We start from the raw sequence: 57,671 nt of genomic DNA on the forward strand, positions 1-57,671 counted from the left end.
TGACCGGCGTGAACCAATCGGCCCTGAGATTGGCCATATGCTCCGGTGTGCGCGCCAGCGGGAAGCCGGCATAGGTTCCGGTCTTCTGTTCGGACTGCGTGTAGGTGTAGCTGCCGCGCAGGGTCAGGTCGGCCGTGGCGTTCCAGGTCGCCGTCAGCTCGACGCCCTGAATGACGGCGTCATCGATATTGTAGTTGTACCAGAGCCGGTAGTTCGGATCCTCGCTCCAGCGCACCGGATTTCCGGCGGCGTCTAACACCAGCGAGTTGGAAATCTTGTCCTTGAAGTCGGTGTAGAAATAGGTGCCGCCGAGAATGACGTCGCCATTGTCCCAGGCGGCGCCGATTTCATAGCTCGTGCTCGATTCGGCTTTAAGGTTCGGGTCGGCGATGATCACGCCGCAAGTCCCGGCCGGACCATAGGAGCAACCGCCGCCGCCGGTCGTATAGGCATAGCCCGGCGCGATGCTGCGGATGTCTGGCGCGCGGAAACCGGTGGAGATACCGCCCTTGACCGTCAGGGTGTCGGTTGCGTCCCAGACGCCATAGAGTCGCGGGCTCAAGTGGTAGCCATATTCCTCGTGGTGATCGAGGCGCAGGCCTCCCGTCAGCGCGAAATTGTCGAGCATGCGCCATTCATCCTCGGCAAAGAGCGCCCACTGCGTTGCCGAGAATTTTTCGGTGAGCCCGGTCCGGCGTCCGGGGTTCTGGTCGGAGAGCCGCGCTTCGAAGAATTGTCCGCCGGTCACCAGCGTGTGGCTGCCGCCAAGGTCGAACGGCGTCGTGAACTTGCCGTCGATAACCGTGTTGCGAACCTCAGGCGCCCGCGCCTGCTTGGCGAAGCGGCCCTCTGTCGGATCGTAGTTGTAGTTCCGCCGCTCTGCCCATTCCTGCAGGATCGAAAAATCCGACGTCGTCGGCCCCCAACGCCCCGTATGGGAAAACGACCAGTGGTCGCGATCATTGTCGTTATAGGTGCTGACGGCTCTTGGGCCCGCCTCGATCGTATTGCCGACATTGGCTTCGCGCCGCAGCCTGGCCGTGCCGCCCTCGAGGAAGAAGTCGTGAACCTCGTTCGGCGTATAGGCAAGCCGCGCCGTCAGATCATGCTCGCGCGCGCCGGTGATGCCGGACAGGAACTTGTCCTCGCCGCGCTTCAGCCCACGCCCCCAGATCTGCATGCCGAGCGTATCCTTCAGGATCGGACCGTTCGCGTAAAACGACAGCTGACCGGAATTGCCGTAGCGCGAATGCTGCTGCATCGTGGCGTCCGTGGTGATCGACCCGTTCCAGGTATCGGAGACCTTGCGGGTGATGATGTTGATGACGCCGCCCATGGCATCGGAACCATAGAGCGACGACATTGGCCCGCGCACGATTTCGATGCGCTCGATCGCTGCCGCCGGCGGCACGAAGCTTTGCTCGAAACCGGAATTGCCGTTGGTGCGGGCATCGCGCGTGCTCTGACGCTTACCGTCGACCAGGATCAGCGTGTAGGAACCGGGCAGGCCGCGGATGAAGATATCGCGCTCGTTGGCAACACCGGTCACCGCAACACCCTGAGCATCGCGCAGCGCATCGGTCAGGTCGCGGAACGAGCCTTTTTCCAGTTCTTCGCCGGTGACCACGGTGATGCTCGCCGGTGCATCCTTGACGTTTTGCTCGAAGCCGGTCGCGGTGACGACGATCTGCTCCAGCTCCGTGGTCTTCTCCTTGCCCTTGGCTTTCTGGGCCTGGGCTTCCATCGGCACCGTCAGCGCCGTGCCGGCAAGGCAGGCATACAGAAACCGCTGCCGCCGACCGAACGACTGCCGCTCGGGCTTGCGCCGAACCGGTAACGCGAATGTGTGCCGCTCAATGCCGCTATCCACCGTGCCGCGGACCTCAATGCTCATCTTTGCCCCACAAATAACTTGAGTATTAAAGTCCACTTAGTTATTGGCGACATGGTCGGTCAATGGCACTGTTTTAGAACAGTTCTAAATGCGAATGAGCACAAAACACCGGCTTCGAATATGCCCGAACGGTGTTTGAGGGAAACGACAGCAATGAAGGCTCAGACGCAGGCGGCCCCACCTCCGCGCGACCGCCAGACCGATATGCGCAAGTTGCGCCTGCTGCTCGCGCTCGATGCCCTGTTGCGTGAAAGCAGCGTCAGCCGGGCGGCCGCCAGCGTCGGTTTGCAGCCCTCCGCCATGAGCCGGTTGCTATCCCAGTTGCGCGACGAATATGGCGACCCGCTGTTCCTGCGAACCGGCCACGGCCTGCGGCCGACACCCCTTGCCGAAACGCTAAGACTGCGGGTGCGTGCACTTGCGGCGGAGACGGAAGCTCTTTTCGAACGATCGGGTCAGGGTGCCGCGACCATCGGACAGGAGCATAGCGGCTGGGAAGGGGCCGGGCTGATCGCGGCCCCACCGCTCGCCGTGCGACCCAGCCTGATGCTGGATGGCGAGCCGACGCCGGAAGCCTTTGCCGCCAAGCTTGCGCGGATCGGCGACGACGCAGCCCCGCAGCGCCGGCTGGCCCGCAGCATCGCGACCATCGGCACCGGAGCCGGCCGCAGCCGACCCCTGAGCGAGGCGGAAGCCGAAGATGCGCTGATGATCATCCTGGCCGGGGAGGCAGACCCGGTGCAGATCGGCGCCCTTATGGCGGCGCTGCAATATCGCGGTGCGACCGCCGTCGAGATCGCCGGCTTCGTGCGGGCGATCCGTCGCCATGTCGGCGCTGTCGCCACCGGCAGCGGTGGGGCAGACCTGGACTGGCCGTGTTATCTTTCGCCGAAGCTGAAGACCGCACCGTGGTTCCTGCACGCGGCAAGGCTGGTGGCAAGCGCCGGTTACCGCGTCATGCTGCACGGCCATTACGGCCAGGAGGGTGCCGAGCGCGGCAAGCTCGAAATCGCCGCCGCCCGCGCCGGGATCACCGTCTGCGCGTCGCTTGAGGAGGCCAATCTCGTGCTGGTAAAGACCGGGATCGCCTATCTGCCGCTACCGGCACTCTCGCCACAGATCTATCGCCTGCTCGGCCTCTACGGGCTGATGGAAATGCGCATCCCGCTTGGCTCCGCGGTGCATCTGATCAATCCAATGGGCGCGCGCACGAGCCTGCTTGGCGTCGCCAATTCCGCCGCCCGGACTCTGAGCCGGGATATCGCCCTGCTGCTCGGCGTGAGAGATCTGACGATCCTCGGCAACACGCGCGACCATGCGGAGTTCACCCCCTATCGCCAGACACTCTTGTTTCGCCTGATCGTCGGCGAGGCCGACGACCTCGTCGTTCCGGCCTTGCCGGCGCCACCCACCGAAGCGCGCACCGGCCTCAGCACCCGTGAATATTGGGAGGCGGTCTGGACGGGGGCGGCGCGCGACGAGCGGGCCGAGACGACCATCGTCACCACCGCAGCCGCTGCCCTTATCAGCCTCGGCAACTCCTCGGACTTCGAGGCCGCCTGCGAAACGGCGCGCACGCTGTGGGCGGGCCGATCGCGCCAGATGGCGCGATAGCCCCGCCTTGCCTCAGGCGGCCAGGCCCTTCTTGGCCAGCATGGCATCCGGGCTCGGCAGCTTGCCGCGGAAACCCTTGTAGGCGTCTTCGGGGTCTATCGAGCCACCGACCGAATAGACGTTGTCCCTGAGCTTGCGCGCCATATCGGGATCAAAGGGATTGCCAGTCTCTTCGAAGGCGGCAAACGCATCCGCGTCGAGCACTTCCGACCACATGTAGGAGTAGTATCCGGCGGAATAGCCGTCGCCGGAAAACACATGCAGGAAATGTGGGCTGCGGTGCCGCATGACGATCGACTTCGGCATGCCGATCTTTTCAAGCGTCGCCGCTTCGAGTGCCATCGGCTCACCTTGCATTTCCGCCGTGTGATAGGCCATGTCGACCAGAGCGGACGAGGTGAACTCGACCGTCGCGAAGCCGGAGTTGAAGGTGCGGGCGGCAAGCACCTTGTCGAGCAATGCCTCGGGCATCGGCTCGCCAGTTTGGTAGTGCACCGCGTAGCGCTTGAGGATATCCGGCACCGTCAGCCAGTGTTCGTAGAGCTGCGACGGCAGTTCGACGAAGTCCCGAGAAACACCCGTGCCGGAAACGGAAGGGTAGGTGACGTTGGATAGCATGCCATGCAACGCATGACCGAACTCGTGGAAGAGTGTGCGCGCGTCGTCGAGCGACAGCAGCGCGGGCTTGCCTTCGGCGGGTTTGGCAAAGTTGCAGACGTTATAAATGATCGGCAGTTCGCCGACGGTGCCGTTCTTCAGCGTCAGCTTGTGCTGAGACTGGAACGAGCTCATCCAGGCACCGGAGCGCTTCGACGAACGGGCGAAGTAGTCGCCGAGGAACAGCGCCACAAGTTTTCCGGCTGCGTCGCGGATCTCGAAGACGCGCACATCCGGGTGGTAGCCGGCGATGCCCTTCTTCTCCGTCGCGGTAATGCCGAACAGGCGCCGGGCAACGTCGAAGCAGGCGTCGATGATCTTTTCGAGCTGCAGATAGGGCTTCAGCTCGCCTTCGGAGAAGTTGAACTTTTCGGCGCGCAACTTTTCCGCATAGTGGCGCCAGTCCCACGGCATGACGTCGTGATTGCGGCCTTCGGCCGCGACCAGGGTGGCAAGATCAGCCTCTTCCTCGCGGGCACGGGCAACCGCCTTTTCCCAGACCTGCATCAACAGGCCGTTCACGGCTTCCGGTGTCTTGGCCATGGTGTTGTCGAGCTTCAGCGCCGCATAGTTGGCATAGCCGAGCAGCTTGGCTTTCTCGGCCCGCAGCGCCAGCGTTTCGGCGATGTGGCTGCGATTGTCGGTTTCGCCGCCATTCTCGCCGCGGGCGATCCAGGCGCGGAAAGCCTGTTCCCTGAGCTCCCGATTGTCGGAGAAGGTCAGAAACGGCTCGATGATCGAACGCGACAGCGTCACAGCATATTTGCCCTTTTCGCCGCGGTCGCTGGCGGCAGCCGCCATGGCGTCGCGCAGGAAGTCCGGCAGGCCAGCCAGATCCACTTCGCTTTCAAGGAACAGCGCCCAGCTCTTCTCGTCGGCCAGCACGTTCTGGCCGAACTTGGCGCCGAGGCCGGCAAGCGTCTCGTTGATCGCCGCCAGCCGCTCCTGCTCATCCTTCGCGAGCTTCGCACCGGATTTAACGAAACCCTTCCAGTGCCGCTCCAGTACCCGCGTCGCTTCGAGGTCGAGACCGAGGTTTTCCCGGTTTTCCCAGAGCGTGTCAATCCGCTTGAACAGCGCGGCATTCATGCCGATCCTGGAATAATGGCGGGACATTTTTGGCGCGATGTCGCGCTCCAGCGCCTGGATGGTTTCGTTGGTATCGGCGCCGGCCTTGTTCCAGAAGATCGAGGAGATGCGCGACAACTCATCGCCGGCAATCTCAAGCGCAATCACGGTGTTGTCGAATGTCGGTGCCTCCGGGTCTCCGGCGATTTCGTCGATCTCCGCCTCATGCGTCCTGAACGCCGCTTCGAAGGCCGGCGCAAAATCCGTGTCCTTCACCAGGTCGAAGCGGGGCAGGCCCTCATGTCCGGTCCAGGTCGTCAGGGCAGGGTTGAGCGGGGTGCTGGCGGTCATGAAGGATCCTTTCGCATGCGGATGCCGGCCAGAAGCCGGGGAGGGAGCGCCCGCGAGCCAGAGGCATGCCGGGCGGAAGAGCTTGAGGTGGTTGCTGGCAGCCTTGACGTCAAGGCTTGCGCAAACCGAGAAGGCCGGGGGCGGCGTGCCACACGGCCTGGACGGCAAAGCCGATGAACAGCAGGCCCGAAAGCCGGACGATCGCCAACTCATGGCGGCGATAGAAGCGCCGAACGACGGACGCACCGATGATGACGATCAGGATCAGGTCGGCAACGAGAAAGCCGATGAGCGAGACGCCGAGCAGCATCGGCAGGGTGTCGAATTCCAATGCGTTGGCGGAGCCGGCGAGCAAAGCGGTAAAGGTTGCGAGCGCCACCGGATAACCCTTCGGGTTGGTCAGGCCGAAGATCAGGCCGCGCCGGAGCGGCTTCTCTACGGTGATCAGCGCCCGGTTATCGCCTTTCGGTCGGGCACGCAGCGCCGTCCAGCCGATCCAGCCGAGATAGAGGCCGCAGAAGAGACCGAGAATATCGAAGACCGTCGTGCCGACCGAACGTGCGCCGATGATCGCAACCAGCGCCAGCCCCGACCAGAGGATATCGCCGGCGAGGTGTCCGCCCATGAACAGCGCGCCTGCCTTGCGACCCTGGCCGGCACCGATGCCGAGCAAGGCGAGAAATGCCGGCCCGGGAATGAGCGTATAGGAAAGGGCGGCGAGAAAGGCACCGATCAGCAGCGTCTCGGACATGGCGGGTCCCCGGTTGTGTCAGTGTCCATTCGATCCCCAGCCGGCGATTCCGTCAAGCGGAAAGGCAGCCCCTGAGGGAATGGGGAGACGAGAACTGCAAGGGGGCAGCAGGATTTCCAGGCGCGCGGGTTGCTGCGCGAAAATCGGAAGGCGCCAGCGGCAAGACAGACTTCTACCGAAGGGTGGCGGCATGCAGCGACGCGAAGAAGCGCGTTCTAGCGACGGGAGCCGCTCGCTCGGCGGTTGCCGAAGACGAGGGCTTTGACACTGGCGCCGAGAAGCGTCGTGATCTCGTGGGTGAAACTGCGCATGGTCTTGATCCTTTTCCGTGTGTGCGGGCGTTGCGGCTTCAGGCCGTGGACGTGAGAATTCCACCCTTTCGGCGTGTGCGCTGTTTCTCCGGGAACCGGCGTGGGACAGGGATGTTGGCGCACAATTCTTTCGTCGCGATCATTTCCCTCGATACGAAGTTGCGCTAAGACGCGCGCGAGTTTTCCCCGCGAGAAGGACCTTCCATGACAGTGCGCAATCTCTTCCTTCTGCCCGGCGACGGCATCGGCCCGGAAGCCATGGCGGAAGTCCGCAACATCATCGCCTACATGAATGCCGAGCTTGGTGCCGGCTTCGTGACCGATGAAGGCCTTGTCGGCGGCTCGGCCTATGACGCCCACGGCCAGGCGATTTCGGAAGGGGACATGGCCAAGGCGCTTGCCGCCGATGCGGTACTGTTTGGCGCCGTCGGCGGTCCGAAATGGGATGCCGTGCCTTATGATGTCCGTCCGGAAGCCGGTCTTCTCAGGCTGCGCAAGGATCTGCAACTGTTTGCCAACCTGCGCCCGGCCATCTGCTATCCGGCGCTTTCCGCCGCATCGTCGCTGAAGCCGGAACTGGTCGAGGGTCTCGACATCCTGATCGTGCGCGAGCTGACCGGCGGCGTCTATTTCGGCGAGCCGAAGGAAATCATCGATCTCGGCAACGGCCAGAAGCGCGGCATCGACACCCAGGTCTACGACACCTACGAAATCGAGCGCATCGCCGGCGTCGCCTTTGAGCTGGCACGCACCCGCAACAACCGCGTCTGCTCGATGGAAAAGCGCAACGTCATGAAGTCGGGCGTGTTGTGGAACCAGGTGGTGACCGAAACCCACAAGGCGAAATATTCCGACGTTGGGCTCGAGCACATGCTGGCCGATGCCGGCGGCATGCAGCTGGTGCGCCAGCCCAAGCAGTTCGACGTCATCGTCACCGACAACCTGTTCGGCGACATGCTCTCGGATGTCGCAGCGATGCTGACCGGTTCGCTCGGCATGCTGCCTTCAGCCTCGCTCGGCGCACCGGATGGCGTCACCGGCAAGCGCAAGGCGCTCTATGAGCCGGTGCATGGCTCGGCACCGGACATTGCCGGCAAGGGCATCGCCAACCCGATCGCCATGATCGCCTCGTTTGCCATGTGCCTGCGCTACTCCTTCAACCTCACGAAGGACGCCGACAATCTGGAGAAGGCGATCGCCACCGTGCTCGACAAGGGCATCCGCACCGGCGACATCATGGCCGAAGGCGCACGCCAGGTCGGAACCGTCGAGATGGGCGAAGCCATCCTCTCCGAATTCAAGGCTCTTTCGGCCTAATTGGCGAAAAGGCACCGCTCGGACGGCGCCCCCCAATTTTCCACCACACCTCCGGAGCGATCCGGAGGTGTTTTACGTTGGGCCGTCTTGAATTTGGCGGCCGAACCGACACATGCAGGCAAATTCCGTGAGCAGGCGGTGCCGGGACACACCGCACCTGACGCAGTTTGCGAAAGCGAATAGACGCATTGCGCAGGCAGACCGTTTGGAAAGGCAACCATGAACCGACCACTCGCATCAACCGGATGGATCCTTGTGACGACACTGATCCTCGTGCTCGCCCTCATTCCGCTCGATCCGTTTCTGTCGACGCGGGCGCAGGCCCTGCCCGAGAGCATCATCGCCTTCAACCGCCTGATCACCGACTTCGGTACCTTCGGCTGGATGATCTCTCTCTCGGGTTTTATGCTTGCCGTCGCCTTCATCCTGCGGCGTGCGGTTCGACAGGCGCTGCTTCAGCGCAAAGCCCGCACCGTGCGCAACCTTGCCGCCTACTTCTTGCTGACGATCGGCACGGCCAGCGTGCTCGTGCATGCGCTGAAGTTCCTGATCGGGCGGGCAAGGCCCGAGCTTCTGGTCGATCTCGGCGCCTACAGCCTGACGCCGTTTACCGGCGACACCCTGTTCGAGAGCTTTCCATCGGGTCATTCGACGGCAGCGGGCGCCTTTTTCGGCGTCTTTGCCATGCTCTTGCCGAAGCTTCGGCCGTTCTTCTTCGCGCTGGCGCTGGTGATCGGCGTCTCGCGCGTCATCGTCGGCGCCCATTACCCGAGCGACGTTGCCGCCGGACTGCTGCTCGGCCTCTGGACATCCATGATGGTGGCGTTTCTCTTCGCCAAGCGCGGCTGGCTTTTCCGAGCCGATGAGGGAGGCTGGCCCATCCCCAAACGGTCGGGCTCACGCCCATAAAAAAGCCGGCGCGGAAGACCGCGCCGGAGTCAGGAGAGCCGTGATGCCTCTCGGGGAAGTGTTTACTCCATCGCGTGGATGTCGCGGTCCTTGGTTTCCGGCAGGAACAGCATGCCGATGACCAGGGTGATGCCCGCAAAGACGATCGGGTACCAGAGACCGTAGTAGATATCGCCCTGGGCCGCGCTCATCGCGAAGGCCGTGGCCGGCAGCAGACCGCCGAACCAACCGTTGCCGATGTGGTAGGGCAGGGACATGCCGGTGTAGCGAATGCGGGTCGGGAACATTTCGACCAGCAGGGCGGCGATCGGGCCGTAGACCATCGTCACGTAGATGACGAGAACGGTCAGAACGGCGATGATCTTCGTCCAGTTGACGTTGGCGGGATCCGCCACCATCGCGAAGGTGCCGCCCTTGGCAATCGTGTACACGGCCATTTCGGTGGCGGTGCCGACTTCGTCCTTCGTCAACAGCTTGTCAGCGACGAGCTTGTCGGCCGGAACCATGGTCTTTTCGCCACCGCGAACGGCAGCGGCATCAAGGGCCAGTTCCGGGTTGGCGGCAACGAAGCCATCGAGCTTGGATTCCGGAACCTTCGCCGCACCACGAACCAGCGGATAGCCGGCATCGTGAAGCGCCATGTTGGTCTGCTTTTCGAAGGCACCGTTTGCAGCCTTGGCACCATCGCCTGCGGCGACCGCATCGTAGCTGTTGATCGTGGTTTCGCCGATCTTGACCGTTGCCGGCGTACCGGCGGCTGCCGTCGTGACGACGTCATAGGGCACCGAATTCTTGGTGAGGAACGCGGTTGCGATGTCGCACGAGGTGGTGAACTTCGCCGTGCCCGTTGGGTTGAACTGGAATTTGCAATCGCCGGGGGCTGCAGTCACCGTCGCGCGGACGGTTGCCTGAGCTTGGGCGAGTGCCGGGTTACCGGCCCAGGTCAGAGCCTTGAACAGCGGGAAGTAGGTGAGCATGGCAAGCAGCAGGCCGGCCATGATGATCGGCTTGCGGCCGATCTTGTCGGAGAGCCAGCCGAAGAGCACGAAGAAGCCCGTACCGATCAAGAGCGAAGCTGCGACCATGATATTGGCCGACTGGCCGTCCACCTTGAGCACGCCCGTCAGGAAGAACAGCGCATAGAACTGACCGGAGTACCAGACGACGGCCTGGCCGACGACGGCACCAAACAGCGCCAGAAGCGCGATCTTGGCATTCTTCCACTGGCCGAAAGCTTCCGACAGCGGTGCCTTGGAGCCCTTGCCCTCTTCCTTCATCTTCTTGAAGGCCGGCGATTCGTTCATCTTCAGGCGGATCCAGACGGAAACGCCGAGAAGCACGACCGAAACCAGGAAGGGAATGCGCCAGCCCCAGGCAGCGAAGGCTTCCTTGCCCACCAGGAACTGGACGAGCAGGATCACCACCAGCGACAGGAACAGACCGAGAGTCGCCGTCGTCTGGATCCAGGAGGTGAAGTAACCGCGGCGTCCGTGCGGCGCATGTTCGGCCACGTAGGTTGCAGCACCGCCATATTCACCGCCGAGCGCCAGGCCCTGCAGCATGCGCAGGGCGATAAGCAGGATCGGTGCGGCAATGCCGATGGAGGCAGCGCCAGGCAGGATGCCGACCAGGAAGGTCGACAGACCCATGATCAGGATCGTCACGAGGAAGGTGTACTTACGGCCGACGAGGTCGCCGAGGCGACCGAAGACCAGAGCGCCGAACGGGCGAACCAGGAAGCCCGCAGCAAACGCCAGAAGCGCGAAGATGTTTCGCGTCGTTTCCGGGTAGGAGCTGAAGAAGGTCGCGCCGATGTAAACGGCGAGCGAACCGTAGAGATAGAAATCGTACCATTCGAACACGGTACCAAGCGACGAGGCGAAGATGACCTTCTTCTCCTCGCCGGTCATCGGACGTGCTTTTGCGTCGTCCGCTGTCGCGACATTTGCCATTTTGTTTATCCTCCACTCCAAAACAGCCCATTGGAGCGCCCATTGGCTGGCTCGGACATTCCTCCCTTGAACGTCCGAACGTGGTGCGCCTGATCACAGGATGTCAGAAAAGAAGGGCCGCAGGCAGGGATGCTTTCGGCTTATGACTTTCGTCTAACAAGCCTAGGGGATCTCAGGCGCGAAGGGCTGCCGCCGGCGATTGACGGTAGGCGAGCATGGCTGGAAGAACGGCGAGGCAGGCGGCGAAGGCGAGAATGGCAGAGACAAGAAACCCGTCGCCGGCAGCAAACATGACGGGCATGGCAACGCCGCTCTCACTGGAAAGATATCCGGCTATGAACTTTGCGGCACCGAAGCCGAGCGCGAAACCGAGCAGCACACCGGCCGCGATCAGAGCAAACAGTTCGCTCCAGACGATGACAAACACCACCGTGCGCGGCGCGCCGAATGCCCGAAGCGCCCCGATCTGCCGTCGGCGTTGGGCGACGTGGAGGATCGTGACGAGCAGGATCGCGGCTGCGACCAGAACCTGGGAGCCCGTCGTTACCCCCACGAGCACCCGCTTGGCATCGCCAAGCGTCGCATAGAGGTTCGTCAGCACCTCGCCGGGAAAAACCGCCAGCGTCTTGTTGCTGCGGTAGTCCTGCCGGAGCTTGTAGGCGTCGGCGATCGACTTCGGTTTGACGAGGATCGCGGGCAGGCCGGGCGTGGCCTTGCTCCAATCCTCGACGAGTGCAGCGCCCGCATCGATATGCGGGTGATCCGCCTCGGTACCGGACGCGGTCTCGACATGGGCGTGGTCGTCGTGGCCATCGGCATCGTCGTGGTCGGCTGCTTCCATTCCATGCAGCGCCCAGACCGCCTGCATCGGCACCAGAATGGCGCGGTCCCAGGCGGTGCCCGTGGGCTTGAGCCGCCCGACAATGCGGTAAGAGAGTTCCGTGTGGGCGTGGCCGCCGAGTTCGGCAAGTCCATGGGTCGGCTTGACTGTATAACCGAGCGGCAGGTCGACGGCCGCGCCGGCAACCGCCTCGCCGAGGACGGTAAAGACACGCCCCTCGGCAAGCTGTTCGAGTTCGCTGACCAGCCCAGTGGAGGTACCGACGACGGCATAACCGCCAAAGCTGTCGCCAAAACCGACCGGCGCTGCGGAGGCGACGCGCGGATCGGCAAGAAGTCGCGGCAGAACGGTGCCGTCCATCAGAGGCAGCGGCGAGGGCTGAAGGAAGATCGATGACAGCACGAGCTGCGTCTCGCTGCCCGGCGCCCCGATCACGAGGTCGAATTTGTCGGCTGCGCGCGCGCTGCCGAGCCGAAGCGCACGCTCCTGCAATGTGACGGCGACGCCGAGCGCCGTCGCCAGCGCAACCAGAAGGACGACGACGAGCGAGCCGGCCCAGAGACGCCGCAGATCCGCAAGGATGAAGCCTATCATGCCGCGCGCTCCTCGATGAGGCCGTCTTCGACGATGCGCCCGGCGGCAAGCCGGATGCGACGGTCCATACGCCGCATAAGCCCCAGGTCGTGCGTCGCAACGATGAGGGTGCAGCCGCTTTCGCGGGAAAGCTCGAGCAGTAGGTCACAGACGGTCTCGCCGGCCTCGCTGTCGAGGCTGGCGGTCGGCTCGTCGGCAATGACCACGCCGGGCCTGCGCAACAGGGCGCGGGCAATCGCCACACGCTGCATCTCGCCGCGCGACATGGTTTCAATCATCTGGGTCGGGCGGACGAGGTCGACGCGCCGCAGCAGATGTTCCGCGTGCGCGCCGACATCACGGGTCATGGCGCCGGAAAGCCTTGCTGGCAGCAGAACATTTTCCAGCGCGCTGAGGCCGGGGAAAAGGTGAAAATCCTGCAGGACGAGGCCGATGTTTGCGCCGCGCCAGCGATCGCGAGCGCCTTCGGAGAGCGTGCAGATGTCGACATCGCCCCAGATGATGCGGCCCTGGCCGACCCGCTCGAGCCCGGTCAGGATGCTGATCAGCGTACTCTTGCCGGACCCGGACGCACCGGTGAGCGCCACACGGCTGCCGGCGGCGACGCCGAGGCCGTCGATCGCAAGAGCCGGCGCTGCGAGTCCCGGAAAGCTGACACCGACCCCTTCGAGCTGAAGACCAAGCATGCGCTAGACCGTGTAGAACTGGGATGAGCGCAGGCGCAGCAGGCTGACGAACCCGGTCTCCGGGTCTGTCCAGGAGCCGACCTCCAGCGTCCCGTGAACCTCGATCGTCTGGCCGGGCGGCACGAAGGTCTGCTTCTCCCCGAGATAGACGACGACGATATTGTCCGGCCAGTCGGAATCCGACGAACAGAAAGGGCAAAGCGCCATCGGAATTTCCGTCAGCACGAAGAACGCCGCCTCTGCCTTGAGCGGCGGCGCCATGAAGCCGCGCATGCGGACGTCCTGGCCGGCAAGGCTCTTCACCTTTTGCGAGAATTCGAGACCGAGCACGCTCACCTTGCCATAAAGCTCATCGAAGGTGAGGCTGGCGTCGGCCAAGGCAGCGCGCCCGTCGAACGCAACAGCCGCGCCGGCGATCAGGCCGAGCACGGCCCGACGGCTCAAGGACATGGGTGTCGGTAGGGTCATCGTCTTATCGCCAATAGTGCCCCGGCAGCGCATGGGCATGATGAGGCCGGGAATGAACGTCAGCATGAAGCCTCCTCCCCGTTTTCGGGGAGGAGGCAGGGTTCAAATGATCAGTTGGTCTGCTTCACGCCGAGAGCAAGGGCGTCGACGAGGACGCGATAGACGTCGCTCTGCTCCATGTAGCCCCTGAAGCCTTCGCTGCCCGGGCCTTCCGACTGCAGGACGACATCATCGACCGTGTGCTGGCCGGTGCTTTCGTCCTTCGGCAGAATGCCGACGCGCAGGACCGCGCCTGGCATGTCCTTGTAGGCTTCGTTGGCGACATACTCGTCCTTCTCGTTCTTTACCGCCGGTTCGAACGGGCCATCCAGCTTGGGGCTGAAGGTTTCGTAGTAGTCGGGGAAGTTGGAGACGAACATCGCCAGACGACGGCTCGCATCGATCTTGTCGGGGAAGCCGTCCTTGTTCTCGTCGGTGTAGTTCGGGAAGCCCGCCGAAGCGCCGGTCTTGACCTTGTCGCGGCCTTCCTTGGCCTCGACGGTGTCATCGATGATGCCGAGCAGCGAGACGCCGTGGGTATGGTCGCCGGTAACAACGACCAGTGTATCCGGGTTGTTCTTCGCAAACTCGCGGGCAACGCCGACCGCCTGGTCGAACTCGATGGTCTCGACGACGGCGCGCTCCATGTCGAGCGGATGGCTCATCTTGTCGATCGAGGCGCCCTCGACCATCAGGAAGAAGCCGTTTTCGTTCTTCGACAGCCTGTCGAGCGCCGTCTTCGTCATGTCGACGAGGCCTGGCTGTCCCGGGAATTTTTCGACCGTGCCCTTCTTCAGGAACTCGCGATCAAGCGTCACGTCCATGTTACCGGTGTGGAACAGGCCGAGAAGCTTGCCATCGGCGGGCGCATTGGCAAGCTCGGTCTTGTCGGTCGCAAGCGCATAACCGGCTTCCTGGAAAAGCTTGATGTAGTCCTGGTTGTCCTTGCGCTTAGAGCCGGGCGTCTCCTTGCCGAGGAAATAGGCCGAGCCGCCGCCAAGAACGACCTCCGGCTTGACGTCGTAGATCATGCCGACGATTTCGGCTTTGTCGTTGCGGTTGCGGGTGTGGGAGACGACGGCCGCCGGCGTGGCGTCCTCGATTTCTGAGGTGGTGACGAGGCCGATCGACTTCTGCGTCTGGCGGCGAAGCGCTTCGGCGATGGTCTCGACCCGCGGATCGTCGAGGCTGTCGGGCGTGCGGTCGCCATAAACGCCCACCGCGTTGATGACGGTCTTGTGGCCGGTCATATAGGCCGACATGGTGTTGGCGCTGTCGGTGTCGATCGAGTTAGTCGCCGACGTGCCGATGAAGGCCATGCGCTCGAGATCGTCCATGTTGAGGCGGCCATTGGCCTTACCCTCGGTCATGCCCTTCGACATGATGCGGGCGGCGGTGCGATGCGCGACCGAAAGGCCGTCGCCCAACAGGAAGATGACGTTCTTGACCTTCGGCTGCTCGGCCGTGGCAAAGACGTCCCAGGTCACGGTCTTCGTCTGCTCTCCGGCCGTCACTTCGACCCTGTAGCTGCCGGGTGCGCCGATGATTGCATTGCGCAGCAACAGCGCCGAGCCGAGTTCCTTGTCTTCCTTGCCCTTTTCCATCGCGACATAGGCGGCTTCGGCGCCGAGCGCTGCCTTGTAGTCCTGGCCGTTGACGGTCACCTTGATGTCTTCCGCCTTGACGGCGCCCTTGAGCTCGACCTTGAAATCGAACGGAGAACCGGCAAGTATAGTTGCGCGATCAATAGGATAGACGTCCGCGGCCTGGGCTGCGTGGGCCAGAACCGTTGTGGCAAAGAGGGTGGCAAGAAGCGTGCGCATGGCAATCGTCCCTTTGAGGTGTCGGATTGCGCGGTCGTAACGCGATGACAGCGCCATGACATTTGCGATCACGTTTGCCGGCGCCAAGCATCGCACGCTTGACTCGCCGATAGAAACAATTATTAGGAGCCTCGGAAAGGAAGGCATTCCATGCTTCGCCGCGAACACAACTTCGCTGACAGCAGCGTCCTGGTAGAAATCGCCGGGCGGAATATGCGTTTTCCAGCTTCCTTCAAAACAACGGCCAAAACGACGACGAAAACCGTCTGACGTCTCTGGCCCTCCGCTCTCTCCCCGGTTTGGCCGGGGACAGGAACCCTCGCGGCGGATCGCGCGGCTTCCCCCTCCACCCGACGAGGAGAGACAGAAAGAGAGAGCTTAGATCATGGGTTTCAAGATTGCAGTCGCAGGCGCCACCGGCAATGTCGGCCGGGAGATGCTGAACATCCTTTCGGAACGCGGCTTTCCCGCCGATGAAGTGGTTGCCCTTGCTTCCGCCCGTTCCCAGGGCACGGAAGTTTCCTTCGGCGACAAGACGCTCAAGGTCAAGAACCTCGAAAACTACGATTTCTCCGATACCGATATCTGCCTGATGTCGGCCGGCGGCGCGGTTTCGCTGAAGTATTCGCCGAAGATCGGCCAGCAGGGTTGCGTCGTCATCGACAATTCCTCGGCCTGGCGCTACGACGCCGAAGTTCCGCTGATCGTGCCGGAGGTCAACCCGGACGCGATCTCGCTCTTCACCAAGAAGAACATCATCGCCAATCCGAATTGCTCGACCGCCCAGCTCGTCGTCGCGCTGAAGCCGCTGCACGACCACGCCAAGATCAAGCGCGTCGTCGTCTCGACCTACCAGTCGGTGTCCGGCGCCGGCAAGGACGGCATGGACGAACTCTTCAACCAGACCCGTGCGGTCTTCGTTGCCGACCCGATCGAATCGAAGAAGTTCACCAAGCGCATCGCCTTCAACGTCATTCCGCACATCGACGTCTTCATGGAAGACGGCTACACCAAGGAAGAGTGGAAGGTTCTGGCTGAAACCAAGAAGATGCTCGACCCGAAGATCAAGGTGACCTGCACGGCCGTGCGCGTTCCGGTCTTCATCGGCCATTCGGAATCGGTCAACATCGAGTTCGAAAACGAGATCACCGCTGACGAGGCACGCGATATCCTGCGCGAAGCACCGGGTTGCCTGGTCGTCGACAAGCACGAGAACGGCGGCTACGTCACGCCTTACGAGTGCGCCGGCGAAGACGCGACCTACATCTCGCGCATCCGCGAAGACGCAACGGTCGAAAACGGCCTCAACATCTGGGTCGTTTCCGACAACCTGCGCAAGGGTGCGGCACTCAACGCGATCCAGATCGCCGAGCTGCTCATCAACCGCGGTCTGATCCGCGCCAAGAAGCAGGCCGCCTGAACAAACAGACGGTAAAGCACAAATAAGAACCCCGCCTGGCCCGTTGTCGGCCTGCGGGGTTTCCTGTTTCACGGATCCGTGTGCAAGATTGATCGGATTCACGTGAAATCATTACAGCGCCGCGCGTCCATTTAGACGCGCAAAGGTCGCTGTAACACTTTGAGTTGCTGCATAATTTTGCCCTTAAATCGATTCCGATTTAAAGGAATTATGCAGTAGAGAATTTCCGCCAATGAGGGGCGGGTGACAGAGCCGGCAAAGGCTGGCATCTTTGTAACGGCAATCAGATTGGGCAATGACGGGGTATTTCATGCACACGGCAAAGTGCGTAGCGATTGGGCTTGCGGCCCTGATTTCAACGGCGATCCTTCCGGCGACCGCTTCAGCGGCACAGTGCGGCAACGACGGCAGCGGTTTTGCAGCCTGGTTGACGCAATTCAAGCAGGAAGCAGCCGGCAACGGCATCAGCCCTGCAGCGCTAGACAAGGCGCTCTCCGGCGTTGCCTACAATAAGGCGACGATCCGCGCCGACCGCGGCCAGAAGAGCTTCAAGCTCTCTCTCAGCCAGTTCATGCAGAAGCGTGGCGGTCAGACGATCATCTCGCGCGGCAAGAAGATGAAGGCCCAGAATGCGGCGCTCTTTAACAGCATCGAGCGGCGTTACGGAGTGCCGGCCGGCCCGCTGATCGCCATCTGGGGCATGGAAACCGGCTTTGGCGGCTTCATGGGCAAGGAGCATACCCTCTCTGCCGTTTCGACGCTCGCCTATGACTGCCGCCGCTCCGACTACTTCACCAACCAGCTCTATGCGGCGCTCCAGCTCGTCCAGCGCGGCGATCTGAGCCCGGCCGCACGCGGCGCTGCCCACGGTGAAATCGGACAGACCCAGTTCCTTCCGGCAAACGTTCTGAAATACGGCGTCGACGGCGATGGCAACGGCCATATCGACATGGTCCGCTCGAAGGCCGACGCGCTTGCTTCGACCGCGAACTTCCTGCGTGGACACGGCTGGCAGCCGGGCGCCGGATATCAGTCGGGACAGGCCAATTTCGGCGCGATCCAGGGCTGGAACGCCGCCAGCGTTTACCAGCAGGCCATCGCCATCATCGGCGCCGAAATCGACGGCGACTGATCGCCACTATCAGCGATTTGCAGATGACGAAGCCCGGTTCAAAAGACCGGGCTTTTTCGTTGATGCCGATCACATGCCGGGACGGGCAAAATCGCCGGTCTTCGGATCCATCACCCAGAGCTCGCCGGTCGAGATGTCGAACCAGGCACCGTGAAGCTGGAGCTTGCCCTTCGATTCGAGAATCTGGACGCAGGGGAAGGTGCGCAGGTTGGCGATCGAGTTGCGGATGGAGACCCGCTCCAGCGCGCGCTGCCGCTCGGCCTGGGTCATCACGTCGTTGCTCTGGATCTGTTCGGCGGACGGTTTCAAGAGGTGCATCCAGCGACCGATGAAGTCGCCCGGCGACAGGGGTTCGGCGTCCAGATCGAGCGCAGCCTTGATGCCGCCGCAGCGTCCATGGCCCATGACGACGATATCGCTGACGCGCAACGACTGGACGGCAAATTCCAGCGCTGCCGACGTCGAATGATAGTGTCCGTCCGGCTCGTAGGGCGGCATGAGATTGGCGACGTTGCGCACGACGAAAAGCTCGCCCGGACCACTGTCGAAGATCGTCTCGGGCGCTGCCCGGGAGTCACAACAGGCAATGACCATGGTCTTGGGCTTCTGCCCGCTGTCCGCCAATGTCTTGTAACGCTGCTGCTGTTCGCTGAAGCGACCATTCATGAAGTTATGATAGCCGTTCAGAAGGTGGTCCGGAAAACGCTGCATATCCATCGGTTACCCCGCTGCTGTCGAGAGTTCAATCCACCAAGCCATCCGACGGCGAGCCGTGAACAGCTTCTTCTATTTCCGGCGCATCTGGCTCGGATGCAGCAAACGCCGCATCTGCACCATCGCCATGGGTGTCGAGAGACTGGACGCATCCTGTTCCAGCGTCAGTTCATCGGCGCCGCGCTTGACCGTGCGCGCGATAATTTCGAAAACACTGGCTGTCGCCATCTGAAGCGCGCGCTCCTCGGAAAGCCCATCCAGCAGCCGCGCCAGGAACACCGCCGCCAGCAGATCGCCCGTGCCGTTCGGCGGGTTCTCGATCAGCCGGTGTTCAGCGAGCAGCGCATGATTGCCAGAGAGATAGAGATTTCCCGTGCCGCCGTTCATCATCGGGATCGCCGAGGTGACCAGCATGCGCGAGGGACCGAGCCCAAGTGCTGCATCAAGGATTGCCGCATTGGTCTCGAGCGTCGCACCGGCAAGCCAGGCCAGTTCGAAGCGGTTGGGCGTGGCGAGGCTTGCGAGCGGCAACAGCCGGTCGCGGATGGCGATCGCCGTCGCTTCGGGCACGTAGAGCCCTTCGGCATCACCGATGACGGGATCACAGGCATAGACGAGATCCGGATTGCGGGCGCGCAGGGCCGTCACCAGCCGAGCAACGCCGTCCGCCTGGTCTGCCGAACCGAGATAGCCTGACAGCACCGCCCCGACCTCGCCGGCCCAGGGCGCCTGAGCCAGATCGTCGATCACCGACTGGAATTCCGCGTCCGGGATCGTGATGCGCGTCGAACGGCCATGGCCGGGATGCCAGGGCAGAATGACGGTCGGCAGAGCCCAGACGGGGTGGCCAAGCGTCTCCAAGGCAAAAACGACCGCCCGATTGCCGACGGTACCTCGGACCACATGACTAGAGATGACAATGACGGCGCCAGGCAAGGAGGGCATTTCGGGCATCAGCCAGTCCAATCCTTCGATTTGAACTCTGATCACCGACTGTCACCGCCATGTCAACAGGCTATGGCAGACAGGCTCCGCACGAGCCGCTGGCGTTTTCGTGCTTTTTCACCGAAATTCGAGCAATTTTTGCCAATTCGCCTTCGATTTAAATGGATTTAAGCTGTTTTCACGCGAGATTCTCCGATTTTAGGCTCGGTTTTGCCGAAATCGTCATAAAAAGCGGTCGCCATTAGCCAAGGTTCTGATAGGGTCTAGCCTATCATGAATGGGAGAAACTTCATGGGCGTGAAATACAATCCGAAGCGGGACAGACACATCGACGCAGCGAAGGCGGCCGCCCTCAAACTGGGCACCGACGCGCTGGCGCCGGAGATCCTCTTCGGCGGGGCCAGCAACGACGACCTCGATCTCTATTCGGCGGACATGCTGGCACTGACGGCGGCCCATGCGAGAAGCGAACTCGCGCGCTGGGACGGCGGTAAACCTCAGGTTTCGGTTGAAACGGTGCCCGGCGTTGCGCCTGGCGGCACCGAGGTTTCGATCATTGCCGTAACCGAACACAACATGCCGTTCCTCTATGATTCGGTCATGGGTGAGGTGACGACCACGCACCGCGACATCCATCTCGCCATCCATCCCATTCTCGTCCAGGAGCCGGGCAAGCCCGTCAAGCTGTTCGACCCGGACGAACCGAGCGATCCGGCGCAACGGATCAGCCACATCCAGATCCACCTGGACAAGCTGACGCCGACGGAAGCGCAATCGCTGAGCAACCGTATCCGCGATGTGCTCGAACAGGTTCATCAGGCCGTGCACGACTGGCCGGCGATGACAACGCTGCTTGACCACGCGATGAAGGAGCTCGAGGACTATAGTGCCTCGCGCAAGAAGAGCGACCGCGACGAAGCGCTCGCCTTCCTTCGCTGGCTCAGGGACAACAACTTCACCTTCCTCGGCATGCGCGAATATACCTATTCGGGCAAGGGCGGGAAGGCGACGGTCGAGCGCGGCAAGGGCAGGGGCCTCGGCATCCTTTCCAACCCCGATGTGCGCGTGCTGCGCCAGGGCAAGGACGCGGTTCTGACCACACCGGAGATCCTGGCCTTCCTCGAAAGCCCGGATTTCCTGATCGTCACCAAGGCCAATGTGAAGTCGGTCGTGCACCGCCGCGCCTATATGGACTACATCGGCGTCAAGCGTTTCGATGCCGACGGCAATGTCGCCGGCGAGCTGCGCATCGTCGGCCTGTTCACCTCCTCGGCCTACACCCGCCAGGCGGCGGAAATTCCGCTGCTGCGCCACAAGATCGAGAAGATCGTCGACCATTTCGGCTACGACCCGCAGAGCCACTCCGGCAAGATGCTCGATAACACGCTCGAATCCTACCCGCGCGACGATCTCTTCCAGATCGACGTCGGCTTGCTCGCCGCCTTCTGCGAACAGATCAACGAGCTGGGCGACCGTCCGCGCATCCGCGTGCTGCCGCGCATCGACCATTTCGACCGTTTCGTTTCGGTCATCGTCTTCGTGCCGCGCGAACAATATGATTCCGATGTTCGCGAGAAGATCGGGGACTATCTGAAGACGGCCTATGACGGCCGCGTTTCGGCCTACTACCCGGCCTTCCCCGAGGGTGGTCTGGCGCGCGTGCACTTCATCATCGGCCGCACCAGCGGCAAGACCCCGCGCATCCCGCAGGCGAAGCTCGAAGAGGCCGTACGCGGCATCGTCACGCGCTGGATCGATCGCTTCGACCTGCTTGCGCGCAAGGACGGCATCGAGCTTAGCGTTGGCGGAGCCTATCAGGCAGCTTTTGCACCGGCCGAGGCCTATGCCGATCTCGCCGATATCGCCGCCTGCAAGGCGGAAGATCCGATCCGGATCTCGTTCTATCACTACAACCGCCCGGTAAACCGTCCGGACACGGCGGAGCTGAAGATCTTCCACGCCGGCGAGCCCGTATCGCTTTCGCGCCGCGTGCCTCTGCTCGAAAACCTCGGTTTCCGCGTCATCAGCGAGCAGACCTACGATCTCAACGTCGGCAAGCACGGCGAGGACAAGCACCGCGTCGTGCTGCACGACATGGAACTGATCCACCGCGACGGCCTTGCACTTAATCTCGACAAGTCGGGTGCGGCGCTCGAGGAAGCCTTCCTCGCCGCCTGGAACGGCACGATCGAGGACGACAACTTCAACAGGCTGATCCTGCTCGCCGGCTTGAACGCCCGCGAAGTGACGGTGCTGCGCGCCTATTCCCGCTACCTCCGGCAGGCCGGCATCACCTATTCGCAGGGCTATATCGCCGACACGCTGAACAAGTATCCGGCGATTGCCGCCGATATCTTCAAGCTGTTCGTCACCCGCATGGACCCGGCGATCGAGGAAAAGCCGCGCGCCAAGAAATGCAACACCCTGATCGCGTCGATCGAAACCGCACTGTCTTCGGTACCGAGCCTCGACGAGGACCGGATCCTGCGCCGCTACGTCAACGCGATCGAAGCGACGCTCCGGACCAACTACTTCCAGACGGACGCCGACGGAAAGCCGCGCGCGGTGCTTGCCTTCAAACTTGATCCCAAGCGGCTCGAAGGCCTGCCGGAGCCGCGTCCGTTCCGCGAAATCTTCGTCTACGGCACCGAAGTCGAAGGCGTGCACCTGCGCTTCGGCAAGGTCGCCCGCGGCGGCCTTCGCTGGTCCGACCGGGCACAGGACTACCGCACCGAAGTGCTGGGCCTGGTCAAGGCACAGCAGGTCAAGAACGCCGTCATCGTGCCCGTCGGCGCCAAGGGCGGCTTCTATCCGAAGCAATTGCCGGTCGGCGGCAACCGCGACGAGGTGTTCAAGGCCGGAACCGAAGCCTACAAGACCTTCATCCGCACCATGCTGTCGGTCACCGACAACATCGTCGGCCAGGATGTCGTGCCGCCGGCCGACACGCTGCGCCGCGACGGTGACGATCCCTATTTCGTCGTTGCCGCCGACAAGGGCACGGCGACGTTCTCCGATACCGCCAACGGTCTCGCCCAGGAAGCCGGCTTCTGGCTGGACGACGCATTTGCTTCGGGCGGATCGGCCGGTTACGACCACAAAAAGATGGGCATCACCGCCCGTGGCGCCTGGGAAACCGCCAAGCGTCACTTCCGCGAGATGGACATCGACATCCAGACGACCCCCTTCACGGTTGCCGGCGTCGGCGACATGTCGGGCGACGTGTTCGGCAACGGCATGCTGCTTTCGGAAAAGATCCGGCTGCTTGCGGCCTTCGACCACCGCGACATCTTCATCGATCCGAATCCGGATACCGATGTTTCCTTCACCGAGCGCAAGCGCATGTTCGCCCTGCCGCGCTCGAGCTGGCAGGATTATGATCGCAAGACGCTGTCGGAAGGCGGCATGATCATCTCGCGTGCCGAAAAGTCGGTGACGCTGACGCCGCAAGCCATGGCAGCGGTCGGTATCGACAAGCAGAAGGCGACGCCGTTCGAGATCATGAACGCGATCCTGAAGAGCCAGGTGGATCTCCTCTGGTTCGGCGGCATCGGCACCTATGTGCGCGGCAGCAACGAGACGGATGCCGAAGTCGGCGACCGCGCCAATGACGCGATCCGCGTGACCGCCGAAGAGGTTCGTTCCCGTGTCATCGGCGAGGGCGCAAACCTCGGCGTGACCCAGAAGGGCCGCATCGGCTTTGGTCTGAACGGCGGCCGCTGCAACTCCGACGCCATCGACAACTCCGCGGGCGTCAACTCTTCCGACGTCGAGGTCAACATCAAGATCGCGCTTGCCTCGGCGATGCGCGATGGCCGCCTGACCCGGCCGAAGCGCAACACGCTGCTGGCGTCGATGACGGAAGAAGTCGGCCATCTCGTACTGCGCAACAACTACGAGCAGTCGCTGGCGATCTCGCTCACCGAACTGCAGGGCGCCGGCAACCGCACGACGCTCGGCCGCTTGATGACGCGGCTCGAGGCCGACGGCCATCTCAATCGCAAGGTCGAGACGCTGCCGACCGACCAGGCCATGACCGAGCGCTATCAGGCGGGCAAGCCGCTGACGCGCGCGGAGATCGGCGTGCTGCTGTCCTACTCCAAGCTGGTGCTGTTCGACGAGCTGATTGCCAGCGAGCTTCCCGACGACCCGTATTTCACGGCGACACTGGAACGCTACTTCCCGGGCAAGATGCGCAAGACCTATGCCGGCGACATCCATGGCCACCGGCTGCGCCGCGAGATCATCGCGACGGTTCTGGCCAACGAAACCATCAATCGCGGCGGCCCCGCCTTCGTCTCGACCTTGACGGATGCGACCGGCTTCCTTTCGGCAGACGTCGTCAAGGCGGCGGTTCTGGCGCTCGATGGCTTCGATCTGCCGCGGATCTATGACGAGATCGACGCCCTGGACAACCGCATCAGCGGTGGACTCCAGAACGCGCTCTACCAGGAAGTCGGGCGCATCTTCGCACTCGTGACGGAGCGTGCCCTGCGCACGCATGCGGCAACAGGGTCGGTTTCTGAAGCTGTTACGCGCTTGCGCGACGGGCTGCAGAAGCTCCGCAGCACCATGCGCACCGCGATTTCGGGCGAAACCGCCGACGAAGCTCGGGTGAAGACCGCAGCCTTCATCGACGGTGGCGTGCCGGAGAAGCTGGCGGACGAGATCCTGGAACTGGCGCTGATGACGCTCGTGCCCGAAATCATGCAGATCGCCGCGGAAACCGGTGAAACGCTGAGCCGTACGGCACAGGGCTATTTTGCCGTGACCGAAACGCTGCGGATCAACCGCCTGCTGGCGGCAGCCGACCGCGTGCCGGCAACCGAACAGTTCGAGGCTATGGCGCTGTCGCGCGCGGTCTCGGATATTGCCGGTGCCAGACGCGATATCACGGCAGCGGCCTTGCGCGAGCAGAAGAGCGAGCGCAATCCGGTGCAGGCCTGGCAGGAAAATGACCGCGAACGCGTTTCACGCGCCGGCGGCCAGCTGACGCTCCTGACCGAGAAGGGCGAGACCACGCTTGCCAAGATCACCGTTGCTGCGGGTCTGCTCAACGACCTTGCACGCGGCAGGGCGAAATGACACAGTCCGCCCCGGACTAGCCCATTGGACCGGAGCACTTCCGGTCTCGATTGGCGAGATGTGACGATCTTTCTGCGCCGCGCGTTCACCTGAACGCACGGCGCAGTCATTTCCGGGAGGGGCAATTGGCGATTTCGGCGGACAGGGCTGCAGGCAAGCCGGCAACGACACGTCGCGGCATTGCCGGATGGATGCTGTTCGACTGGGCGGCCCAACCTTTCTTCACGGTGATCACTACCTTCATCTTCGGCCCCTACTTCGTCGCGCGACTGACGGAAGACCACGCCCAGGGCCAGGCGCTTTGGGGCTACACGCTCACCATCTCCGGCATCATCATCGCCATTCTTTCCCCGGTTCTCGGCTCGATCGCCGACGCCACCGGACCGCGCAAGCCGTGGATCGGCTTTTTCGCCGTCATCAAGATCGTATCGCTGGCGATGCTCTGGTTTGCCGCCCCCGGCTCGCCGATCATCTACGCCGTCATCTTCATGGTGCTTGCCACCGTCGCTGCCGAATTCTCGATCGTCTTCAACGATTCGATGATGACACGGCTGGTGGACGAGAAGGACGTCGGTCGGATCTCCAACATAGCCTGGGGGCTCGGCTATCTCGGTGGGATGATCGTGCTCATCGCCGTCGTGGCGCTACTGGCCGGAAATCCGGAAACCGGCAAGACCGCGCTCGGCATCGATCCGCTGTTCGGGCTCGATCCGGCAAAGGGCGAGGACGCGCGCATCACCGGCCCGATATCGGCGCTCTGGTATCTCGTCTTCATCATTCCGATGTTCCTGTTCACGCCCGACGCGACGAAGGCGAGCATGTCGCTCGCAAAGGCGACCCGGACGGGACTGCGCGAGCTGAAGGGTACGCTCGGTGAACTCAGGCAGAGGCCGGGCATCCTGCGCTTCCTCATTGCCCGCATGATCTTTCAGGACGGCGTCAACGGTCTGCTGGCGCTGGGCGGCACCTTCGCCGCCGCGATGTTCGCCTGGCAGACCATGGAACTCGGCATCTACGGCATCATCCTCAATGTCGTCGCCATCGGTGGATGCCTCTATGCCAGTAAGCTGGACGCGCGCCTCGGTTCAAAAACCATCGTGATCGCCAGCCTTGTCTGCCTGATCATCGCCACGCTCGGCATCGTCTCGACCGGCCCGGGCTTCACTTTCTTCGGTCTACTTCCCCTGCCGACGGACGATTCGGGCGGTATCTTCGGTACGGCTGCCGAGAGGGCCTATATCGTCTACGGGCTGCTCGTCGGCATCGCCTTCGGGCCGGTCCAGGCCTCTTCCCGCTCCTATCTGGCGCGCAGCGTCAGCATCGACGAAGCCGGCCGCTATTTTGGCCTCTACGCCCTCTCCGGCCGGGCCACCTCGTTCCTCGCGCCTGCCTCGGTCGCCACCATCACGCTCATGACCGGCTCTGCCCGCATCGGCATGATGGCGCTGGTGGCATTCCTCGTCGTCGGCTTCCTGATCCTGCTGCGCACGCCTTATCCGGCAAACCGCAACGCATGAAAAAGCCGCCGTGCGGGTCGCACGGCGGCTCTGCAAAGGCTGCTTGAACGCTTAGTGACGGAAGTGGCGCATGCCGGTGAAGACCATGGCCACGCCATGCGCGTCGGCCGCGGCAATCACTTCCTCGTCGCGCATCGAACCGCCGGGCTGGATCACCGCCGTGGCGCCGGCAGCGATCGCCGACAGCAAGCCATCGGCAAACGGCAGGAAGGCTTCGGAGGCAACGGCCGAGCCGCGCGTCAATGGCGTTGCCAGGCCTAGCGCCTTGGCGGCTTCCTCGGCCTTGATCGCGGCGATGCGGGCGGAATCGACCCGGCTCATCTGCCCGGCACCGATACCTGCCGTCTGGCCATCCTTGGCATAGACGACGGCATTCGACTTGACGTGTTTTGCCACCTTGAAGGCAAACTTCATGTCTTCCAGTTCCTGCGCCGTCGGTGCACGCTTGGTCACCACCTTCAGCTCCAGGTCCTCGACCATGCCATTGTCGCGGGTCTGGACGAGCAGGCCGCCGGACACGGTCTTGGCCGAAAGGCCGGGAATGCGCGGATCCGGCAGGGCACCGGTGGTCAAGAGCCGCAGGTTCGGCTTGCGAGCGATGACGGCCTTGGCCTCGTCGCTGACCTCAGGCGCGATGATGACTTCGGTGAAGAGCTTGACGATCTCTTCGGCCGTCTCGGCATCGAGCATCTGGTTGAGCGCGATGATGCCGCCGAAGGCGGACGTGGAATCGCAGGCAAGCGCCCGGCGATAGGCCTCGACCAGCGTCGGCGCCGTGGCCACGCCGCACGGGTTGGCATGCTTGATGATCGCGACAGCCGGCGCCTTTTCCGGCAGGAACTCGGCTACCAGTTCGAAGGCGGCATCGGTGTCGTTGATATTGTTGTAGGACAGCTGCTTGCCTTGCAGCAGCTGAGCTGTGGCAACGCCCGGACGGTTCTCGCCGGTAACATAGAAGCCCGCCTTCTGGTGCGGATTTTCGCCGTAGCGCATCTCTTCCTTCAACACGCCGCCGAGAACGCGGTGGCGCGGCATCGGCGTATCGAGCGCTTCGGCAAACCAGTTGGAGATGGCCGCGTCATAGGCCGCCGTGCGGGCATAGGCCTTGGCCGCCATCTTCTGGCGGAAAGCATAGCTCGTCGCGCCCGACGCGAGTTCTTCAAGCAGGACGGGATAGTCGGCCGGATCGGTGACGATGGTGACATAGGCGTGGTTCTTGGCGGATGCGCGGATCATTGCGGGGCCGCCGATATCGATGTTCTCGACCGTCGTCGGGTAGTCGCCGCCCTGTGCGCGAACCTCCTCGAAGGGATAGAGATTAATCACCGCCAGATCGATCGCGGTAATCCCGTGCGCCGACATCGCCGCCTGATGCTCGGCATCGTCGCGGATCGCCAGCAGGCCGCCGTGGACACCCGGGTGAAGCGTCTTGACCCGTCCGTCCATGACCTCCGGGAAGCCCGTCAGGTCCGAAACGTCGCTGACCGGGAGGCCTGCCTGCGACAGCGCCTTGTGCGTACCGCCGGTCGAAACCAGGCGCACGCCTTTTTCATGGAGCGCACGGGCAAGCTCGACGACTCCGGTCTTGTCGGACACGGAGAGAAGAGCGGTCCGGACTGGAACCTCGTTCGGGGCGGGAATTTTCTTGGAGGCGACAGCCATCAACCATGCTCCTTTGGCGGCGCCGGACGCCCGGGAGGATGCTCCGGCCATTGGGATGGCTGCCCGTTAGCATAGCTTGCCGGCCGAAGAAACCTCGGCAGGCCCACATCCTAAAATAAGGGGTCAGTTCGTGCGCGAGAAGGTCCATTGGATCTCGGGCTGCCTTGCCACCGCGAAGGTGACCGTCAGCTGCGACGAAGCGCGGATGCCCGATGGATCCGCAAAGAAGATGTCCTCCTCGACCGCCAGCTCGCCATCCTGGCAGGCAAACAGCCAGACCTCGCCGTCCGGCGCGGTCAGATAGATCTCGCGGCCGTTGTCCTGACGAATGGTGACGGCCGGGTGGATATGGAAGCGGGCGACCGCCACGGCCGGGTTGGTCTCATCAGGATCACTGCCGTCGGCGCGCGAAAGCCGGTCGCGCCCGCGGATCATCCGGCCGCCGTTCAGCACGCCGATGTCGCGCTCGTGCAGAAGCCCGAACGACGAGAGATAACCGTCATGGTTTGCCGTGACGGATTCGAGACGACCCGGTTCGTCCTTTCGCTCCACCACGACGCGCGAGACGCCGCTGGTCATGATCGGCCCGAGAAACCGTGACTGCGAGAAGCGCGAGGACGACGTGTCATTGACAGTCACGGTGGAGTGGGCGGCGGTCATCCGCGCCATCTGGCGGAATCGTTCGCCGGCAAACTTCGGCGCACCCGAATTGATCACGAAACGCGTCTTGCCGGAGGACATTTCGAACGAGAGGCAGCCGGCATGGGCGCTGCGCGACAGATCGACCGAAAGCGGCCGGCCGGTATCGACGATGACGACGGTGTTTTCGATCGACAGGCGCTCGTAATGGGCGAGCGGCAGCGAGCGGAATGGCTCGCCGGCGGTTTCATCGTAACGCAGCACCGAGGCAAGCTCATGCGCCAGCACCGACGTCGCACCGTTGAAGAGCGCCAATTCGCCGCCCTGATGGCGGAAGAAGCGCAATGCCGGATACATCCGGTCGATGCAGGGGATCAGGCGCGACGGCACGTCATGCCCGAGATTGACATAGGTCTGGCGCAGCGGCAGCAGATCGAGCAGCAGCTCCAGCCCGGCGCGCGGGCTGCGCGAGAAGTGGCTGCCGTCGGCCAGAATTTGCCGGTCAAGCTCGAAATCGAGATGGCGCGACGCCTTGCGGATGGCCGAAGGCGTCGACGGCATCGAAACCGATGCCATGGCAAGCGCCATCCGCACACGCAGGCGAGCCTCGCCATCTCTGACCGTTTCGGCGATGTGACGGAGATAACGAACCTGGAAGGCCAGGCTTTTCAGGAAGCGGCGATAGAAGCCGTGCTCGGCATTGCGCAGGACCACCGGCGAATGCGAGAGCCATGCGATGATGCGCTGGGCAATGACATCGGCATCCCAGGCAATCCCACCGAAATTGCGGCCGTGCGTGGCAATCCAATCGTCGACGATCTGCCGCAGGCGAACGAAGCCGGCATCCTCGCGGATCGCCCGCAGGTGCCTGAGCCAGCCGAATGAATGCAGCCGGACGGCAAATTCCAGCGACGGCAGGTCGATCTCGAAAGGCGATTCGCCCTCGGTGTCGAGCACTCGGCCGGCAAGCGGAAAGCGGCCCTCGAGGATCTCCTCGGCGACGAAGGGATCGACGGCCCTGAGATCCGTCGGTGCGACAATCAGGCGGCCAGGCGTCGAACCGGTAAAGCGCAGCGACGAGACGCGGCCGACCGAAAGTCGGCGCGACACGCGGCGCCAGCCCTCACGCGCATACAGATAGGAAAGCCTTCGCCTGCCGGAAAACACCATCAACGCCCGCTGGTTTCCTCATTCCTGGAGCAAGCCGTTCGAGACGTCCGAACGGATGCGTCGGCTTTCGCGCCAGTATCGCTAACGCAGGGTTGCCCGAAAATCGCTATTCGACTTTCGGGAAACACGATGCGCGGTTTCAAAATATCAGAGCGTCCTTGCCTGTCCGAACGGAAGAGCGGCGCTCCGCGTGACTCCGGATGGTGCCGGAAAGATCATTAAACTTTTATCAATTCTATCGTCTTTGATAGGCCCGTGGCCTTAAAGCGTCAATTAACACGACAAAACAGCCCGTTGCCGAGGCTTTCCGGACGGCAACTCGAATTTTCCAGACTTATTTACGACGAATCACTGCGGCGTAGAATCCGTCGAGTCCACCGGCGAATGGCGGATCGAGCGGGAACATCGACGGCGTCGTGCGCACCTCACCGAGCGGGGTGATCGCATCTTCAAGGCCCTGCCAGTCCTTGGCCAGAACCGGCACACGCTCGTAATCCTCGCCGGCCTCGACCACCCGGGCGACCACTTCCTCGCCTTCGCGCGGGTCAAGCGAGCAATTGGAGAAGACGACGATACCCCCCGGCTTGACCACCGTCAGCGCGTGGCGCAGCAAACGCTCCTGCAGCAGTGCAAGCTTCTCGATGTCCTCGGGCCCCTTGGTCCAAAGCACATCCGGGTGGCGGCGGGTCGTTCCGGTCGACGAACAGGGGGCATCGAGCAAGGCGGCATCGAAGAGTTCGTCCGGCCGAAAATCGGCCATGTTGGTTTCCCTCGTCTGCGCTTCCAGGCCCAGCCGCTCGAGATTGCCCTTGAGGCGGCGCAAACGGCTCGACGACTGGTCAAGCGCCGTCACCTCGGCACCGGCGAGGATGAGCTGCGCCGTCTTGCCACCGGGTGCTGCACAGAGATCGACGACGCTCTTGCCGGCAAGCGATCCAAACAGGCGGGCAGGGATGGACGCGGCCGCATCCTGAACCCACCATTCGCCATCGGAGAATCCGGCTAAGGAGGGGATCGAGCCGGAGAATTCGGCAAGACGGACAGATCCCGTCGGCAGCACCGTACCGCCGAGCCGCTCGGCCCAGCCATCCGGGTCTGACTTGACAGTCAGATCGATCGCCGCCGGCGTCAGCTGCGCTTCTGCGATGAGATCGGCGTGCTCGCGCCCGTAACGCTCGACCAACCTGTCGAAGAACCAGTCCGGCATCGCCGGAACGGCCCGCAGGTTCTCCAGGATCGCGTCCTTCTCGCGCGACAGGCGACGAAGGACGGCGTTCACCAGATTGGCAAACCGGCGGTTTCGCGGATCACCTTGCGCCTGCTCCACGGCAAGATCGACGGCGGAGTGATCAGGCACGTCGAGATAGAGGATCTGTGCGGCGGCCACTGCCAGAACATGGTCGAGAGCTCTCGCGCCCTCCGGAAGCGGCGTCTGCAGCATCGAGCCGATTGCCGCCTGGATGCGCGGCAGGTGGCGCAATGCCGAATTGAGAATGGCCCGCACCAGCGCCCGATCGGCCTCGCTCAGTTCGCGGTAGGCCGGATTTCCATGCTCGTGATCGAGCATGCCATCAAGCGATGTCTTGCGGTCGACGACCGCCGCCAGGATTTTTGCCGCCGCTTGCCGCGTCCGCAGGCCAGGCTTTTCCGGGCGCGGCTGTTGCGCAGGCCTCGACTTGGCCGGCTCCTTGCGCGAGCGGTTTTGTTTCGGACGTGAATCGTTGTTGTTTTCGGCAGACATCAGGACCAGGGACCTTTCGGCGGTTCGGAACCACCGCGACCCCAACCGGTAGAGGGAACAGAGCGCGATTTGCGCACCGGATTATCAGCACGAACCGGCGGCGTCGACCCCATGGACATGTCCTGCGCCATCTGTTGCAGGGCCGCGATCCGGTTTTCCGTGTTCGGATGGGTCGAAAACAGATTGTCCATGCGCTCGCCGGAGAGCGGATTGATGATGAACATATGCGCGGTAGCCGGGTTGCGCTCGGCGTCGTCATTGTGAATCCGGTGGGCGGCGCCGGCGATCTTCTGCAGGGCCGAGGCGAGAGCCAGCGGCTTGCCGCAGATTTCGGCACCACGGCGATCGGCGGAATATTCGCGCGTACGGCTGATTGCCATCTGCACCAGCATGGCTGCGATCGGCGCGACGATCATCGCAATCAGAACCCCGACGAAGCCGAGTGGATTGTTGTTGCCTTCACGATTGCCGCCGAACAGGAAGGCGAAGTTTCCCAGCATCGAGATCGCACCGGCCAGCGTTGCCGTCAGCGTCATCGTCAGGGTGTCGCGATATTGGACGTGCGCCAGCTCATGCGCCATGACGCCGGCAACCTCGTCGTAGGAGAGCGCATTGAGCAGGCCGGTCGAAGCGGCAACGGCGGCGTTCTCAGGGTTGCGCCCGGTAGCAAAGGCGTTCGGCTGCGGGCTGTCGATCACATAGACCCGTGGCATCGGCAGGCCGGCATTCTCAGCGAGATCGCGCACGATACCGTAATACTCCGGCGCGCTGCGCTCATCGACCTCCTGCGCGCGATACATGCGCAGCACCATGCGGTCGGAATTCCAATAGGAAAAAAAATTCATACCGGCCGCCATGACGAAGGCAATCATCATGCCGCCACGTCCACCGATGGCGAACCCGACCGCCATGAACAGGGCGGTCATCACTGCGAGCAGCATGGCGGTGCGAACGAGGTTCATGGTAGGCTCCGGGTCGTCGACGTTTCACGTGAATCAGGGTTTCCGTTCGGGCAACGGCGCCTTATATGATGGGTGCAAATGCCCCGTTCTTCAATACAGATGCACCAATCCGGATACTGGCGAGATGCAGAACGATAACGACAATGCCCCCGACCGCCCGAAAAAGCCGCTGCCTGCCGCTGCCTTGCGCGCATTGAAGGAAGCGGAGGAGCGTCGGCAGGCCGAAGCGGAGAAGGTTGTGCCGACGGAAATCGGCGGTCGCGGCGGGGCCGACCCGGCCCGCTTTGGCGACTGGGAAATCAAGGGTCGGGCAATCGATTTCTGAGAAAGCTCTCCAGCCGCCCGGGAGACGCGCTTACCCTCAATCGGAATCCGGCTCACAAACGCCCGTCGACGATCGCATCGTCTACGGTTCACCACCGCGGTACGAAGCATCATACAAAGAAGCATCATACAAAGAAGGGCGGCTCGAAGCCGCCCTTCTTTACTGTGTGCCTGCTGATTAGGCCTTGTTCTGCCGGTTGGTGATCAGGTCTTCCACAACAGCCGGATCGGCAAGCGTTGAGGTGTCACCAAGCGCACCGAAATCGTCTTCAGCGATCTTGCGCAGGATGCGGCGCATGATCTTGCCCGAGCGGGTCTTCGGCAGGCCCGGGGCAAACTGGATCTTGTCTGGCGTCGCGATCGGCCCGATTTCGGAGCGGACGTGCTTTACCAGCGCCTGACGCAGATCGTCATTGCCGACTTCGCCCGCCATCAGCGAGACGTAGCAATAGATGCCCTGTCCCTTGATCGGGTGCGGATAGCCGACGACGGCTGCCTCGGACACCAGATGGTGCGAGACAAGCGCCGATTCGACTTCGGCCGTGCCCAGCCGGTGCCCGGAGACGTTGAGCACATCGTCGACGCGGCCGGTAATCCAGTAGTACCCGTCCTCGTCGCGGCGGCAGCCGTCACCGGTAAAATACTTGCCCTTGTAAGTGGCGAAGTAGGTCTGGCCGAAGCGCGCGTGATCGCCATAGATCGTACGCATCTGGCCCGGCCAGCTGTCTATGATGCAGAGGTTGCCGTCGGCCGGCCCTTCGAGCACGTTGCCTTCATTGTCGACCAGCTGCGGCTGGACGCCGAAGAACGGCCGCGTTGCCGAGCCTGGCTTGAGATCGGTCGCGCCCGGCAGCGGCGTGATCAGGATGCCGCCGGTTTCGGTCTGCCACCAGGTGTCGACGATCGGCGATTTCTGATCGCCAACGACGTTGTAGTACCATTCCCAGGCTTCGGGATTGATCGGCTCGCCGACCGAACCGAGCAGGCGGAGCGACGAGCGCGAGGCACGCTTGACGAAATCGTCGCCAGCGCCCATCAGCGAGCGGATTGCCGTCGGCGCCGTGTAGAAGACGTTGACCTTGTGCTTGTCGATCACTTCCCAGAAGCGGCCGGCATCGGGGAAGTTCGGAACGCCCTCAAACATCACCGTGGTCGCGGCGTTGGCGAGCGGTCCGTAGACGATGTAGGAATGGCCCGTCACCCAGCCGACATCCGCCGTGCACCAGTAGATATCGCCGTCGCGATAGTCGAACACGTATTCGTGGGTCATCGAGGCGTAGACGAGGTAGCCGCCGGTGGTGTGCAGCACGCCCTTCGGCTTGCCGGTCGAACCCGAGGTGTAGAGGATGAACAGCGGGTCTTCCGCCTTCATCTTCGCCGGCTCGCAATGCGGCTTCACCGTGGCGATTTCCTGGTGGTACCAGAGGTCGCGACCCGGCGCCCAGGCGGTCTTGCCGCCGGTGCGGCGCACGACCAGCACCTTGTTGACGATCACATGCTGCTTGGCGGCGATATCGATGGCGGTATCGGTGTTTTCCTTGAGCGGCACCGGCTTGCCGCCGCGCACGCCCTCGTCACAGGTGATGACGAAGGTGCTCTCGCAGTCGACGATGCGGCCGGCAAGCGCGTCCGGGGAGAAGCCACCGAAGACTACCGAATGAATGGCGCCGATGCGGGCGCAGGCAAGCATCGCATAGGATGCTTCCGGGATCATCGGCATGTAGATGGTGACGCGGTCACCCTTCTTGACGCCATGCTTCTTCAGCACGTTGGCAAGCCGACAAACCTGCTCGTAGAGCTGGTTGTAGGTGATCTTCTTGTCGATATAGGGGTTGTCGCCTTCCCAGATGATCGCCGTCTTTTCGCCGTGCGTCTTCAGGTGGCGGTCGATGCAGTTGTAGGAGACGTTGGTAAGGCCGTCCTCGTACCATTTGATCGAGACTTTGCCCTTGAAAGAGGTGTTCTTGACCTTGGTATAGGGCTTGAACCAGTCGATCCGTTTGCCGTGTTTGCCCCAGAACTTGGCCGGGTCCGAGACACTTTCCTCATACCACTTCAGATAGGTCGCGTTATCGAGCAGCGTCCGGCTCCTGGCGGACTTCAACACCGGATAGATCTTGGCGGACATTTTTTCCTCCCTGCGCATTCCTGTCTGGGGTTCCCAACCCGGATCACCCCGCCTCGGCTGCGATACATAGCAGGTCAAAGCCGCGCCGCAATTAGACAAAAGGACATTTGGAACTGGAGAATTGCAATTTTGAGACAACGACGCTATAGAGGCGCTCAATTCCCGGAAATCAGTGGTAGACTCCACGGCCCGCGACACCGGCGCGGCGGACAAAAGGACTATATCCATGGCTCAGCAACTGCTTATGCCCAAGGCAACAGCCGTCTGGCTCGTCGACAATACGGCATTGTCGTTCGAACAGATTGCAACGTTTTGCAAGCTGCATCCGCTCGAAGTGAAGGCGATCGCAGACGGTGAATCGGCACAGGGCATCAAGGGTCTAGATCCAATCGCAACCGGACAGCTGTCGCGCGACGAGATCGCCCGCGCCGAGGCAAATCCGAACCACAAGCTCAAGCTTTCGGAGCCGAAAGTCCGCGTTCCCGATAGCAAGCGTAAGGGCCCGCGCTACACCCCGGTCTCCAAACGCCAGGATCGCCCGAACGCCATTCTCTGGCTGGTTCGCAACCATCCCGAGCTAAAGGACGCACAGATTTCCCGCCTCGTCGGCACCACAAAGTCGACGATCGAGCAGATCCGTGAGCGCACCCACTGGAACTCGACAAACCTGACGCCGATGGATCCGGTAACGCTTGGCCTGTGCTCGCAGATCGATCTCGACCTCGAGGTCGAACGCGCCGCCAAGGGCCGCCCGCTGCCGACAGCCGCCGAGCTCGGCGCGACGCTGGAAGCCGCGCAGGAAACCGAAAAGCTCAACTTCAGCTACGAGCGCGAAGAAGAGAAGGAAATCGATGCGGATGCCGTCTTCGCCAAGCTCAAGTCGCTGAAGTCGGATCGCAAGGACGAGGATGAAGACGATCAATATTGATCGACTTGTCATGACATGACGAAAAGCCCGGATCGCTCGATCCGGGCTTTTTTGTTTGCCAGCTTCAGTAAGCCGACCCGGATTGATCCCTGAGATTATGCCGCTCGGTCCCCTTGAGCGGCGGATTGAAAACGCTGACCAGGATCAGATCCTCGTCCTTTCCGCCCCGCAGAAAATGCTTGTCGTGCTTGTCGAGCACATAGATGTCGCCCTGACGAATGGGAAAGACGTTGCCCTGCATATCTTCCACCTCACCCTGGCCGGCGATGCAGTAGCAGGCCTCAAGATGGTTGCGGTATTCCAGCAATGAGACCGTATTGGCGCGAACGACGGTGTGACAGACGGTAAAGCCCATGCCATCCTTCTCCGTCAGCAGGCGATGACTGGTGCCGCTACCCCATTCGACGAAATGATCCGTGGTCTCGATATCCTGCAGGCTGCGCACGAACATCTGCTATATCCTCCTATGAGAAATCCTTACATGACGATAAACGCAGGGCGTTTTTGGTCAGGCCGAAATCCTTATCCTGCAGGACTTCTCTGTAGACAAACGACGATTTTCTCAAGGGTTAGTTGAGGAGAATTTGCAGATGCTTCCGCCACTCGGCATGCTTCGCGCATTCGAGGTCGCCGCCCGGCTGGCCAGCTTTTCCCGTGCCGCGGACGAGCTGCATGTCACGCACGCCGCAGTCAGCCACCAGATAAGGCTGCTCGAAGAATGGTTCGGGCGGCCATTGTTCCTGCGGGAAAAACGCGGCGTCAGTCTCCTTCCTGACGCCGCGCGGCTGGCCGACGCCTTGACGTCCTGTTTTGCCCGCATCGCGATCGAGACTGAGATGCTTCGCGCCAACGCCAAATCGTCGATCACCGTCGCTTGCATCCCGTCGATTGCCACGCGCTGGCTGATACCGGCGCTCAAGGATTTCCTCGAACAGCATCCGGATATCGAGGTAAAGGTGCTCTACGCTATGGCCGAGCAGCGGCTGCGGGAGACGGGTTGCGATGTGCTCATTACGCTCGGTGCGGACCTGTCCGTCGGGGCGCAGTGCGACCGGCTGTTCTCTCGCGCAAACCGTCCGGTCGCCAGCCCTCGCTACATCGAGCGCAAGGGCGGGCTCGACACACCACAGGCGATCGCCACCGCGGACCTGCTTCATGATGAAACGACGGTGCGTTGGCAAGAGTGGTTTGCGACAGCTGGCCTGCCCATAGTTCGACCGCCGCTGCGCGGTCCGGTCTTCCAGGATTTCAACCTGCTGGCGACGGCGGTGATCGCCGGCCATGGCGTGGCGCTCTGCCCGGTCGAGGTCTTCCGCCGGGAGATCGACCGCGGTGATCTCGTCGTTCTCTCACAGATCGCCACGCTTGAAGACGAAAGCTACTTTCTCATCACCAAAAGCACGCGCACCAAGCCGGTGGCAGCCTTCAGCGCGTGGTTCAGTTCCGTCGTTCGACCGGATGCACCTTAGAGCATTTCCAGGAAAAGTGCGAAGCGGTCTTCCGTCAGGAAATGCGTAAAAACAAAAAGATAGAGCGTTTCTGCGACTCCGTCTGACCGGAAACGCTCTAAGGACGATCAGATGCCAATGCCCTTCGCGTGAAGCACCGCCGTGATTTCATCGAGGATCGCCGGATCGTCAATGGTCGCCGGCATTTTCCACGGCTGGCGATCGGCAATCTTCTGGATCGTCGCACGCAGGATCTTGCCGGATCGGGTTTTCGGCAGGCGCTTGACGCACATCGCCATGCGGAAGGCGGCAACCGGCCCGATGCGATCACGCACGAGGCTAATCACCTCCCGCTCGATCTCGGATGTTTCACGGGAAACATTGGAGTTGATGACCAGAAATCCGGCGGGGATCTGCCCTTTCAGCTCGTCGGCAATACCGATTACGGCACATTCCGCCACATCCGGATGGCTGGCGCACACTTCCTCCATGGCACCCGTCGACAATCGGTGACCGGCGACATTGATGATGTCGTCGGTGCGCGCCATGATGAAGACGTAGCCGTCATCGTCGAGGTAGCCCGCATCGGCCGTCTTGTAGTAGCCGGGGAACTCTTCGAGATAGGCCGCGCGGAAACGGTGATCGGCATTCCAGAGTGTTGGCAGACACCCAGGAGGCAAAGGCAATTTGACCACGACATTGCCCAATGTGCCCGCTTCGACCGGATGGCCGGCATCGTCGAGAATTTGGACATCGTAGCCGGGTAACGGCACGGCGGGCGATCCGTATTTGACGGGAAGCAGCCCGAGCCCGAGCGGATTGCCCGCAACCGGCCATCCCGTTTCCGTCTGCCACCAATGGTCGATGATTGGCACACCGAGCGCCCTTTCGGCCCAGCGGATCGTGTCGGGATCGGCCCGTTCGCCGGCCAGAAACAACGCGCGAAACCGAGAAAGATCATGGTTCGCCACCAGCGATGCATCGGGATCTTCCTTGCGGATGGCGCGCAGCGCCGTCGGGGCGGTGAACATGACGGCCACACCGTGTTCCGCAAGGATGCGCCAGTAGGTGCCGGGATCCGGCGTGCCGACGGGCTTGCCTTCGAACAGGATCGAAGTATTGCCGTTCAGAAGCGGGCCATAGACGATGAACGAATGCCCGACGACCCAGCCGATGTCGGACGCCGCCCAGAAGACTTCACCCGGCTGAACGCCGAAGAAATTCTGCATCGACCATTTCAGCGCAACCATATGGCCGCCATTGTCGCGCACCACGCCCTTCGGTTGGCCGGTGGTGCCGGAGGTATAGAGAACGTAAAGCGGATCGGTGGACGCCACCGGCGTGCAACCGGCCTCGTCGCCCGCATCCTTTGCCGCCGCAAGCGCTGAGGCATAGTCGATATCGCGTACCGGCGTCATATCCGCCAGCAGCATGTCGCGCTGATAGACGAGGCAATGCGCCGGTTTGTGTTCGGCGATCATCAGCGCCGCATCGAGCAGCGGCTTGTAGGCGACCGTGCGAGCGGGCTCGATGCCGCAACTGGCGGACACGATGAGCTTGGCTTGGCAATCATCGATGCGAACGGCAAGTTCGTTGGCGGCGAAGCCGCCAAACACCACCGAGTGCACGGCGCCGATGCGGGTGGCGGCAAGCATCGCCACCGCGGCCTGCGGGATCATCGGCATATAGATGATGATGCGATCGCCCTTGTCGACGCCTAGCTTGCGGTAGATCGCGGCCAGTGCCTTGACGTCGTCGAGCAACGCTCCGTAGGAGATGCGCTCGATGCGGGAGGTAACCGGGCTGTCGTAGATGAAAGCGATCTGCGCGCCACGGCCGGCCTCGACATGCCGGTCCAGGCAATTGTAGCAGCTGTTGGTCAGCCCGCCGGGAAACCAGTGGCCGTAGATGCCCCCTTCAGCCTCGAAGGCTCGCTCCGGCCTCTCGAACCAGTCGATCGCCTCTGCAGCGTCAGACCAGAACCGCTCGGGATCCGTCTTCCACGCGCCGTACACTTCGGAATAGCGGCTCGCCATATCCGTTCTCCTCCCAATGCATGCCGGGCAATGCCCGGCCTCCTCCTGCACAAGGATAGGCTAATGAGAACGAAGGTGAACCCCGACGAAAGCGTAATGCGACGTTTTCACCCTCAGCGCGATCCGAAAATCGCCGAACCGACGCGCACGCTGGTGGCGCCGAACTGCACCGCCGTTTCGAAATCCCCGGACATGCCCATCGACAGCCTGTCGAGCTTGCATTCGCGGCCAAGCTTCGCCAGCAGCGCAAAATGCGGACCAGGGTTTTCGTCGACGGGCGGAATGCACATCAGCCCTTCGATGGCCATACCCAGCTCTTCACGGCAGAACGTCACGAAGGTGACGGTTTCGGCCGGCGCGATGCCGGCCTTTTGCGGTTCCAGCCCGGTATTGACCTGCACGTACAGCCGAAGCTTCCTGTCCTGGCGCTTCATTTCCGCCGCGATCGCCCGGGCGATCTTCTCGCGATCGACGGTTTCTATGACGTCGAACAGTGCGACCGCTTCGGCCGCCTTGTTGGACTGCAACGGCCCGATCAGGTGCAGTACCAGATCCGAAGTTTCGCCCTTCAGCAGCGGCCATTTGCCCTGTGCTTCCTGCACGCGGTTCTCGCCGAACACGCGCTGGCCGGCCTCGATCACCGGACGGATCGCGTCAGCGTCGAATGTCTTGGAAACAGCGACGAGGCCGACGGCATTCTTCGGGCGCTTTGATGCCTTTTCCGCCGCGTGAATCCGGCTCACGACATCGTGCAACCGCTCTTGAACTTCCATGGACATTTTCTCCGAGATAACGACCTTCCGGACGATGACTAGCGGATTAGGCAAACTTGCGCGCCTTGCCAAGGCCATCGCAGCGCAAGCCGGCCCAAATCCGCCAAAGTGTCGCGCCAAACCCTTCGAAAACTTGACCATCAAGCGGTTTCATGATGAAGGTCACCCCAACTATCATGAGGGCGCTCCCTTGCCCCACAGAACCTCCGGAACACCTAAAAGACATGTCTACCGAACGATATAATCCGCGTGATGCCGAGCCGCGTTGGCAGCAGGAATGGGAAAACGGCCAGGTCTTCCAGACCGAGAACGATGATCCGCGCGAAAAATATTACGTGCTCGAGATGTTCCCCTATCCGTCCGGGCGCATCCACATGGGCCACGTGCGCAACTACACGATGGGCGACGTCGTCGCCCGCTACAAGCGTGCCCGCGGCTTCAACGTGCTTCACCCCATGGGTTGGGATGCCTTCGGCATGCCGGCGGAAAACGCCGCCATGGAGCGCGGCGTGCATCCGGCCAGCTGGACCTATCAGAACATCGCCTCAATGAAGGCGCAGCTGAAGGTCATGGGGCTGTCGCTCGACTGGAACCGCGAATTCGCGACCTGCGACCCTGAATACTACCAGCGCCAGCAGCACCTGTTCATCGATTTTCTCGAGAAGGGCCTGGTCTACCGCAAGCAGTCCAAGGTCAACTGGGACCCGGTCGACAATACCGTTCTCGCCAACGAGCAGGTCATCGATGGCCGCGGCTGGCGCTCAGGCGCGCTGGTCGAGCAGCGCGAGCTGACGCAGTGGTTCTTCCGCATCACCGACTTCAGCCAGGAACTGCTGGACGCCCTGGACACGCTGGACCAGTGGCCGGAAAAAGTGCGCCTGATGCAGAAGAACTGGATCGGCCGCTCCGAAGGCCTGTCCATTCGCTGGCAGATCGTCGAAGGCACCGCTGACGCCGACACCACGGAAGTGACCGTCTACACCACCCGTCCGGACACGCTGTTCGGCGCGTCCTTCCTGGCGATCTCTGCCGATCACCCGCTTGCCAGACAGGCGGCGGCAAAGGATCCGGCAATCGAGGCCTTCTGCGAGGAGTGCCGGCGCGCCGGAACCTCGCTCGCAGCGCTCGAGACCGCTGAAAAGAAGGGCATGGACACCGGTATCCGCGTCAAGCATCCGCTCGACGAAAGCTTGGAGCTGCCGGTTTATGTCGCCAACTTCGTGCTTATGGACTACGGCACGGGCGCGATCTTCGGTTGCCCGTCCGGTGACCAGCGCGACCTCGACTTCGCCCGTAAGTATAACCTGCCGGTCGTTCCGGTGGTCATGCCGCGGGATGGCGATGCCGAAAGCTTCGCGATCGGCGACGAGGCCTATATCGGCGACGGTGTGATGATCAATTCACGCTTCCTCGACGGCATGTCGACGGAAGACGCCTTCGAAGCCGTGGCGTCGAAACTGGAAAAAGACTTTCTGGCCGGCTCGCCGCGAGCCGAACGCAAGGTCAATTTCCGCCTGCGCGACTGGGGTATTTCTCGCCAGCGCTACTGGGGCTGCCCGATTCCGGTCATCCATTGCGATGACTGCGGCGTCATTCCGGTTCCCAAGGCCGACCTGCCGGTCATCCTGCCGCCGGACGTCACCTTCGACAAGCCGGGCAACCCGCTCGATCGCCATCCGACCTGGCGGCACGTGTCCTGCCCGCATTGCGGCAAGGACGCGCGTCGCGAGACCGACACGATGGACACCTTCGTCGATTCGTCCTGGTACTTCACGCGCTTCACCGCGCCTTGGGAAGACAATCCGACCGATCCGAAAGCGGCAAACCACTGGCTGCCGGTCGATCAGTATATCGGCGGCATCGAGCACGCGATCCTGCATCTGCTCTATTCGCGCTTCTTTACCCGCGCGATGAAGGCAACCGGCCACGTTGCCCTGGACGAACCGTTCAAGGGCCTGTTCACCCAGGGCATGGTCGTGCACGAGACCTACAGCCGTGGCGAAGGTGCCCAGCGCGAATGGATCACGCCGGCCGAAATCCGCATTGACGAGGTCGACGGACAGCGCCGCGCCGTTCTGCTCGAAACTGGCGAAGACATCACCATCGGTTCGATCGAGAAGATGTCGAAGTCGAAGAAGAATGTCGTCGACCCAGACGATATCATCGCCTCCTACGGCGCCGATACCGCGCGCTTCTTCGTTCTGTCCGACTCGCCGCCCGACCGTGACGTCATCTGGTCCGAGGCCGGCGTCGAAGGCGCGCATCGCTTCGTTCAGCGCGTCTGGCGTCTGATCGGCGAGGCGGCTGAGACGCTTCGCACCATCGAAGCGGTGCCGGCACACGAAGGCGCCGGTCTCGCCGTTTCGCAGGCGGCCCACAGGACGCTGCGCGCGGTTGAAGCCGATTACGACAAGCTTGCCTTCAACAAGGCCGTGGCGCGCATCTACGAGCTCGTGAACGTGATTGCGGCCCCGTTGACCCAGGTTGCTAGCGGCAAAGCCGATGCGGCGCTGGCAGCGGCTGCAAAGGATGCGACGTCGATCCTGATCAACCTAATCGCCCCGATGATGCCGCACCTCGCCGAGGAATGCTGGCAGGCAATCGGCGGCAAGGGCCTGATCGCCGAAAGCAGCTGGCCGAAGTTTGATGCAGCGCTCGTCGTCGAGAATGAAGTCACGCTGCCGGTCCAGATCAACGGCAAGAAGCGCGCGGATTTGACAATCGCGCGTGATGCAGATCAGACTGCAATCGAGAATGCCGTCCTCGCTCTCGATGCCGTCAAGACCGTTCTCAACGGCAGCAGCCCCAAGAAAATCATCGTCGTGCCTCAAAGGATCGTCAATGTCGTTGTCTGATAGATCTGGCTCCCGCATCCGGTCGTTTCCGATGCTGGCTGGTGTTTTCATGTTGACCGCGCTCGCCGGCTGCCAGGTCAGGCCGCTTTATTCCGATGCCGTCGGCACATCGGCAGCGCTCGGGTCGATCGAAATCTCCGATGCGGATGACCGCGTCGAGCAGGAAGTGCGCAATGCACTGATCTTCCTTGCCGCCGGCGGCCAGGGAGAACCGGCAAACCCGCAGTATCACCTGGCTCTGAACGTCACGACCCGCGCTATGGGCGTGCTTTATGATCAGGCGCGGGACCGGGCAGGGGCTGGGCGTATCGTCGTCAAGGCGGACTATAACCTGTCCAGGACCAGCACGGGCGAAACCATCAAGTCGGGCAACCGTACCGCAGTCGCGCTTGTCGACTTTCCTGTCCAGGAGTTTGCCAAGGTCCGCGCCGTCCGCGATGGCGAGAACCGCGCTGCAAAGGAATTGGCAGAGCTGATCCGGGCCGATATCGCCGCGGCGCTCAGCCGCTAGGCGGTGATGGAATGAGCGAAGTCAAGTCGCACGAATTCGACTCTTTCCTTCAGAAGTCAGCGGCGCTCTATCGCCTCTTTGTCCTCTACGGACCAGACCGAGGTCTGGTCTCGGAGCGGGCAGGGGCGATTGCGTTGCGCAGCGGCGTTCCGCTTGACGACCCCTTTTCCATCACCAAGCTCGACGCCGGAGATCTGCAACAGAGCCCCGGCCGCCTGCTCGACGAGGTCAACTCCATTGGCCTCTTTGGTGGCGAAAAACTCGTCTGGGTCCGCGGAGCCGCCAACGAGAAAGCGCTGGTCGATGCTCTGCAGATTTTGGCCGGCGAACCGCCGACCGGTAGCTATGTTCTCGTCGAAGCGGGTGATCTCAAGAAGGGATCGGCGCTGCGCAAGGTGGCCGAGACCGCACGATCAATCGCAACGATCGCCTGCTACAGCGACGACGCCCGCAGCCTGCAGGCCTTGATTGACAAGGAACTCGGTGAAGAAAAACTCGGCATTACTCCCGCGGCGCGCGAGCGGCTGATGGAGGCACTCGGCGGCGATCGCCTGGCCTCGCGCAACGAAGTGCGCAAGCTGGCGCTTTACTGCCGTGGCAAGACCACAGTAGACGAATCGGATGTGACAGACATCGTCGGCGATGCCAGCGCCATTTCCGTTGATGATGCCGTCGATGCGGTATTGAAGGGTGATCTTGACGGCCTTTTGCATGCTATGCAGAAGATAACCACGTCAAAAACGCCCGCTTTCCTCGTTTTGCAGGGGTGCCTCAGGCAGTTTCAGCAGCTCGATCTGATGCGCGCCGAAATGGATTCGAGCCGCCAGCAGGCCGGCCAGGTCATCGCCACCATGGGCCGGCACTTGCATTTTCGTCGCAAGCCCATCATCGAAGCCGCCCTCAGACATTGGTCCTCGCCGGCAATCCGCCGCGAACTGACACGGCTGCAGAACACGATCTACCAGAGCCGTACACGCCAGAGCCTCGAGGAGAGCATGGTGCTGCAGAATCTTATGGCGATTGCCGTACAGTCAGGCAGACGCTGAGAGCCCGCAAAGCGGGCTCAAATCAACCTATGGCAATGCTGGGGAGAGCCGAAGCTGCGCGCTCAACGGCGCTCAAGCAGGCGGCAGATCTCCTCGAGCTGATCAAGCGTCTTGTAGGAAATCCTGAGGTGCCCGCCTGACGCCTTATGGCTGACGGTCACTTCGAGCCCGAGGCTGTCGGACAGTGTGCGCTCCAGCGCCAGCGTATCGGCGTCTTTCTCGTCGCGACGTGCAGCCTTTGCGTAGTTCGGGTCGTTCTGAGCGCGAATGTCGTTCTGCGCCAGACGTTCAGCGTCTCGAACGGAAAGACCTTTTGCGACGATATTACGGGCCAAGGTCGCCGGGTCTGACGTCGGGATCAGCGCGCGCGCATGGCCGGCCGACAGGCTTCCTTCCGACAACATGTCCCGCACGGGCTCGGGCAGTTTCAGCAGCCGCAGGCTGTTGGCTACATGGCTGCGGCTCTTGCCGATAATCTCGCCGAGATCGTTCTGCGTGTAGCCGTGCTCAGCGATCAGTTGCTCGTAGCCAAGCGCTTCGTCGAGCGGGTTGAGGTCGGACCGCTGCACGTTCTCGACGATCGCGATTTCGAGCGCTGTCCGATCGTCGACGTCGCGGACGATGACAGGAATTTCGGTAAAACCGGCGAGCTGCGCTGCGCGCCAGCGCCGTTCCCCGGCGATAATCTCATAGCGCTCGGCGCCGATTGTACGGGCAACGACCGGCTGGACAATACCGTGCTGCCGAATGGAGCTGGCAAGGTCCTGCAACTCGCCTTCGTCGAACTGTCGGCGCGGGTTTCTCGGGTTGCGTGATACGAACTCGATCGGCACACGCCGATCCGGGTTAACGGGAGAAGGGGAGGCTCCGGCCTGTATCGGCTGGTCCATCTCTCCGATCAAAGCAGCCAGTCCGCGACCAAGCCTTCTCTTCGAGCTATCGTCGTTCATAGTGTCACCCGATTTAAACCGCTACCGAAACAATTATGCAGCCTTGCGCTGCCGCTCGCGCTGAATCACTTCCGATGCGAGTTGGAGGTAGGCCTGGCTGCCTGCGCATTTCAGATCGTAAAGGATCGCCGGCTTACCATAGGACGGTGCCTCCGATACTCGCACATTCCGCGGAATGAGCGTGTGATAGACCTTATCCCCAAGATGCGTGCGAACATCGCTCACCACCTGCTGTGCCAGATTGTTGCGTGAATCGAACATCGTCAGCACGATACCTTGGATGTCCAGGCTCGGATTGACGGTTCTGCGAACCTGATCGACAGTCTCCAGCAACTGGCTCAAACCCTCCAACGCGAAGAATTCGCATTGCAGCGGCACCAGCACCGAGTGCGCGGCCGCCATGGCGTTCATCGTCAACAGGTTGAACGATGGCGGGCAGTCGACGAGAACGTAGGAGTATTCCAACGCCTCGGGGCTCTCCAAGGCCTTGCGCAGACGAAAGGCGCGGTCGACCTCCCTGGAGATTTCCATCTCGACGCCAAGCAGATCCATCGTCGACGGCACGATGGCCAGATTCGGCACGGCTGTCTGCTGAACGATCTCGCCAATCGAGTGCGACCCGATCATCAGTTCGTAGGAGGAGAGGTGGCGATCGCGGCGCTGAATGCCGAGACCCGTGCTGGCGTTACCCTGCGGGTCCAGATCGACAATCAGAACTTTCTCGCCAATGGCAGCCAGTGCCGTTGCCAGATTGATCGCAGTCGTCGTTTTGCCGACGCCACCCTTCTGGTTTGCTATCGTGATGATCCGGTTTTTTGCGCCAAACATGTTTCCGCTCGCCAATCACTGAGTTCTTCGCGAAAGATTTGCGATCTCGAGCACAACAGAATCTGGCTCGACGATGCTTGGATGTTTTAGCAGATCAAACTCATAGCGGCCAACGGCTTTGTCGATCTCGCGTTGGTAATCCCGCCCTTTGTGGAAGTAGGCGACCGTTTTACCACCCTCGGCCGTCATCCAAGGCGACGAGTAGTCAAGCAACAGGCTCAGATCCGCCAGAGCGCGGGCGGAAATGGCGTCACATTTCGGCGCGACGGAGCTGGCGTCCTCGATTCGAATCGGATGAACGGATCCGCGCGCGCCGGTTTCCGTCAGCGCCACGCGCAGGAATGCCGCCTTCTTGTTGTTGCTCTCGATCAGATGGACCCAGCCGTCGGAAAACTCCTGGAGATAGATGGCGGTAATTACGCCGGGAAATCCACCACCGCTGCCCAGATCGACCCAGGTCTTCGGGCCTGGCGCAAGTTGAACAAGTTGCAGACTATCGACGATATGCCGACGCCACAGATCCTCGAGCGTCGATGGCGCTATTAGATTGATGGATCTCGCCCATTTCTGAAACAGCGTAGCGAAGTGCTCAAGCCGTTCATTCGTTTCACGTGAAACACGCAGTCCGTTCAAGCCAGCGAAAGGACTCGTTTTCATTGCGCAGTTACCTTTTCTTCCCGTTCTGAGGAACGGTTCATTCGTTTCAACCAAGCCAGGATCAACGAGGCCGCGGCCGGCGTCATCCCATCGACCTTCAACGCCTGCGCCAGATTCCGCGGCGCCTGCAGCGTCAGCTTCTGCTTCAATTCATTCGATAGACCAGCCAGTGCCGAAAAGTCAAAATCGACCGGGATCACCAAATCTTCTTCGCGGCGGATGCCAGCAATGTCGGAAGCCTGACGATCCATATAGACAGCATAGGCTGCATCGATTTCGAGTGCTTCCACCACCGCCAGCGGGATGTTCTTCAACTCGGGCCACAGCGGCGTCAGTGCGCTGACAGTCTGTTCCGGATAGGACAGGAGCTCAAATGCCGTCCGCCGTTGGCCATCCTGGTTCAGCTTGAGGCCGTGTCGGTTGCCTTCCGACGGCGTCACCGACAGTTGCTTGAGCAGTGCCCGGCCACTGTCAAACTGCGCCTTCCATTCCACAAAGCGCGCCTGGCGCGCTTCAGACACGCAGCCGATCTCGATCGCTTTTGGCGTAAGGCGCATGTCCGCATTGTCGGCGCGAAGAGACAATCGATATTCGGCGCGTGACGTAAACATGCGATAGGGCTCGGTAATGCCCCGCGAGGTCAGATCGTCGACCATCACGCCAATGTAGGAGTCAGTGCGGCTAAAGACGACCGCTTCGCATGCTGTCGCAGCCTTCGCCGCATTCAGGCCAGCGACGAGGCCTTGCGCCCCGGCCTCTTCATAACCCGTAGTGCCATTGATCTGGCCGGCCAGGAAGAATCCCGGCATCTTGCAGACCGCCAGCGTCACGTCCAACTCGCGCGGATCGACGTGGTCGTATTCGATCGCATAACCCGGCTGCAGGATGGAGACGTTCTCGAGGCCAGGGATGGTTCTGATAAACGCGTCCTGGACGTCGGCTGGCAAGGATGTCGAGATGCCATTCGGATAGACGGTATCGTCGTCCAAACCTTCCGGTTCGAGAAAAATCTGATGGCCGTCACGCTCGCCAAAGCGAACGATCTTGTCTTCGATCGATGGACAATAGCGCGGGCCGACACCCTCGATCTGACCGGAATACATCGCCGACTTGCCGATGTTGTCGACAATGATCTTGTGCGTGGCTTCAGTGGTCCGCGTCACGCCGCAGTCGATCTGTCGGTTGACGATCCGGTCCGTCATGAACGAGAACGGCACCGGATCTTCGTCCGGCCCCTGGCGCCCAACCAGATCCCAATCAATCGACTTGCCATCCAAGCGCGCCGGCGTCCCGGTCTTCAACCGCCCCAGACGAAGGCCATAGCGCGCCAAGGTGGCGGAGAGACCAAGGGACGGTTCTTCGCCGACACGGCCAGCCGGTATCTTCTGGTCGCCGATATGGATCAGCCCTTTCAAAAAGGTCCCGGTCGTCAGCACCACCGCCGCCGAACCAAAGGATCGGCCATCCTTCATCACCACGCCCGCAATCTTGTTGTCCTGCTCGATAAGATCGAAAGCATCACCTTCGATCACAGTCAGGCCTTCTATGGCGCCAATCTCGCGCTGCATGGCCTCGCGGTAGAGCCGGCGATCGGCCTGGGTGCGCGGACCGCGGACGGCTGGTCCCTTGCGCCGATTGAGCAGGCGAAACTGAATGCCCGCCGCGTCGGCGACGCGACCCATCAAGCCATCAAGCGCATCAATTTCGCGGACGAGGTGCCCCTTGCCAAGACCGCCGATCGCCGGGTTGCAGGACATAACGCCGATTGTCGACGCCTTGTGAGTGATCAGAGCGGTTCGCGCACCGAGGCGCGCCGAGGCCGCGGCGGCCTCGCAGCCGGCATGACCTCCACCAATGACGATAACGTCAAAACGAACCATCTTTATCATCTCCGGTCAAACGCATTCCGGCTTCGAATCGTTTCACGTGAAACACTTCGCATGACTCGCCAGCGTTGTATTGTTTTAGTCGAACATCATTTACCGATACAGAATTCGGAAAATATCACATCAAGCAGATTTTCAACATCCACACGACCGGTGATGCGACCGATGGAATCGCCTGCGATGCGAAGCTGCTCGGCGCGTACATCCAGACCCTGGTGAACGAGGCTCAAACTCTCCGCAAGGGCGGCACTCGCTTGGCGCAAAGCATCCACATGCCTGCGCCTGGAGGGGATAGACAGGGCCGTAACACCAGATAAATCAGGTAGATAGCTCGATATCGCGTTCAAGAGTCGGTCCATTCCCACACCGGTCCTCGTCGAAATCGATACGTCCGCAAGATCATTGCTACCGCTGTCTTTTTCGTCTGTCTTGGTTGCGACCCTTAAGACCGGCACATCCGCCAAACCAAGATCGTCCAAGGTGTTAAAGCCCGCCTCGTTCTCCGAAAGAAGTAGGACGAGATCGGCACTGGCAATCACGTCGCGAGCGCGACGAATACCTTCGCGTTCCACCGTCTCGTCGGTCTCACGCAGGCCAGCCGTATCGAACAGCTTGACGGAGAATCCGGCTAATGAAAGGTCGACGGAAAGCACATCACGCGTCGTACCAGCTATCTCGGTCACGATCGCGATATCACGTTTTGCCAGTGCATTGAGCAAGCTGGATTTGCCAGCGTTGGGTTCGCCGGCAATGACGATCTTCAGACCGTCCCGAATGATCTCGCCGATCGGCGCCTGGGCAATATGGACGTCGATCTCATGACGTAGCAGCTCCATGTCTTTCCAGATCCGATCGCTGACCGAGCCCGGCACATCCTCCTCGTCGGCGAAATCAAGCTCCGCCTCGATCATCGCACGCGCATGGGTCAGACGCCTGGCCCAATCATCGTAGACCTTCGACTGGCCGCCAGCGGAATGCTCAAGCGCCAAACGGCGCTGCATCTCGGTTTCCGCAACGATCAGATCCGACAAGCCCTCGACCTCGACAAGATCCATCTTGCCGTTCTGAAAAGCTCGCCGTGAAAACTCGCCGGCCTCAGCGTGGCGCAGCCCCGCAAAGCCAGACAACTCTTGCAACAGCGTTTGAACAACAGCACGGCCGCCGTGCACCTGCAACTCGGCGCAATCTTCCCCGGTAAACGAGGCAGGGCCGCGGAAATAGAGGATTAAGCCACTGTCGATCTTTAAACCGTTGCGGGAGCGAATCGGTCGCAATGATGCAAGTCGCGGCTCCGGGACTGCGCCGCACAAAGACTCAAGAACCGCAGTCGTTTCCGGTCCACTGATGCGGATCACCGCCACACCTGCCGGCAACCCCCCGCTGGAAAGCGCATATATCGTATCCACCGATGGCATCGTTTTACCTGAGATCCAATGAGAGCGTCCGCTCTAAGCACGCCTGCGCCTCTGAAATAGGCCCAGGCGGGTTAGCCGAACCCTCACGGCGATAGCCGGATGAAACGCGGCCGTCGGCGTTCCCAGCGAGCACGGAGGTGTCGAGCGATTGGGAGCTTATGCCGAATAGTCAGGGAAAGATCAAGCCTCGGGATCGCCGCTTGTGTTTCACGTGAATCATCGAGCTGAGAGAGGTGGCTCTGAGCGGTGGGCTATAATTCATTGCGATAGCGAATCGAAAGGCCGTAAGGAGGTCTGTGTTTGTTGAATCCGGCTAACGAATTCATAGATAAAAAGCATAAGACCGGGCAAGATAACTCGCCCGGTCTTAATTGCGATAACGGCATTCGGCCGCATCAAGTGTTCATCGAGTCGAAGAAGTCGCCGTTGTTCTTCGTCTGCTTTAGCTTGTCGATCAGGAACTCGATCGCATCGGTGGTTCCCATCGGGGCCAGAATCCGACGAAGGACGAAGATCTTCTGCAGATCCTGACGTGGAACAAGCAGGTCTTCCTTACGCGTGCCGGACTTGAGAATGTCCATCGCCGGGAAGATGCGCTTGTCGGCGACCTTGCGGTCGAGCACGATTTCCGAGTTGCCGGTGCCCTTGAACTCTTCGAAGATGACTTCGTCCATGCGGCTGCCGGTATCGATCAGCGCCGTGGCGATAATGGTCAGCGAACCGCCTTCTTCGATGTTGCGGGCGGCACCGAAGAAGCGCTTCGGGCGCTGCAGGGCGTTGGCGTCGACACCACCGGTCAGAACCTTGCCGGATGAAGGAACAACGGTGTTGTAGGCGCGACCGAGACGGGTGATGCTGTCGAGCAGGATAACGACGTCGCGGCCATGCTCAACCAGGCGCTTTGCCTTTTCGATCACCATTTCGGCGACCTGAACGTGACGCGTCGCCGGCTCGTCGAAGGTCGAGGAAACCACTTCGCCCTTCACCGAGCGCTGCATGTCGGTGACTTCTTCCGGCCGTTCGTCGATCAGGAGAACGATCAGGTAACATTCCGGATGGTTTGCGGTGATCGAATGGGCAATGTTCTGCAGGAGAACCGTCTTCCCGGTGCGCGGCGGAGCGACGATGAGACCGCGCTGGCCCTTGCCAAGCGGGGCGACCAGATCGATCACCCGGGCAGAAAGGTCCTTCGACGTCGGGATATCGAGTTCCATCTTGAAGCGCTCGTTCGGATAGAGCGGCGTCAGATTGTCGAAATGAACCTTGTGACGGATCTTTTCTGGATCGTCGAAATTGATGGTGTTGACCTTCAGCAGCGCGAAGTAGCGTTCGCCTTCCTTCGGTCCGCGGATCGGTCCCTCGACTGTGTCGCCGGTCTTCAGCGAGAAGCGGCGGATCTGCGAGGGGGAGATGTAGATATCGTCCGGTCCGGGAAGGTAGTTGGCATTGGCAGAGCGCAGAAAGCCGAAACCGTCCTGCAGAACCTCCACGACGCCTTCACCGATGATTTCGATATCCTGGGCGGCGAGCATCTTGAGGATTGCGAACATCAGCTCCTGCTTGCGCATGGTGCTCGCATTTTCCACCTCGAGCTCTTCGGCAAAGGCCAGAAGATCGGTCGGCGTCTTGTTCTTAAGTTCTTGTAGCTTCATTTCAGCCATGAAGGATCCATGTTTCGTCTGGGAATGGAAAGACGGCGTGTTTTCTGAAGGGAGCTGCGGCAGGAGGGGCAGGCTCTGGTCTTTGTCACAAGCCATGAAGAGGAGATGGCAGAAAATAGCGATTCACGTGAAACGCCGCAAGGGGCTGACGAAAATTAGCGACAACTATTACAATTAGCAATCGATGAAATTCAAAACGGCTTCACCACCACCATGATGACGATCAGGATCATCAGCAACGTCGGGGCCTCGTTCATCAGCCGCCAGTAGCGTGCGGTGCGGCGGTTTTCATCCCGCTGGAACGCCCGAACCGCCCGGCTGAAGCGCATATGCACCACAGTCAGCATCACCACGAACAACAACTTGGCATGAAGCCAGCCGCCCTGGAAGCCATAGACGCTCCAGGCGAGGTAAAGCCCGAGCACCCAGGAGATCATCATCGCCGGATTCATGATGACCTTCAGCAGTCGCTGTTCCATCATCTTGAAGGTTTCGGATTGTTCGGAGCCGGGTGCGGCGTCAGTGTGGTAGATGAACAACCGCGGCATGTAGAGCAGCGCTGCCATCCACGACATCACCGCAATCACGTGCAGCGCCTTCATCCAGAGATACAGGCTCTCGGGCTGCCAGACGAAAAGCCCGATGAGCAAAGCGGCAAAACCGCCAAGCGCAATCATTGCTCTCAGCCGCGCCCTGTTGCCCGGGCCGCTATCCGTCTGGCGTTCGCCCATCAGCGTGCTCCGCGAACGCGCGACACCAACGCCGAGACGTTCTGCGGATCGGCCTGCGGCGTAATCCCGTGCCCGAGATTGAAAATCAGCGGCCCGTTACCGAGCGCATCGAGAATACGATCGATGCCCTGCTCCAGGGCAACGCCACCGGAAACGACCCGCATCGGATCGAGATTGCCCTGCACCGGTCCGTCCTTCTGCAAATCGACAGCAAAGGACAGTGGGACCGTCCAATCGAGCCCGATGGCATCCGCACCCGTTTTCCGGCGGTAATGCTTCAGGAGAAGCCCTGCGCCCTTGGCAAAGGCAATGATCTTGGCCTGCGGACGGCGCGCCCGCACCGAAGCGATCATTCGGGCGACCGGCTTGACCGCAAATCGTTCGAATTCCTCTTCGCCGAGAACGCCAGCCCAGGAGTCGAAAATCTGGACCGCGTCAGCGCCGGCATCGATCTGCTCGACCAGATAGTCGGCCGACACATCCGCCAGAAACGTCAAAAGCCGTTCGAAGGCTTCCGGGTTTCTATAGGCGAACAGCCGGGCAGGGGCCTGATCCGGTGTTCCGTGACCGGCGATCATATAGGTCGCGACGGTCCAGGGCGCACCACAAAAGCCGAGCAGCGTCGTTTCCGTCGGGAGTTCCGCACGCAAACGCGACACCGTTTCGAAGACCGGTTTCAGGTGACTGGAGATACCGTCCGCCTTCAAAGCATTGATGCCGTCGACGTCGATCGGATCCATTCTCGGCCCATGGCCTTCCTCGAAGCGAACGTTGCGCTTCAGCGCGTCCGGGATGACGAGGATGTCCGAAAACAGGATGGCTGCGTCAAAGGCATAGCGACGGATCGGTTGCAGTGTCACTTCGACGGCAAGATCGGGCGTGTAACAGAGATCGAGGAAGCTTCCGGCCACCGCACGCGTTGCTCGATATTCCGGAAGGTACCGGCCGGCCTGGCGCATGAGCCAGACGGGAGGAGGACTGACCGTCTTCCCGTCCAAAACCTCCAGAACTTTCCTTCGTGTCTCGGCCACGGATGGTCTCTCCCAATAAATAAACAAAGGTATTTAGACTCTTTCTATTTCTTAGAGTCGGTGGGTATCAAGGATTAAAAGATGGCCACATGTCATCCACGGCCGCCGGATCGAATCCAACCAGCTGGGAGCGAGCGCGGCGCTCACCACCGCATTTCGTGGATAAGTCCAAAAAGCCGATGGGAATCAGGCGATTGCCGCGCTTGAAAAACAGCGCATATCTGTGGACAACGAACTGAAACACGTGACACTTTGTCATTGCCATGAGTCTTGTCCACATGCTCTGCGAAGCTTTCTTCTGCGTTGGGCAAATTGTGAATAAGTCGGCGGTTTTCCCGTCGCCCGAGCTGGCGTGGCGCCGTCGGCCGTTTTTATCCCGGTTTATCAACAGCACCCGGAGAATTGCGTGGAGAACAAGAAAAACTACTTCCACCTGCATCTGATCTCCGATTCGACGGGGGAGACGTTGATCGCTGCGGGGCGGGCGGCAGCGGCGCAGTTCCAGGCGTCGCATGCGCTCGAGCATGTCTATCCGCTGATCAGGAATCGCCGGCAGCTGCTGCAGGTTCTCGATGCCATCGATGGAGCGCCCGGCATCGTGCTCTATACGATCGTCGATCGCGAACTGGCTGATATCATCGACCAGCGCTGCCGCGAGATGGGCGTGCCGTGCGTCTCCGTTCTCGATCCAATCATTGAACTGTTCCAGTCCTATCTCGGCTCGCCGTCGCGACGCCGTTCCGGCGCGCAGCATGTGATGGACGCTGATTATTTCGCGCGCATCGACGCTTTGAATTTCACCATGGACCATGACGACGGCCAGCTTCCGGCCGATTTCGATGACGCCGACGTGGTGCTGATCGGCATCAGCCGGACATCGAAGACGCCGACATCCATCTATCTCGCCAACCGCGGCATCAAGACAGCCAACATTCCGATCGTCCCGGGCGTGCCGCTTCCCGATCGGCTGATGGCGGCAACCAAGCCACTGGTCGTCGGCCTGATTGCGACCGCCGACCGGATTTCCCAGGTCCGTCAGCATCGGGTGCTTGGCACCACGCAAGGCTTTCACGGTGATCAATATACGGATCGGGCGGCGATCGCCGAGGAGCTGAAATATGCCCGCGCACTTTGTGCGCGCAACAACTGGCCGCTCATCGATGTCACCCGCCGCTCGATCGAGGAAACCGCCGCCGCAATTGTTGCCCTGCGTCCGCGGCTGCGCTAGAGCGAATCCGAACAATTCGGGAACTTCGATGATGACACCTTCACTCGTCCTGGCTTCAGCAAGCCCGTTCCGGCGTGCGCTTCTGGAAAATGCCGGCCTGGAGTTTACGGCACGCGCCGCCGAGCTCGACGAGCGCGCGCTTGAAAAACCACTGGAGGAAGAAGGTGCAGCTCCTGAAGAGGTCGCAGTGCGGCTGGCCGAAGCCAAGGCGAGAAATGTCGCCAAGCATTTTCCGCAGGCGTTGGTGATCGGCTCCGACCAGACCATGTCTCTGGGCCAGCGCGTCTATCACAAGCCGAAGGATATGGCGGAAGCCGGACAACATCTCCTGTCGCTCTCCGGCAAGACCCATCGTCTGAACAGCGCGATCGTTCTCGTGCGCGGCGAAGAGATCCTCTGGCGTCACCTCTCTTCCGCACATATGTCGGTCCGTACGCTGACGCCGGAATTTGTCGATCGCCATCTGCAGCGTGTCGGCGGCAAGGCCTTGTCCAGTGTCGGCGCCTACCAGCTGGAGGGTGAGGGGATACAGCTGTTCGAAAAGATCGAGGGTGATTACTTCACCATCCTCGGTCTTCCGATGCTGCCGCTGCTCGCAAAACTTCGGGAATTGGGAACGATCGATGCGTGATTCACGTGAAACATTTGTTAACCACGCCTTCGTCACCGGCTATCCGATCAAGCATTCGAGGTCGCCGCTGATCCATGGCTATTGGCTGAAACAGCTTGGGATAGAGGGCAGCTACCGCGCACACGAGGTGAGGCCGGAGGACTTTTCCGCCTTTATTGCAGAGCTGAAGCAAGGCACGGCCGGTTTTTGCGGCGGCAACGTCACCATCCCGCACAAGGAAGTTGCCCATCGGCTCGCAGATCGACCTGACGATCTCTGTCTGGAAGTCGGCGCTGCCAATACGCTTTGGATAGAAGCCGGCGAAGTCCACGCCACCAACACCGATGGCCAAGGGTTCGTCGCCAACCTTGATGAGCGGGCAGCCGGCTGGGATCAATGTTCGACCGCGGTCGTGCTCGGCGCCGGCGGTGCCAGCCGCGCCGTGATCCAGGCCGTGCGCGATCGGGGCATCAAGACGATCCATGTCGTCAACCGCACGGTGGTAAGGGCACAGGAACTGTCCGACCGTTTCGGGTCGGCCGTGCATGCGCATCCGATGGAGGCATTGGGCGAGGTGATGACGGGCGCCGGCCTCTTCATCAACACCACGTCTCTCGGCATGGATGGACAGGATGCACCGCAGATCGATTTCACCGTCATGGCCAGGGAGGCCGTGGTGACTGATATCGTCTACGTCCCGTTGAAGACGCCTTTGCTTCGCCAGGCGGAAGAGCAGGGCTACGCCACCGTCGATGGACTTGGCATGCTGCTGCATCAGGCCGCGCCCGGTTTCGAGCTCTGGTTCGGCCGCCGGCCCGTCGTCGACGCCACGCTTCGCCAACTCGTCATCGATGACATGGGCGCGCGCGCATGATGATCGTCGGCCTCACCGGATCGATCGCCATGGGCAAGTCAACGACGGCGCAGATGTTCCGCGAGTTCGGGGTGCCGGTCAACGACGCCGATGAAGTGGTGCATACGCTTTATCGCGGCGAAGCCGTAGCACCGGTCGAAGCCGCCTTTCCGGGAACGGTCAGGCAGGGGGCGATCGATCGGGCCGAACTGTCCCGCCAGTTGTTGGCAATGCCGGAAAGGCTGCGCGAACTCGAGAGCATCGTGCATCCGCTCGTTCGCCAGAAAGAGCGCGAGTTCCTCGACGAGAATGCTGCGGCCAACGTGCCTTTCGTCGTGCTCGATATTCCGCTGTTGTTCGAGACGGGTGCCGAGGCGCGGGTCGATAAAGTGGTCGTCGTTAGCTGCGCGCCCGACATTCAAAGAGAGCGGGCGATGAAACGCCCCGGTATGACCGAAGAGAAATTTGCTATGATCCTGGCGCGTCAGGTGCCGGACAGCCAGAAGCGCGAACGCGCCGATTACATCGTCGATACCAGCAACAGCTTCGATAACACACGCCAACAGGTGAGGGCGATCGTCGACGATCTCGCCAAGAATGGAGCTCCCGATGCGTGAGATCATTTTCGATACGGAAACGACCGGCCTCGACAATCGCGAGGACAGGGTGATCGAAATCGGCGGCGTCGAGCTGGAAAACCAGTTTCCGACCGGCCGTACGCTGCACATCTTCATCAATCCCGGCAATCGCAAGGTTCATCCGGATGCGCTTGCCATTCACGGCATCACCGACGAGTCCCTGAAGGACAAGCCGCCTTTTGCCGATGTGGCCCAGCAGATCCTCGACTTCTTCGGCGATGCCCGCTGGGTGGCGCACAATGCCACCTTCGACATGGGCTTCATCAATGCGGAATTCGGTCGCATCGGGCTGCCGGTCATTGCCGGCGAACGGGTGACGGATACGCTCGCGCTTGCCCGCCGCAAGCACCCGATGGGCCCGAACTCGCTCGATGCGCTCTGCCGTCGTTATGGCATCGACAATTCCCATCGCGCCAAGCACGGCGCGCTGCTCGACTCCGAGCTTCTCGCCGAAGTCTATATCGAGATGCTCGGCGGTCGTCAGGCGGCACTTGGTCTGGTGTCGAGCAACAAGGTCGCGGGACAAACCGTCGAACACGACGATGCGCCGATTGCTATCGCGCAGCGCCCAAGGCCTTTGCCGAACCGATTGTCGGAAGCGGATGAGGAGGCTCATGCCGCGCTGGTCGCCAAGCTGGGGACCAAGGCAATCTGGGCAAAATACGATCTGCAGGAATGAAAAAAGCCCGGTCAAGCCGGGCTTTTTCTCAAGTTCGATCCAGACTGACGGAAATCAGTTGGCGGTCTCGGTTGCCACCTGAGAGCGGACCTTTTCTTCGGCCATGCGCTGGGCGAACATCTGGGCAAAATCGATCGGGTCGATCATCAGCGGCGGGAAGCCGCCGTTGCGGGTCGCGTCGGCAACGATCTGG

General features: G+C 61.7%; 46 protein-coding genes (2 of these 46 cut by a window edge). 18 read left to right on the forward strand and 28 right to left on the reverse strand.

Annotated features, from left to right (window positions below):
* Positions 1–1,744 carry the 5' portion of a TonB-dependent receptor domain-containing protein gene (locus tag ABIE33_RS08510; protein ID WP_429123837.1) on the reverse strand. It extends 281 nt beyond the left edge of the window, so 1,744 of the gene's 2,025 nt are visible here — the first part of the coding sequence; it begins with the start codon at positions 1,742–1,744; its stop codon lies off the left edge, out of view.
* A 303-nt stretch (positions 1,745–2,047) separates the two neighbouring features.
* Here ABIE33_RS08510 and ABIE33_RS08515 point away from each other — a divergent pair, with 303 nt between their 5' ends.
* Entirely contained in the window at positions 2,048–3,508 is a 1,461-nt protein-coding gene (locus tag ABIE33_RS08515; protein WP_429123839.1) for a glycosyl transferase family protein, read from the forward strand.
* A 12-nt stretch (positions 3,509–3,520) separates the two neighbouring features.
* Here ABIE33_RS08515 and ABIE33_RS08520 read toward each other — a convergent pair whose 3' ends face one another.
* Together ABIE33_RS08520 and ABIE33_RS08525 are read right to left on the reverse strand one after the other, a co-directional pair.
* On the reverse strand, positions 3,521–5,584 hold the full coding sequence (locus tag ABIE33_RS08520) for a M3 family metallopeptidase (RefSeq protein WP_429123841.1): 2,064 nt from the start codon (positions 5,582–5,584) through the stop codon (positions 3,521–3,523).
* Positions 5,585–5,693: 109 nt separating this feature from the next.
* Positions 5,694–6,335 carry a LysE family translocator gene (locus ABIE33_RS08525; RefSeq protein WP_429123843.1) on the reverse strand — a complete coding sequence of 214 codons (642 nt, stop codon included), beginning with the start codon at positions 6,333–6,335 and terminating at the stop codon, positions 5,694–5,696.
* 515 nt (positions 6,336–6,850) lie between these two features.
* On the opposite strand from ABIE33_RS08525, the gene leuB reads away from it, so the two are divergent.
* Complete coding sequence (leuB, locus tag ABIE33_RS08530; RefSeq protein ID WP_429123845.1) at positions 6,851–7,963, forward strand: 3-isopropylmalate dehydrogenase; 1,113 nt, start codon at positions 6,851–6,853, stop codon at positions 7,961–7,963.
* A 219-nt stretch (positions 7,964–8,182) separates the two neighbouring features.
* Positions 8,183–8,872, forward strand: coding sequence for a phosphatase PAP2 family protein (locus tag ABIE33_RS08535; protein WP_429123847.1), 690 nt, complete (start codon positions 8,183–8,185; stop codon positions 8,870–8,872).
* Between the two features lie 62 nt (positions 8,873–8,934).
* Here the strand turns inward: ABIE33_RS08535 and ABIE33_RS08540 are convergent, their stop codons facing one another.
* The 5 genes from ABIE33_RS08540 to ABIE33_RS08560 form a co-directional block, all read right to left on the reverse strand.
* Positions 8,935–10,824, reverse strand: a complete 1,890-nt coding sequence (locus ABIE33_RS08540; protein WP_429123849.1) for an MFS transporter — start codon at positions 10,822–10,824, stop codon at positions 8,935–8,937.
* 172 nt (positions 10,825–10,996) lie between these two features.
* A complete protein-coding gene (locus ABIE33_RS08545; RefSeq protein ID WP_429123851.1) occupies positions 10,997–12,259 on the reverse strand; it encodes an ABC transporter permease in 1,263 nt (420 codons plus the stop codon).
* On the reverse strand, positions 12,256–12,945 hold the full coding sequence (locus tag ABIE33_RS08550; RefSeq protein WP_429123853.1) for an ABC transporter ATP-binding protein: 690 nt from the start codon (positions 12,943–12,945) through the stop codon (positions 12,256–12,258). Before ABIE33_RS08550 ends, ABIE33_RS08545 begins: the two co-directional genes overlap by 4 nt.
* A 3-nt stretch (positions 12,946–12,948) precedes the next feature.
* Positions 12,949–13,413 carry a hypothetical protein gene (locus tag ABIE33_RS08555; RefSeq protein WP_429124052.1) on the reverse strand — a complete coding sequence of 155 codons (465 nt, stop codon included), beginning with the start codon at positions 13,411–13,413 and terminating at the stop codon, positions 12,949–12,951.
* Between the two features lie 110 nt (positions 13,414–13,523).
* On the reverse strand, positions 13,524–15,275 hold the full coding sequence (locus ABIE33_RS08560) for an alkaline phosphatase (RefSeq protein WP_429123854.1): 1,752 nt from the start codon (positions 15,273–15,275) through the stop codon (positions 13,524–13,526).
* Positions 15,276–15,660: 385 nt separating this feature from the next.
* On the opposite strand from ABIE33_RS08560, the gene ABIE33_RS08565 reads away from it, so the two are divergent.
* Together ABIE33_RS08565 and ABIE33_RS08570 are read left to right on the forward strand one after the other, a co-directional pair.
* Positions 15,661–16,695 carry an aspartate-semialdehyde dehydrogenase gene (locus tag ABIE33_RS08565; protein ID WP_053251133.1) on the forward strand — a complete coding sequence of 345 codons (1,035 nt, stop codon included), beginning with the start codon at positions 15,661–15,663 and terminating at the stop codon, positions 16,693–16,695.
* Between the two features lie 310 nt (positions 16,696–17,005).
* Positions 17,006–17,827: a lytic murein transglycosylase gene (locus ABIE33_RS08570; RefSeq protein ID WP_429123856.1), complete on the forward strand. Its 822-nt coding sequence runs from the start codon at positions 17,006–17,008 to the stop codon at positions 17,825–17,827.
* A 69-nt stretch (positions 17,828–17,896) separates the two neighbouring features.
* Here the strand turns inward: ABIE33_RS08570 and ABIE33_RS08575 are convergent, their stop codons facing one another.
* On the reverse strand, positions 17,897–18,544 hold the full coding sequence (locus tag ABIE33_RS08575) for a carbonic anhydrase (RefSeq protein ID WP_429123858.1): 648 nt from the start codon (positions 18,542–18,544) through the stop codon (positions 17,897–17,899).
* 69 nt (positions 18,545–18,613) lie between these two features.
* Positions 18,614–19,495 (reverse strand): pyridoxal kinase PdxY, encoded by an 882-nt coding sequence (gene pdxY / locus ABIE33_RS08580; RefSeq protein WP_429124054.1) that lies wholly within the window; start codon positions 19,493–19,495, stop codon positions 18,614–18,616.
* A gap of 282 nt (positions 19,496–19,777) precedes the next feature.
* Between pdxY and ABIE33_RS08585 the strand changes: the two genes are divergently transcribed.
* Together ABIE33_RS08585 and ABIE33_RS08590 are read left to right on the forward strand one after the other, a co-directional pair.
* Positions 19,778–24,571, forward strand: coding sequence for an NAD-glutamate dehydrogenase (locus ABIE33_RS08585; protein ID WP_429123860.1), 4,794 nt, complete (start codon positions 19,778–19,780; stop codon positions 24,569–24,571).
* A gap of 125 nt (positions 24,572–24,696) precedes the next feature.
* A complete protein-coding gene (locus tag ABIE33_RS08590; RefSeq protein ID WP_429123862.1) occupies positions 24,697–26,088 on the forward strand; it encodes an MFS transporter in 1,392 nt (463 codons plus the stop codon).
* 51 nt (positions 26,089–26,139) lie between these two features.
* Here ABIE33_RS08590 and purH read toward each other — a convergent pair whose 3' ends face one another.
* From purH to htpX, 4 genes are all read right to left on the reverse strand, one after another.
* Entirely contained in the window at positions 26,140–27,750 is a 1,611-nt protein-coding gene (purH, locus tag ABIE33_RS08595) for a bifunctional phosphoribosylaminoimidazolecarboxamide formyltransferase/IMP cyclohydrolase (protein WP_429123864.1), read from the reverse strand.
* Positions 27,751–27,873: 123 nt separating this feature from the next.
* Positions 27,874–29,559, reverse strand: a complete 1,686-nt coding sequence (locus ABIE33_RS08600; protein ID WP_429124056.1) for a heparinase II/III family protein — start codon at positions 29,557–29,559, stop codon at positions 27,874–27,876.
* A 334-nt stretch (positions 29,560–29,893) separates the two neighbouring features.
* Positions 29,894–31,300 (reverse strand): RsmB/NOP family class I SAM-dependent RNA methyltransferase, encoded by a 1,407-nt coding sequence (locus tag ABIE33_RS08605; protein WP_429123866.1) that lies wholly within the window; start codon positions 31,298–31,300, stop codon positions 29,894–29,896.
* Complete coding sequence (gene htpX, locus ABIE33_RS08610; protein ID WP_429123868.1) at positions 31,300–32,262, reverse strand: zinc metalloprotease HtpX; 963 nt, start codon at positions 32,260–32,262, stop codon at positions 31,300–31,302. Before htpX ends, ABIE33_RS08605 begins: the two co-directional genes overlap by 1 nt.
* Positions 32,263–32,386: 124 nt before the next feature.
* Here htpX and ABIE33_RS08615 point away from each other — a divergent pair, with 124 nt between their 5' ends.
* The gene (locus ABIE33_RS08615) at positions 32,387–32,587 is read left to right on the forward strand and encodes a DUF1674 domain-containing protein (RefSeq protein ID WP_429123870.1); all 201 of its coding nucleotides are present in this window, start codon (positions 32,387–32,389) and stop codon (positions 32,585–32,587) included.
* Positions 32,588–32,764: 177 nt separating this feature from the next.
* Here the strand turns inward: ABIE33_RS08615 and acs are convergent, their stop codons facing one another.
* Positions 32,765–34,714, reverse strand: coding sequence for an acetate--CoA ligase (gene acs / locus ABIE33_RS08620; RefSeq protein ID WP_429123872.1), 1,950 nt, complete (start codon positions 34,712–34,714; stop codon positions 32,765–32,767).
* A gap of 226 nt (positions 34,715–34,940) precedes the next feature.
* Here acs and ABIE33_RS08625 point away from each other — a divergent pair, with 226 nt between their 5' ends.
* Positions 34,941–35,642 (forward strand): DUF1013 domain-containing protein, encoded by a 702-nt coding sequence (locus ABIE33_RS08625; RefSeq protein ID WP_025425287.1) that lies wholly within the window; start codon positions 34,941–34,943, stop codon positions 35,640–35,642.
* 64 nt (positions 35,643–35,706) lie between these two features.
* Here the strand turns inward: ABIE33_RS08625 and ABIE33_RS08630 are convergent, their stop codons facing one another.
* A complete protein-coding gene (locus tag ABIE33_RS08630) occupies positions 35,707–36,093 on the reverse strand; it encodes an ectoine synthase (protein WP_429123874.1) in 387 nt (128 codons plus the stop codon).
* 139 nt (positions 36,094–36,232) lie between these two features.
* On the opposite strand from ABIE33_RS08630, the gene ABIE33_RS08635 reads away from it, so the two are divergent.
* The gene (locus tag ABIE33_RS08635; protein WP_429123876.1) at positions 36,233–37,111 is read left to right on the forward strand and encodes a LysR substrate-binding domain-containing protein; all 879 of its coding nucleotides are present in this window, start codon (positions 36,233–36,235) and stop codon (positions 37,109–37,111) included.
* Positions 37,112–37,218: 107 nt separating this feature from the next.
* Here the strand turns inward: ABIE33_RS08635 and ABIE33_RS08640 are convergent, their stop codons facing one another.
* Entirely contained in the window at positions 37,219–39,126 is a 1,908-nt protein-coding gene (locus ABIE33_RS08640; RefSeq protein ID WP_429123878.1) for a propionyl-CoA synthetase, read from the reverse strand.
* Positions 39,127–39,239: 113 nt separating this feature from the next.
* A complete protein-coding gene (locus ABIE33_RS08645; RefSeq protein ID WP_429123880.1) occupies positions 39,240–39,899 on the reverse strand; it encodes a YggS family pyridoxal phosphate-dependent enzyme in 660 nt (219 codons plus the stop codon).
* A 224-nt stretch (positions 39,900–40,123) separates the two neighbouring features.
* On the opposite strand from ABIE33_RS08645, the gene leuS reads away from it, so the two are divergent.
* Genes leuS through holA form a run of 3 tightly spaced genes read left to right on the forward strand, consistent with a single transcriptional unit; the run spans position 40,124 to position 44,311 of the window.
* On the forward strand, positions 40,124–42,754 hold the full coding sequence (gene leuS / locus ABIE33_RS08650) for a leucine--tRNA ligase (protein ID WP_429123882.1): 2,631 nt from the start codon (positions 40,124–40,126) through the stop codon (positions 42,752–42,754).
* A complete protein-coding gene (locus tag ABIE33_RS08655) occupies positions 42,741–43,265 on the forward strand; it encodes a hypothetical protein (protein ID WP_429123884.1) in 525 nt (174 codons plus the stop codon). The genes leuS and ABIE33_RS08655 overlap by 14 nt, the downstream gene beginning before the upstream one ends.
* 11 nt (positions 43,266–43,276) lie before the next feature.
* Positions 43,277–44,311: a DNA polymerase III subunit delta gene (holA, locus tag ABIE33_RS08660; protein ID WP_429123886.1), complete on the forward strand. Its 1,035-nt coding sequence runs from the start codon at positions 43,277–43,279 to the stop codon at positions 44,309–44,311.
* Between the two features lie 62 nt (positions 44,312–44,373).
* On the opposite strand, the gene ABIE33_RS08665 is transcribed toward holA, so the two are convergent.
* From ABIE33_RS08665 to ABIE33_RS08705, 9 genes are all read right to left on the reverse strand, one after another.
* The gene (locus tag ABIE33_RS08665) at positions 44,374–45,261 is read right to left on the reverse strand and encodes a ParB/RepB/Spo0J family partition protein (protein WP_429123888.1); all 888 of its coding nucleotides are present in this window, start codon (positions 45,259–45,261) and stop codon (positions 44,374–44,376) included.
* Between the two features lie 33 nt (positions 45,262–45,294).
* The gene (locus tag ABIE33_RS08670; RefSeq protein ID WP_429123890.1) at positions 45,295–46,089 is read right to left on the reverse strand and encodes a ParA family protein; all 795 of its coding nucleotides are present in this window, start codon (positions 46,087–46,089) and stop codon (positions 45,295–45,297) included.
* Positions 46,090–46,104: 15 nt separating this feature from the next.
* A complete protein-coding gene (rsmG, locus tag ABIE33_RS08675) occupies positions 46,105–46,746 on the reverse strand; it encodes a 16S rRNA (guanine(527)-N(7))-methyltransferase RsmG (protein WP_429123892.1) in 642 nt (213 codons plus the stop codon).
* Complete coding sequence (gene mnmG, locus ABIE33_RS08680; protein WP_429123894.1) at positions 46,743–48,626, reverse strand: tRNA uridine-5-carboxymethylaminomethyl(34) synthesis enzyme MnmG; 1,884 nt, start codon at positions 48,624–48,626, stop codon at positions 46,743–46,745. Before mnmG ends, rsmG begins: the two co-directional genes overlap by 4 nt.
* 95 nt (positions 48,627–48,721) lie before the next feature.
* Positions 48,722–50,047 carry a tRNA uridine-5-carboxymethylaminomethyl(34) synthesis GTPase MnmE gene (gene mnmE / locus ABIE33_RS08685; RefSeq protein WP_429123896.1) on the reverse strand — a complete coding sequence of 442 codons (1,326 nt, stop codon included), beginning with the start codon at positions 50,045–50,047 and terminating at the stop codon, positions 48,722–48,724.
* Positions 50,048–50,442: 395 nt separating this feature from the next.
* Entirely contained in the window at positions 50,443–51,708 is a 1,266-nt protein-coding gene (gene rho / locus ABIE33_RS08690; RefSeq protein WP_429123898.1) for a transcription termination factor Rho, read from the reverse strand.
* Between the two features lie 191 nt (positions 51,709–51,899).
* Entirely contained in the window at positions 51,900–52,442 is a 543-nt protein-coding gene (gene hemJ / locus ABIE33_RS08695; RefSeq protein ID WP_429124058.1) for a protoporphyrinogen oxidase HemJ, read from the reverse strand.
* Positions 52,439–53,470 carry a uroporphyrinogen decarboxylase gene (hemE, locus tag ABIE33_RS08700; RefSeq protein WP_429123900.1) on the reverse strand — a complete coding sequence of 344 codons (1,032 nt, stop codon included), beginning with the start codon at positions 53,468–53,470 and terminating at the stop codon, positions 52,439–52,441. Before hemE ends, hemJ begins: the two co-directional genes overlap by 4 nt.
* A gap of 67 nt (positions 53,471–53,537) precedes the next feature.
* Positions 53,538–53,909 (reverse strand): hypothetical protein, encoded by a 372-nt coding sequence (locus ABIE33_RS08705; RefSeq protein ID WP_429123902.1) that lies wholly within the window; start codon positions 53,907–53,909, stop codon positions 53,538–53,540.
* Here ABIE33_RS08705 and ABIE33_RS08710 point away from each other — a divergent pair.
* The 5 genes from ABIE33_RS08710 to dnaQ are packed head-to-tail and all read left to right on the forward strand — an operon-like array spanning position 53,877 to position 57,478.
* Positions 53,877–54,698, forward strand: a complete 822-nt coding sequence (locus ABIE33_RS08710) for a pyruvate, water dikinase regulatory protein (RefSeq protein WP_025425303.1) — start codon at positions 53,877–53,879, stop codon at positions 54,696–54,698. The genes ABIE33_RS08705 and ABIE33_RS08710 overlap by 33 nt on opposite strands.
* A gap of 31 nt (positions 54,699–54,729) precedes the next feature.
* Complete coding sequence (locus ABIE33_RS08715) at positions 54,730–55,329, forward strand: Maf-like protein (protein WP_429123905.1); 600 nt, start codon at positions 54,730–54,732, stop codon at positions 55,327–55,329.
* Entirely contained in the window at positions 55,322–56,182 is an 861-nt protein-coding gene (locus ABIE33_RS08720; protein ID WP_429123907.1) for a shikimate dehydrogenase, read from the forward strand. The genes ABIE33_RS08715 and ABIE33_RS08720 overlap by 8 nt, the downstream gene beginning before the upstream one ends.
* The gene (gene coaE / locus ABIE33_RS08725) at positions 56,179–56,778 is read left to right on the forward strand and encodes a dephospho-CoA kinase (RefSeq protein ID WP_429123909.1); all 600 of its coding nucleotides are present in this window, start codon (positions 56,179–56,181) and stop codon (positions 56,776–56,778) included. The genes ABIE33_RS08720 and coaE overlap by 4 nt, the downstream gene beginning before the upstream one ends.
* The gene (dnaQ, locus tag ABIE33_RS08730; protein ID WP_429123911.1) at positions 56,771–57,478 is read left to right on the forward strand and encodes a DNA polymerase III subunit epsilon; all 708 of its coding nucleotides are present in this window, start codon (positions 56,771–56,773) and stop codon (positions 57,476–57,478) included. The genes coaE and dnaQ overlap by 8 nt, the downstream gene beginning before the upstream one ends.
* 54 nt (positions 57,479–57,532) lie before the next feature.
* On the opposite strand, the gene secB is transcribed toward dnaQ, so the two are convergent.
* A protein-coding gene (gene secB, locus ABIE33_RS08735) for a protein-export chaperone SecB (protein WP_429123913.1) crosses the window boundary here: on the reverse strand, positions 57,533–57,671 show its 3' end. Its footprint extends 359 nt past the window's final position; the window shows 139 of its 498 coding nt (coding positions 360–498); the start codon falls outside the window, past its right edge — the gene reads right to left on this strand; the stop codon is at positions 57,533–57,535.

The sequence above is a fragment of the Ensifer sp. 4252 genome, from assembly GCF_050434565.1.
Taxonomy (GTDB): domain Bacteria; phylum Pseudomonadota; class Alphaproteobacteria; order Rhizobiales; family Rhizobiaceae; genus Ensifer.

Coding starts and splice junctions, on each gene's coding strand:
- ABIE33_RS08515 (WP_429123839.1), top strand. CDS start 2,048: ATGAAGGCTCAGACGCAGGCGGCCCCACCTCCGCGCGACCGCCAGACC.
- ABIE33_RS08520 (WP_429123841.1), bottom strand. CDS start 5,584: ATGACCGCCAGCACCCCGCTCAACCCTGCCCTGACGACCTGGACCGGA.
- ABIE33_RS08525 (WP_429123843.1), bottom strand. CDS start 6,335: ATGTCCGAGACGCTGCTGATCGGTGCCTTTCTCGCCGCCCTTTCCTAT.
- leuB (WP_429123845.1), top strand. CDS start 6,851: ATGACAGTGCGCAATCTCTTCCTTCTGCCCGGCGACGGCATCGGCCCG.
- ABIE33_RS08535 (WP_429123847.1), top strand. CDS start 8,183: ATGAACCGACCACTCGCATCAACCGGATGGATCCTTGTGACGACACTG.
- ABIE33_RS08540 (WP_429123849.1), bottom strand. CDS start 10,824: ATGGCAAATGTCGCGACAGCGGACGACGCAAAAGCACGTCCGATGACC.
- ABIE33_RS08545 (WP_429123851.1), bottom strand. CDS start 12,259: ATGATAGGCTTCATCCTTGCGGATCTGCGGCGTCTCTGGGCCGGCTCG.
- ABIE33_RS08550 (WP_429123853.1), bottom strand. CDS start 12,945: ATGCTTGGTCTTCAGCTCGAAGGGGTCGGTGTCAGCTTTCCGGGACTC.
- ABIE33_RS08555 (WP_429124052.1), bottom strand. CDS start 13,413: ATGACCCTACCGACACCCATGTCCTTGAGCCGTCGGGCCGTGCTCGGC.
- ABIE33_RS08560 (WP_429123854.1), bottom strand. CDS start 15,275: ATGCGCACGCTTCTTGCCACCCTCTTTGCCACAACGGTTCTGGCCCAC.
- ABIE33_RS08565 (WP_053251133.1), top strand. CDS start 15,661: ATGGGTTTCAAGATTGCAGTCGCAGGCGCCACCGGCAATGTCGGCCGG.
- ABIE33_RS08570 (WP_429123856.1), top strand. CDS start 17,006: ATGCACACGGCAAAGTGCGTAGCGATTGGGCTTGCGGCCCTGATTTCA.
- ABIE33_RS08575 (WP_429123858.1), bottom strand. CDS start 18,544: ATGGATATGCAGCGTTTTCCGGACCACCTTCTGAACGGCTATCATAAC.
- pdxY (WP_429124054.1), bottom strand. CDS start 19,495: ATGCCCGAAATGCCCTCCTTGCCTGGCGCCGTCATTGTCATCTCTAGT.
- ABIE33_RS08585 (WP_429123860.1), top strand. CDS start 19,778: ATGGGCGTGAAATACAATCCGAAGCGGGACAGACACATCGACGCAGCG.
- purH (WP_429123864.1), bottom strand. CDS start 27,750: ATGGCTGTCGCCTCCAAGAAAATTCCCGCCCCGAACGAGGTTCCAGTC.
- ABIE33_RS08600 (WP_429124056.1), bottom strand. CDS start 29,559: ATGGTGTTTTCCGGCAGGCGAAGGCTTTCCTATCTGTATGCGCGTGAG.
- ABIE33_RS08605 (WP_429123866.1), bottom strand. CDS start 31,300: ATGTCTGCCGAAAACAACAACGATTCACGTCCGAAACAAAACCGCTCG.
- htpX (WP_429123868.1), bottom strand. CDS start 32,262: ATGAACCTCGTTCGCACCGCCATGCTGCTCGCAGTGATGACCGCCCTG.
- ABIE33_RS08615 (WP_429123870.1), top strand. CDS start 32,387: ATGCAGAACGATAACGACAATGCCCCCGACCGCCCGAAAAAGCCGCTG.
- acs (WP_429123872.1), bottom strand. CDS start 34,714: ATGTCCGCCAAGATCTATCCGGTGTTGAAGTCCGCCAGGAGCCGGACG.
- ABIE33_RS08625 (WP_025425287.1), top strand. CDS start 34,941: ATGGCTCAGCAACTGCTTATGCCCAAGGCAACAGCCGTCTGGCTCGTC.
- ABIE33_RS08630 (WP_429123874.1), bottom strand. CDS start 36,093: ATGTTCGTGCGCAGCCTGCAGGATATCGAGACCACGGATCATTTCGTC.
- ABIE33_RS08635 (WP_429123876.1), top strand. CDS start 36,233: ATGCTTCCGCCACTCGGCATGCTTCGCGCATTCGAGGTCGCCGCCCGG.
- ABIE33_RS08640 (WP_429123878.1), bottom strand. CDS start 39,126: ATGGCGAGCCGCTATTCCGAAGTGTACGGCGCGTGGAAGACGGATCCC.
- ABIE33_RS08645 (WP_429123880.1), bottom strand. CDS start 39,899: ATGGAAGTTCAAGAGCGGTTGCACGATGTCGTGAGCCGGATTCACGCG.
- leuS (WP_429123882.1), top strand. CDS start 40,124: ATGTCTACCGAACGATATAATCCGCGTGATGCCGAGCCGCGTTGGCAG.
- ABIE33_RS08655 (WP_429123884.1), top strand. CDS start 42,741: ATGTCGTTGTCTGATAGATCTGGCTCCCGCATCCGGTCGTTTCCGATG.
- holA (WP_429123886.1), top strand. CDS start 43,277: ATGAGCGAAGTCAAGTCGCACGAATTCGACTCTTTCCTTCAGAAGTCA.
- ABIE33_RS08665 (WP_429123888.1), bottom strand. CDS start 45,261: ATGAACGACGATAGCTCGAAGAGAAGGCTTGGTCGCGGACTGGCTGCT.
- ABIE33_RS08670 (WP_429123890.1), bottom strand. CDS start 46,089: ATGTTTGGCGCAAAAAACCGGATCATCACGATAGCAAACCAGAAGGGT.
- rsmG (WP_429123892.1), bottom strand. CDS start 46,746: ATGAAAACGAGTCCTTTCGCTGGCTTGAACGGACTGCGTGTTTCACGT.
- mnmG (WP_429123894.1), bottom strand. CDS start 48,626: ATGGTTCGTTTTGACGTTATCGTCATTGGTGGAGGTCATGCCGGCTGC.
- mnmE (WP_429123896.1), bottom strand. CDS start 50,047: ATGCCATCGGTGGATACGATATATGCGCTTTCCAGCGGGGGGTTGCCG.
- rho (WP_429123898.1), bottom strand. CDS start 51,708: ATGGCTGAAATGAAGCTACAAGAACTTAAGAACAAGACGCCGACCGAT.
- ABIE33_RS08705 (WP_429123902.1), bottom strand. CDS start 53,909: ATGCAGGTGGAAGTAGTTTTTCTTGTTCTCCACGCAATTCTCCGGGTG.
- ABIE33_RS08715 (WP_429123905.1), top strand. CDS start 54,730: ATGACACCTTCACTCGTCCTGGCTTCAGCAAGCCCGTTCCGGCGTGCG.
- ABIE33_RS08720 (WP_429123907.1), top strand. CDS start 55,322: ATGCGTGATTCACGTGAAACATTTGTTAACCACGCCTTCGTCACCGGC.
- coaE (WP_429123909.1), top strand. CDS start 56,179: ATGATGATCGTCGGCCTCACCGGATCGATCGCCATGGGCAAGTCAACG.
- dnaQ (WP_429123911.1), top strand. CDS start 56,771: ATGCGTGAGATCATTTTCGATACGGAAACGACCGGCCTCGACAATCGC.